This is a genomic window from Gemmobacter lanyuensis (assembly GCF_014652355.1).
GTDB classification, from domain to species: domain Bacteria; phylum Pseudomonadota; class Alphaproteobacteria; order Rhodobacterales; family Rhodobacteraceae; genus Gemmobacter; species Gemmobacter lanyuensis.
The window spans coordinates 454,670-509,814 of record NZ_BMYQ01000001.1 but is presented as its reverse complement, the minus strand read 5'-3'; the positions used below and the strand labels follow the sequence as shown (position 1 = coordinate 509,814).

The window sequence follows — 55,145 nt, the reverse complement described above, 5'->3', positions numbered from 1 at the left end:
GCGCCGATCCCGGGATGGAGGGCTGCGAAGCTGACATAATGGGGCAGGATCTGCGCCATGACCGACAGGATTGCCACGGCAACGAAGGTTTTGGCCACGAAGCGCGGCCCCATGCGGCGATAACCCAGCCAGTAGAAGGGCAGATTGATCACGAAGAACACCGGCCCGAAGCCCCAGCCGGTGGCATAGGAAATCAGCACCGCAAGGCCCGCCGTCTGGCCCGTGACAAGGCCAAGATGCGTGAGGATGATAATGCCGAAAGCGGCCATGGTGCCGCCATAGGCCAGACCCTGCAGGTCATCCAGCGCGGTGTGGCGGGCGGGGTTTTCCGAGATGATTTCCGTCATGGCGGCCTCTTGGCACAGGCCCCGGGGGCGGGCAAGACCGGGGTGACAAAGCGGCGCAGGCTGGAAATGAAAACGGGGGGCCGAAGCCCCCCGTTCCGCTCTGGTCCGATCAGCCGGCCAGCGCCTTGTTCAGATATTCGTCCACCTTTTCCAGGTAGCCCATGGTGGTCAGCCACTTCTGGTCGGGGCCGACCAGCAGGGCGAGATCCTTGGTCATCCAGCCGTCTTCCACGGTCTGCACGCAGACCTTTTCCAGCGTGGTGGCGAAACGTGCCAGCGCCTCGTTGCCGTCCAGCTTGGCGCGGTGCTTCAGGCCGCCGGTCCAGGCAAAGATCGATGCGATGGAGTTCGTCGAGGTTTCCTTGCCCTGCTGGTGCTGGCGGTAGTGACGTGTCACGGTGCCGTGGGCGGCTTCCGCCTCGACGATCTGCCCATCGGGGGTCATCAGAACCGAGGTCATCAGGCCGAGCGAGCCGAAGCCCTGCGCCACGGTATCCGACTGCACGTCGCCGTCATAGTTCTTGCAGGCCCAGACATAGCCGCCCGACCATTTCAGCGCCGAGGCCACCATGTCGTCGATCAGGCGGTGTTCGTAATGGATGCCCGCGGCCTTGAACTTGTCGGCGAACTCTTCCTCATAGACCTTGGCGAACAGATCCTTGAAGCGGCCGTCATAGGCCTTGAGGATGGTGTTCTTGGTCGAGAGATAGACCGGCCAGCCCTTCATGAGGCCGTAGTTCATCGACGAGCGCGCGAAATCGATGATCGACTGGTCGAGGTTGTACATCCCCATGGCCACACCGGCGGCGGGTGCATCGAACACGTCCTTTTCGATCACGGTGCCGTCTTCGCCGACGAATTTCATCGTAAGCTTGCCCTTGCCGGGGAAGCGGAAGTCGGTGGCGCGATACTGGTCGCCAAAGGCGTGACGGCCGACGACGATCGGCTGGGTCCAGCCCGGCACAAGGCGCGGCACGTTCTTGCAGATGATCGGCTCGCGGAAAATCACGCCGCCGAGGATGTTGCGGATGGTGCCGTTGGGCGATTTCCACATCTGCTTGAGGTTGAATTCCTCAACGCGCTGTTCATCGGGGGTGATGGTGGCGCATTTCACCGCAACGCCGACCTCTTTGGTCTTCATGGCGCTGTCGACGGTGATCTGGTCGTTGGTGCGATCACGCTCTTCGATGCCCAGATCATAGTAGAGCAGATCCACATCGAGATAGGGCAGGATCAGCTTCTTCTTGATGAAATCCCAGATGATCCGGGTCATTTCATCGCCGTCCATCTCGACGATGGGGTTCGCCACCTTGATCTTGGTCATGCGCCTAGCCTTTTCAGGTTGAGGATTCGGATGGATGCTGCATAGCGGAAAACTTGCCGCTTGGGAAGGGCGGTATGCAGATGTATACCGAAATCCGCCGCTGTGGGGAAAGGATGAAAACCATGCGCCTGTCGGGGCTTTGCGGGATGGTCATATTGGCGCTGGCCCTTGGGCTGGGCGGGATGGCACTGGGGCAGACGTTGCCGCGGCGCACGGGGATGGTGCAGGTGATCCCCGGGCTCTGGGTGGATCAGGCGGCAAGCGCCGCGCAGGTCGCGGCGGTGCAGGGGCGCATTGCCGCCGCGGCGCAGGTCATCGCGCAGCGGATCGGCCCGCCCGGGCAGCCCGAGTGGTGGGTCTGCGTGTCGCCCGACTGTGACCGGCGAAACGGGATGCAGGCCCGCGGCATGACCTATGGCGCCAGCCTGATTGCGCTGGGGTCATCAGGGGCGAAGGATGGCGGCGTCTACCTGCATGAACTGACCCATGCCACGCTGCATGGCGCCTTGCCGATGGGGGGCCTTTTCAGCAAACAACTGCCGCTCTGGTTTGATGAAGGGGTGGCGGTGATCCTGTCGAAGGAACCGCCCGCGGCCGCGCGGCCGAAGGCCTGCGCCAAAGTGGCGAAGGTGGCGCTGCCCCGGACGGCTGCAGAATTCGCCGCGCGGGTGGGCAACAGCCCGAAAAAGGCACTGCCGATCTATACGGCCTCTGCCTGTACGGTGCGGAAATGGCTGAAGCAGGGCAATCGGTTGCCGGATATTCCGGCCTTGCTGCGGGCCGGGCGGACCTTGCCCTAGCCCTTTGATCAGGCGAAGAAAGCGCGGGTCTGTTCGCGCACCCAGGGCCAGAGGTTCGGCGCGCCCCGCGCCACCTTTTGCCCCACGCGGGATTCCAGCTGCTCTGCGGTGACGTTGTAGGTGATCCAGGTGCCACCGCCCGACATCAGGTTGGCCATCACCGGCTGCACGCGATCCAGGCTTTTGGCAAAGACGGCATCGGGGCTTTCCGCGGCCTCGAATTCTTCCCAAAGCGCACGAAGTCTGGCGCCCAAGTCCTTGGGCAGCATGCCGAAAAGCCGGTCGGCGGCCTGCGCCTCGGCGGCCTGCACGGCGGTCGAGCCATGGGCCGTGCCATTGGCCGAATGGATCGGCACATCGCCCACGTCAATCTCGACCAGATCGTGCAGGATCAGCATCTGCACCACGCGGATCGGGTTAACCTCGGGCGCGGCCTGATCGGCCAGAACCAGCGCATAAAGCGCCAGATGCCAGCTGTGCTCGGCCGAGTTTTCGCGGCGCGACCCATCGACCAGCGTGGTGGCGCGCAAGACGCCCTTCAGGCGGTCGGCCTCGGCCAGAAAGGCCAGCCGCGCGCGCAGGTCGGCGGGTGCTGTGCCGGGGCGGCCGTCAAGCCGGTCGGTCGCAAAGGCATGCAGTTCGGGCCATTCACCGCGGAACCGCGCGGCGCGGCCCGTGGCCAGATTGTCGCGCACCACGTCCAGATGATCAGGGCGCGGGGTTTCGGCCATCAAGACCTGAAAGATCGGCTGGCTGTGGTCGAGCCGCTTGGCAAAGCGGGCCTCGTCGCTTTCGGCGGCTTCGAACTCTTGCCATATCTGCAGGAAACGGGGCGCCAGATCGGCGGGCAGCAGGCCAAAGAGGCGCTCTGCCGCCGCAAGCTCGGCTGCCGCGACGGCGGGCAGGTCATGGTCCAGATGGATGGGATGGTCGCCGCAGTCGATTTCAGGCAGGTCATGCAGCAGAAGCATGGTCAGCACCCGGCCCAGATCGATGCCCGGTGCAAGATCGCCCATGACCAGCGCCCAAAGCGCCAGATGCCAGCTGTGCTCGGCCACGTTCTCATCGCGGCTGCCATCCATCAGCACATTGGCGCGCAGGACGGATTTCAGCCGGTCGGCCTCATTCAGAAAGGCGAACTGGCGGGTCAGCCGGTCAGACACCGGCCGTCCCCTTGCGATGGGCGGCCATCTTGCGATCGAGGAATTCGCGCGCCCGGCGTTCCGCAAGACGCACGCGCACCGCCGTCATGAAGCCTTCCTCCATTGACGGCGAGACAGTCGCGAGCATCTTGGCAACTTCGAGGTAGAAGCGTTCCTGCCCCATCTCATCCTGCGCGGCCAGCACGTCGCGGGCCAGCGCATCTGCCAGATCCTCGGTCACGCCCATGTCAGCGCGTCCCTTCCGACAGGCGGCGTTTGACGTAGTTCGACACGGTGCCGATCATCGGCTTCATGTGGTCGTCGTCATTGGTGAAGAAGTGATCGGCGCCTTCCACCTGTTCATGGGTGATGGTGATGCCCTTCTGTTCGTGCAGCTTGTTCACGAGGTTCAGGGTATCTTTCGGCGGCGCGATCCGGTCCGACGTGCCATTGATGATCAGACCCGAGGACGGGCAGGGCGCAAGGAAGCTGAAATCATAGCGCGACGCATCGGGGGCGACCGAGACGAACCCGGTGATTTCGGGGCGGCGCATCAGAAGCTGCATGCCGATCCAGGCGCCAAAGCTGAAGCCCGCGACCCAGCAATGCTTGCTGTTCTGGTTCATCGACTGCAGGTAATCGAGCGCGGATGCGGCATCCGAAAGCTCGCCGATGCCCTGGTCATATTCGCCCTGGCTGCGCCCCACGCCGCGGAAGTTGAACCGCAGCACGGTGAAGCCCAGATTGTAGAAGGCATAGTGCAGGTTATACACCACCTTGTTGTTCATCGTCCCGCCGAATTGCGGATGGGGGTGCAGCACGATGGCGATGGGCGCGTCCCGGTCTTTTTGCGGATGATAACGGCCTTCCAGACGGCCTTCGGGGCCGGCAAAGATCACTTCGGGCATTTCGTCGCCTTTACTGTTCGCACCGCCCACGGTGATTGCGTAATCTGGGCGGTTGAATTAAGTCCCATCGGACCGAGCCATCGGGGTGGAAGCTGAGTTAAGCGCCCCACAGGCCCGCGTCAATGGTATTGGGGGGCAGGCGATGAAACTCTCGACAAAGGGGCGCTATGCGATGGTGGCGCTGGCCGATCTCGCGCTGGCGCGCGCGGATGAGCTGGTGTCGCTGGCCGAGATCTCGAAACGTCAGGATATTTCGCTGCCCTATCTGGAGCAGCTTTTCGTCAAGCTGCGCCGTGCGGGCCTGGTCGAGGCCGTGCGTGGCCCCGGCGGCGGCTACCGTTTGGCCAAGCCCCCGGCTGAAATCCGCGTCTCGGAAGTGATGGAAGCGGTTGAGGAAACCGTGAATGCCATGCATACCGGGGCAGGTGCCTCGGGCGGGGTGTCGGGCAGCCGGGCGCAATCGCTCACCAACCGGCTGTGGGAGGGGCTCTCGGCCCATGTCTATGTTTTCCTGCACCAGACCCGCCTGTCGGACGTGATCCGCAACGAAATGCGTCCTTGCCCTGCCGTGCCCGCGCTGTTCCGCGTCGTGGACGAAGACTGACCGATTTGCCGAAAGCCAGCATGATGCGCGAGCGCCTTTACCTTTTCGACACCACCCTGCGCGATGGCCAGCAGACGCAGGGGGTGCAATTCTCGCTGTCGGACAAGCAGCAGATCGCCCATGCGCTGGATGCGCTGGGGGTGGATTACATCGAGGGCGGCTGGCCGGGTGCAAACCCGACCGACAGTGATTTCTTCGCGGCCCGCCCGCAGACCCGTGCGACCTTCACCGCCTTCGGTATGACGAAACGCGCTGGCCGCAGCGCGGAAAATGATGATGTGCTGGCCGGTGTGCTGAACGCAGGGACGCCTGCGGTCTGCCTTGTGGGCAAAAGCCACGATTTCCACGTCACCACCGCCCTTGGCATCAGCCTGCCCGAGAATGTGGACAATATCCGCGCCTCGATCGCCCATGTCGTGGCCCGCGGGCGCGAGGCGATGCTGGATGCCGAACATTTCTTCGACGGGTTCAAGGCCAACCCGTCTTATGCGCTGGACTGTCTGAAGGCGGCGCTGGGGGCCGGGGCGCGGTGGATCGTACTGTGTGACACCAACGGCGGAACTCTGCCCGAAGAGGTGGGCGGCATCACCGCCGAGGTGATCGCCGCGGGCATTCCCGGCGACCGGCTGGGCATCCATTGCCATGATGACACCGGCAATGCCGTGGCGAATTCGCTGGCGGCGGTGCTGGCGGGCGCGCGGCAGGTGCAAGGCACGCTGAACGGCCTTGGCGAACGCTGCGGCAATGCGAACCTGACCACGATCATCCCGACGCTGCTGTTGAAAGAACCTTTCGCAAGCCGCTTTGAAACCGGGATCACCCCGCAGGCACTGGCAGGGTTGCTCAAGACCTCGCGCATGCTCGATGACATCCTGAACCGCGTGCCGCTGCGCAGCGCGCCCTATGTCGGCGCTTCGGCCTTTGCCCATAAGGCGGGGCTGCATGCGAGCGCGATCCTCAAGGACCCCACGACCTACGAACATATCGACCCGGCCGTGGTGGGTAATGAACGTCTGATCCCCATGAGCAATCAGGCCGGGCAATCGAACCTGCGGGCGCGGCTGTCCTCGGCCGGGATCGAGGTTGCATCTGCCGATCCGCGGCTGGCGCAGATCCTTGACCAGATCAAGCAGCGCGAGGATGAGGGCTATGCCTATGATGGCGCACAGGCGAGCTTTGAGCTGCTCGCCCGCCGCGCGCTGGACCAGTGCCCCGAATTCTTCGAGGTCAAGCGCTACCGCGTGACCGTGGAGCGCCGCAAGAACAAGCACAATGAGATGGTTACCCTGTCCGAGGCCGTCGTCGTGGTGAAGATCGGCGGCGAAAAGGTGATGTCGGTGTCCGACAGCATGGATGAGGGCGGGTCCGACCGTGGCCCGGTCAATGCGCTGGCCAAGGCGCTGGCCAAGGATCTCGGGCCCTATCAAGCCTGCATCGACGATATGAAACTGGTGGATTTCAAGGTCCGCATTACCCAGGGCGGGACCGAGGCCGTAACCCGCGTCATCATCGACAGCGAAGACGGGCAGGGCCGCCGCTGGTCCACCGTCGGCGTCAGCCCCAATATCGTGGACGCGAGCTTTGAGGCGCTGCTGGATGCGATCCAGTGGAAGTTGATCCGCGACCATGTGGTGCCCGCCGAATGACGGCCGAGGCCTGTGCAGCCCTGGTGCAACGCGCCGATCCCGACCGGTTCGCGGCCCTGATGGCTGCCCCTGCGGCAGATCGACCCGTGCTGGCGGTGCTTTATGCCTTCAACCTTGAGGTTGCGCGCGCGCCTTGGGCCAGCAAGGAACCGATGATCGCCGAGATGCGCCTGCAATGGTGGCGCGATGTGGTCGAGGCCGAGGCGCAGGCGCCGATGGCCCCGCATGAGGTGGCAAGCCCGTTGGGCGTGCTGATCCGCACCCGCGCTTTGCCGCTTGACGTGCTGGATGCCATGATCGCGGCCCGCCGCTGGGATATCTACCGCGACCCGCATGAAGATGCGGCGGCACTGTGGTCCTACCTTGAGGACACGGGCGGGGGGCTGATGGTGGCCGCTTCCTGCGCGCTTGGCGGGCAGGATGACCGGGCCGCGCGGGATCTGGGGGCAGCGCTGGCGCTAGCCAATTACTTGCGCGCCGTGCCGCAGCTGGAAGATCTGGGCCGCATCCCCTTGGTGGACGGGCGGCCCGCGGCGGTGGCCGATCTGGCGCGCCAAGGGCTGCAACGTCTGCGCGCCGGGCGCGGGGTGCCCAAGGGGGCGGCGCTGGCCGCCTGGCTTGCGCGGCCCGTGCTGGAGATGGTGGTGGCAGATCCGGGCCGGGTGGCCGCGGGCGCCCTGCAGGTGCCGGAATTCACCCGCCGCCGCCGCCTGCTGTGGCAGGCGCTGACCGGGCGTCTCTGACCGGCCAGCGTGCCGTCGGCTTATTTCGGCAGCTTGTCATGCAGGAAGGACAGCGCCACCTGCAGGCCGTCGGGTGCGATGCCGTGGCCGGTGCCTTTCATGACATGGCCGTAGACCTCAAACCCGGCCCCTGCCAGCGCATTGCCGGCCTGGCCCATGTCGGCAAAGGGCACGACCTCATCGGCATCGCCGTGGATCAGCAAGACCGGCGGTTTCACCCGGGCCTCATCGGCCAGAAGTTCGGGCTGCAAAAGCCGGCCCGAAAAAGCCACGACCCCCGCAATGGCCCGGTCACGCCGGGGGGCGACGGCCATGCTCATCATCGAGCCTTGCGAAAATCCCACAAGGGCCAGCGCCTCGGGTTCCAGCCCCTCGTCCGTCAGGCATTGGTCGATGAAGGCATTGAGATCGGCCATCGCGGCGCGGGCGCCCGCTTCGGCCGCCTCTTGCGTGGAGCCGTCCAGCCAGGGGATCGGAAACCACTGATAGCCGAAGGGGTTGTTGATGCAGCGTTCCGGCGCATTCGGGCTGTAGAACACCGTATCGGGCAGATGCGGTGCCAGCGGATCGGCCAGACCCAGCAGATCGGCCCCGTCGGCCCCATAGCCATGCACGAAGATCACCATCGAGCGCGCCTTGCCCGATTGCGGCCCCTTGCGTTGCGATTCCAATGCGCGCGTCATCTGATCCCCTCGCGTTGCTTTGCCACCCGGTAGTAGGCCCAGAGGAGCCGCGCCGCAACCGCCCGCCAGGGGGTCCATTCCGCGGCAAGCACCCGCATCGCCCGTTCATTGGGGCGGCTCTCCAACCCCAGCAGCGCCCGCGCGCCTTCCTGCAGCGCGAGATCGGCATGGGCAAAGACATCCGCCCGGCCAAGGCTGAACATCGCATAGATTTCAGCCGTCCAGGCGCCAATGCCCGGCACGGCGGTCAGGCGGGTGATGACCTCGGCATCGGGCAGGTGGCGGAGGGCGTCAAAGTCGATACCGGCTTCGGCCAAGGCACGGGCATAGCGCAGCTTCGGGCGCGACAGGCCACAGGCGCGCAGGTCGTCATCGCTGGCGGCGCGAATGGCGGTGGGGGTGATCAGCCCAGCACTTTCCACCCGGCCCCAGATCGCCCGCGCCGAGGCGACGGAAACCTGCTGACTGACAATCGCCCCCAGCAGTTCGGCAAAACCTTCGGGCTTGCGGCGCAGCGGCAGCGGGCCGGTCAGGTCATGCGCCACGCCAAAGCGGGGGTCGCGGGCGGCAAGCCAGGCCATGCCTTCGGCGATGTCCGCCTCCGTCTCGATGATGCGTCCGACCATGCCGCTGCCCCGAATTCCGATCTGTCGCAGGCTAGCCGCGGGCAAAGCCCTTGCACAAGGCCGCCCGGCAGGCTTACCTCGCGCCATGACCGACGCCGCATTTCCCCCCGCCGAACCCCAGTTCGATGACCGCATCGCCCGCCGCAACATGTGGGTGCTGATTGCCGCACAGGCCATTCTGGGCGCGCAGATGCCGGTGATCTTTACCATCGCGGGGCTGGCGGGCAGTTCGCTGGCCTCGAACCCCTGCTGGGCGACGCTGCCGATTTCGCTGGCGGTGATCGGCTCCATGCTCTGGGCGCAGCCCTTGTCGGCGATCATGCAGCGCTGGGGGCGGCGGGCCGGGTTTGTCACCGGCGCGCTGTCGGGGGCCTTGGGGGCGGTGCTGGCGGCCTGGGGTTTGCAGATCGGGTCTTTCCCGCTCTTTGCGATCAGCGGGCTCTTCACCGGGGGCTATATGTCGGCGCAGGGGTTCTATCGCTTTGCCGCGGCGGATATGGCGTCCGAGGCTTACCGCCCCAAGGTGATTTCCGGGGTCATGGCCGGGGGGCTGGCCTCTGCCGTTTTTGGCCCGCAGCTGGTGAAATACACCGCGCAGGCCTTCGTGATCCCGTTTCTGGGCAGCTATCTGACGGTGATCGCGCTGAATCTGCTGGGCATGTTCCTGTTTGCCGCCCTGCATGCGCCGCGTCCGATGGTGCGGGCGGCGGGCGCGCCGCAGGGCCGCAGCCGGATGGAGCTGCTGCGGACCCCGGCCATCGCCGTCGCGGTGATCTGCGCCACGGTCAGCTATGCGCTGATGAACCTTGTGATGACCTCATCGCCGCTGGCGGTGGTGGGCTGCGGGTTTGAAACGGCGGATGCGGCCAATATCGTCACGGCCCATGTGCTGGCCATGTATGCGCCAAGCTTTTTCACCGGCCATGTCATCGCCCGGATCGGGGTGGAAAAGGTCATCGCGCTTGGCCTGACGATCCTTGCAGCGGCAGGCGCCGTCGCCATGTCGGGCGTGGAGCTTGAGAATTTCTACATCGCGCTTGTCCTGTTGGGCCTTGGCTGGAACTTCGGCTTCATCGGCGCCACCACCATGCTGGCCGCGCATTACCGCCCCGAAGAGCGTGGCCGGATGCAGGGCCTGAACGATTTCGTCGTCTTCGCGGGCGTTTCGATGGCCTCTTTCGCCTCGGGCGGGCTCATGAACTGCGCCGGCGGATCGGTGCAGGCGGGGTGGTCGGCGGTGAATATGGCGATGCTGCCCTTCCTCGTGCTGGCAGGGGGCGCGCTGATCTGGTTCGCGCTGCGCCCGCGCGAAACGCGCTGACCGGTTGTCACACCCCCGTCATGCAGCTCTGCGACAAGCCGTCGCGAGAACATGAGGCTTGCCAGTCGTCCGACGCGATATATAGTTTAAATGACCGGGGGGCATCCGGCCCCTTGGTGCGGTGGATACGGCTGACGAAGAAAACGGGGCTTGCGCGGATGCAGGGCGATTTCGGAAAAGGCTGGGTTCAAGGCAGGGTCAGGCGGCCGCAAGGGCCGACCGGGGGCGGCAGGGCTATGCCGGGCCGCAGGGTCGGTGCGGGCGGTCAGGGGCCGCTTCTGCCGGACAGTCCGGCCGGTTTCCTCGGATATTTGAAGATTTCCGGGCAGCGCGTGGGTTCCACGCGCTTTTTTCATGTCCAGACCACGGGGGGCAGCCATGAACGCGCCCATCGGTGATCTCAGGACGCTTGTGCTCAATGCCGATATGCAGCCGCTCAGCTGGGCGCCGCTTTCGGTCTGGAGCTGGCAGGACGCCTTTGTTGCGGTGATGCAGCAGCGTGTGATCCAGGTGAAAACCTATGAGGATGTGAAGGTCTATTCCGCCAGCCAGTCTTTCGAGGTGCCGGCGGTGATCGCGCTCAAGCGCTATCGCAAGCGGAAATCGGCAGCCTTCACGCGCTATCACGTCTTTCTGCGCGATGAATTCACCTGCCAGTATTGCGGCCAGCGGTTCCCGGCGAAGGAGCTGACCTTCGACCATGTCGTGCCGCGCAGCCGTGGCGGGGTGTCGAGCTGGACCAATATCGTCGCCTGCTGCGGGGCGGACAATCTGCGGAAGGGCAACCTGACGCCGCAACAGGCGGGGATGCGGCTGTTGCGGCAACCTTTCATTCCCACCCCCTATGAGCTGGATGCCGCCGCCCGCCGCCTGCCGCGGATGAAGACCGAGCTGCACCAGACCTGGATGGACTTCCTGTACTGGGGCAGCGAGCTGGAGACCTGACCGCGGGAAAATTTCGCGCATTCCAGGGAAATTCCGTCTCGGCCCTTGACCTGAGGCGCCAGAGGACAATACTGGCCCCCGATGGTTCCCGAAGGAATGGGATTAATAGGGAACACGGTGAGGATTACCCATCAGGGGCCGAATCCGTGGCTGCCCCCGCAACTGTGAGCGGTTAGGAAACGGCTGTAGTGCCACTGATCCCCCCTGCTTCCACCAGGGGATACGGATCGGGAAGGTAGCCGGTTTTCAGCGACCCGCGAGTCAGGAGACCTGCCATCTGCCTAGTGTGCGTGAGCTTACCCGGGGCGGGGTGTTCCCGGTGTGCCGTATCGCGCCACGGTTCAAGTGGAAGGAATTTCCAGATGCATATCATGGAGGGCTATCTGCCCGCATCCCACTGCATCGCCTGGTATGCCGCCTCGACCCCCTTCGTGGTCGCGGGCGTCATCAAACTGAGAAAGACGCTGCAGGACAATCCGCAGGCGCGGATGACGCTGGCCGCTTCGGGCGCTTTTGCCTTTGTCCTATCGGCGCTGAAACTGCCCAGTGTGACGGGGTCATGTTCGCACCCGACTGGCACGGGACTGGGGGCGGTTTTGTTCGGCCCCGGCGTCATGGCGGTGATCGGGGTGATCGTTCTGCTGTTCCAGGCGCTGCTGATGGCGCATGGCGGCATCACCACGCTGGGGGCCAACGCCTTTTCGATGGCAATTGTGGGGCCCTGGGTCAGCTATGGTCTTTGGAAGCTCGGCCGGAACCTGGGTCTTGGCTTTGCGCTGACGCTGTTTCTTGCGGCGGCGATGGGGGATCTTGCGACCTATGTCAGCACGGCGGTGCAGCTTGCGCTGGCCTATCCCGATCCGGTCAGCGGCTTTGCCGGGGCGCTGGTCAAGTTCGGCGGCATTTTCGCGCTGACGCAGGTTCCGCTGGCCATTGCCGAGGGGCTGTTGACCGTGGTGGTCATGGATGCGCTGTCGGGCCGGTCGCTTCTGTCCGGCAAGGGCGGTCTTGTTGCGGGCGAGGTGCGCTGATGCGGATCCATCGTTCCGTCTGGTTGCTGTTGGGGGCGGTGGCGCTGGTCGTGGTGCCGCTGATCCTCGGGGGAGAGTTTGGCGGGGCCGATGGCCATGCCGCTGCGGTGATCGAAGCGACACCGGGGTTCGAGCCTTGGTTCGACCCGATCTGGACCCCACCCAGCAAGGAAATCGAAAGCCTGATGTTCGCGCTGCAAGCCGCGCTCGGGGCGCTGGTGATCGGCTATGTCGTCGGTCGCCTGCACGGTCAGGCGAAAGAGCGCAATGCCCGTCTGGCTGAAGACGCGCGGACCCGTCCGGCGGAATAAGATGTCGGGCTCCTTCATTGATCAGGCCGCGCACCTCAGCCCGTGGCGCAACCGGCCGCTGGCGGAAAAAAGCCTGTTCTGCCTTGGAATGCTGGGTCTGGCGGTGGCTTTGCCACCGCTGCCGGGGGCGCTGCTGGTGGGGGGCGTGGTGTTGCCCGCGACTTTTCTTTGGGCGCGGGTGCCGCTGCGGGTCTGGCTGCAGGCGGCGGCGCTGCCGATGGGATTTCTGCTGACCGGCGCCGCAGCGCTGCTGGTGGAGCTTGGGCCGGACGGGATTGCCTTTTCGGCCACGGGTGCCGCGCAGGCGGGGCTTCTGGTGCTGCGGGCGCTGGCGGCGCTGTCCTGCCTGCTGCTCCTGTCGCTCACCACGCCGGTGTCTGATCTGCTGGTCGGCCTGCGCCGGATCGGTCTGCCGCGCGAGATTGTCGAGATCGCGCTGCTGACCTACCGCTTCACCTTTCTGATTTCAGATGCCGCCATGGCAATGAACCATGCCCAGATCGCGCGGCAGCGGCGGTCGTCCTATCGGCGCTGGCTGCGGGGCCTCGGGATGCTGATCGCGAACCTTCTGCCCCGCGCGCTGGACCGCGCCCGGCGGCTTGAAGCCGGGCTTGCGGCCCGCGGGTGGGAGGGTGAGATGCGCGTCCTGCGTGATATGCCGCGCGCCTCAGCCACGGTTCTGGCGGCCATTCTGGGGCTAGAGGCTGCCATTGCCACGGCCGGGGTGCTGCTGTGACCGCCATCCTGCGGGCCGAGGGCCTGTGCTACAGCTTCCCCGGCGGCATCACCGCGCTGCGTGATCTGTCGCTGACCGTCCGGCGGGGACGCAAGCTCGCGATTCTGGGGCCGAACGGGGCCGGGAAGTCGACACTTTTCCTGCATCTGAACGGCACGCTGCGCCCCTCGGCCGGGCGGATCGAGGTGCAGGGCCAGCCCGGCAGCTATAGCCGCAAGGGTCTGGCCGACTGGCGCAAGGTGGTGGGGCTGGTGTTGCAGGATGCCGATGACCAGCTTTTCGCGGCGACGGTGTTTGAGGATGTGTCCTTCGGGCCGCTGAACCTCGGGCTGGATCGCGAGGCCGCGCGCGCGCGGGTCGAGGCGGCGCTTCAGGCGCTGAACCTGACCGACCTGCGTGACCGGGCCACGCATATGCTTTCGGGTGGGCAAAAGAAGCGCGCGGCGATTGCGGGGGCGGTGGCGATGCAGCCGCAGATATTGCTGCTGGATGAACCGACCGCGGGGCTTGACCATCGCGCGACCGAAGACCTGATCACACTGCTGGAGCGTCTGTCCGCAGATGGCATGACGCTGGTCTTTTCGACGCATGATGTGGACCTGGCCCATCGGCTTGCGGATGACGTTGCGCTTTTTCACGATGGGGCGGTCATCGCTCAGGGCGAGGCGACAGAGATCCTTTCAAATCCCGCGCTTCTGGCGCAGGTTCATCTGCGCCAACCCCTTTTGTTGCAGATCGCCCTTGCTGCACGGGCCCACGGCCTGCTGCCCCAGGGTGCGCCCTTGCCGGACACGACAGAGGGTTTGATCCAGTTGATGCAAAACTGGTCACGTTGTGTCTGACGCTGCGGCAAGCTAAACCCTTGGATATGTCTGAAAGGATATATTTGCCGCACAGCAGGTATGCAGGCCTATCCTCTGCCAAAAATTTACCATCTGGATAACTTGTGGCCGCAGGACATCTATAACATTTCTCCACGCACCTTCGATACAGAGGACGTGCGTCACAATGCCTTCGATCTGGACCGTAAAGCAGTCGCCCCGCGATCCGTCGCCCAAAGCAACTTCGATCCTGCTGATCGAGGAAAATCAACTGCTTGTCGATCTGTTGATGCTGCATTTCGCCGATCATGGCGAAATCCGCCTGTTGCAGCCCGATGGTCTGCCGCAAATTGAACGGGTCATCGCCGAGACGAAGCCGGATCTCGCCCTGATCGGTTATGAAAAGTTTACCCCGAAATGCGCTCAGGCGCTGTTGCGCTTGCCGATCTTCGCATCCTCGACCGGGGTCGCGATCCTGGCCAATGAGGTCGACAAGGCCGCGATGCTTTCGGTGATCGACGCAGGGGGGATGGGGGTCATCCTGAAATCCATGCCGCTGCGGTCTTTCGTCAGCGCCGTGCAGTTCATGGCGGCAGGCGAGGTCTTTGTGCCCCCGCGCATCTTCGCCTCTGCAGGGACCGCTCCGGTGGCGCGGCGGGCGCCAACCGAAAGTCTTGGCCAATATGAGGTCAAGATCCTGAACCTGATCCGCGCGGGGCTGATGAACCGCGAGATCGCGGCTGAAATCGATGCGCCGGAAACCACCGTCAAGATGCATATCCGGTCGATCTTTGCCAAACTGGGCGCCAAGAACCGCACCCAGGCCGTGTCGCTCTGCGAGGATCTGGGGCTGATCTGACGCAGCGTCAGGGGGTGGCGCAGTGCCTTTCCCCGACGCTTGTGTCGTAAATCTGTCGTAAAACTTTTACACGAAGGCGTCACCGAAGGGTAGGGTCGGCAGACCAACCAGAGGAGACGCCCCATGATCCCAAGCCTGACCGTTGCCGCCATCAACCTTGGTGTCGCGCTGGGATGCGGCGCCCTGATCGGGTCCGAGCGGCAGGTACGACAGCGCATGGCGGGGCTTCGGACGAATGCGCTTGTGGCGCTGGGGGCTGCCGCCTTTGTCATCTTCTCGACCCTGTTTCCGGCCGAGGTCAGCCCGACCCGGGTCGCGGCGCAGGTCGTAAGCGGCATCGGCTTTCTGGGCGCCGGCATCATCTTTCGCGACGGTTTCAACGTGCATGGCCTGAATACGGCGGCGACGTTGTGGTGTTCGGCGGCGGTGGGCCTGATGGCGGGGGCAGGCTTCTGGCCCCATGCGCTGTTGCTGACAGGGTTTGTGGTCTTCGTGAACCTTGGCCTGCGGCCCTTTGTGAAATGGCTGAAAAAGAAGACCCGCGCCGGCCTGCCGATCCTGCGCCACTATGCCGTGACCGTAACCGGGGCCGCCAGCACCGAGGGAGAACTGCGCGCCCTGATCCTGCGCACCTTGGGTATCGGCGGTCTGCATGTGACCCAGATCGAAATGAAGCTGGCAGAAAATGGCGAGACGGTCACCCTTGTGGCCCAAGTCAGCGCCGAGGGCATGGCGGATCTGCTGCTGGAACAGGCTGCTGCCCGCATTGCCGCTGAACCGGGGCTGCGTCATGTGGCCTGGCATCCGGCGGATGAAAACTGACAGCGGTTTTCCCCATCCAAAAGCGGTGCTAGACTTTGGCCGACTCTGCGGCTAAAACCGCGTCGTTAGCGCTAACATGCGCAGCGCAGGACAGCGAGGAGAGGCCATGGTTTCGCGCGTCATTCCGGTTGAGGTCTTTGATCTGGTAATTTTCGGGGCGACGGGGGATCTCGCGCGCCGCAAGATCTTGCCGGGTCTCTATCGCCGCTACCTTGCGGGGCAGATCACCGGCGAAAGCCGCATTATCGGCGCGGCCCGGACGGATCTGGATGCCGAAGGCTTCCGTCAGCTGGTGCGCGATGCGATTGCCGAATTCGTCGCTGCCGACAAGCGTGACACTGCCGTGATCGAGGATTTCCTGTCGCATCTGGACTATGTCTCGATCGACGCGGCCAAGGGGGATCAGGGATGGAAATCCCTGAAAGCCATGATACGCCAAGGGGTTGTGCAGGCTTTCTACTTCTCCGTCGCACCGTCGCTTTTCGGGGATCTGGCCGAGAAGCTGCATGATCATGGCATTGCCCATTCTGAATCGCGCATCGTGGTGGAAAAGCCCTTCGGGCGGGATCTCGCCTCGGCGCAGGCGCTGAACGCGATGTTGGCCAGCCATTTCGAAGAACGTCAGATCTATCGTATCGACCATTATCTGGGCAAGGAAACCGTCCAGAACCTGATGGCCGTGCGCTTTGCCAATATCCTGTTCGAACCGCTCTGGAATTCGCAGTTCATTGACCATGTGCAGATCACCGTGGGCGAAACTGTTGGGGTCGAAGGCCGCGGCGCCTATTACGACAAATCGGGCGCGATGCGGGACATGGTGCAAAACCACCTGATGCAGCTGCTCTGCCTGATCGCGATGGAGCCGCCCTACCACTTTGACCCGAATGCCGTTCGTGACGAAAAGCTCAAGGTTATCCGTGCCTTGCAGCCCGTTCCTGCCGAAGATATCGTCCGGGGGCAATACCTGCCCATGAACGGTGCGCCGGGGTATCTCGAAGATTGCGAAGACCCCGAGTCGAAGACCGAAAGCTATATCGCGCTGAAGGTCCATGTCGCGAACTGGCGCTGGAAGGGCACGCCCTTCTACCTGCGGACCGGCAAGAAGCTGCGGGCGCGGGCCTCGGAAATTGCGATCACCTTCAAGGAACCGCCCCATTCCATCTTCGACGATGCGGCGGGCTGGCGCGAAAACGTGCTGGTGATCCGGCTGCAACCGAATGAGGGCATGAACCTCAAGGTCATGATCAAGGAACCCGGTCCTGGCGGCATGCGCCTGACGCAGGTGCCCCTGGACATGAGCTTTGCCGATGCGCTTGGCGCAGAAGGTGCCGATATTCCAGACGCTTATGAGCGTTTGATCATGGATGTGATCCGCGGCAATCAGACGCTTTTCATGCGCGGGGATGAGGTCGAGGCCGCCTGGGCTTGGACAGATCCGATCATCAAGGGCTGGGAAGCGCGCGGCGATCGCCCGCATGGCTATGATCCCGGCTCCTCGGGGCCTGAGGACGCGCTGATGCTGATGCATCGGGATGGGCGCCGCTGGCGGGAGATCAAGGAATGAACTTCGTCGAATATCCCGACCGCGATTTCCTCATGCTGTCGCTGGCGGATCGGCTCGCCGGAGAGTTGGCCGATTTCCTGCGGCGCGAGGGGCGCGCTTCGTTTTGCGTGCCGGGTGGCACCACGCCCGGGCCGATTTTCGACACGCTGTCGGGCGTCGATCTGGATTGGGCGAATGTCTCGGTCTTTCTGAATGACGAACGCTGGGTCGATGAAACCAGCCCGCGGTCGAACACGCGGCTCTTGCGGGAAAGGTTGTTGCGGGGCAATGCCTTGCATGCCAAACTTGTGCCGCTTTATGCACAGGCCGACCAGCCCGAACCCATGCTCGAGGAACTTTCAGCTGGGCTGGAACCGCATCTGCCGATCTCGGTCCTGCTGCTCGGCATGGGCGCCGACATGCATACGGCGAGCCTTTTTCCCGGCGCCGACCGTCTGGCCGAGGCACTGGCCCCCGATGCCCCGATCCTGCTGCCCATGCGGGCCGAGGCCGCGGGCGAACCGCGCATCACGCTGACCGCACCGGTCCTCGCTGGCGCGATGAACATCCATATCCTGATCACGGGCGCAGAAAAGCGCGCGGCCCTCGAACGGGCTGCGTCCTTGCCGGTGCAGGAGGCACCGGTCGCTGCCGTTTTGAAGAACGCCACCGTCCATTGGGCGGAATGATTGAGCAAGGACCCACCCATGACCACCCGCTTTCAGGCGCTCCGCCAACACCGCGCGGCCACGGCAGCCACCACCATCCTTGACCTTTTTGCTGATCCCGGCCGCGCCAGCGCCTTTTCCTGCCGCCACGGCGAGATGCTCTTTGACTTCTCCAAGACGCAGATCGACGCGCAAGCCCTTGATCTTCTTCTTCAACTTGCAAATGGGGCAGGGGTCGCGGAAAAACGCGATGCCATGTTCGCCGGCGCAAAGATCAACGAAACCGAAGGTCGCGCGGTGCTGCATACGGCGCTCCGTAACCTCTCGGCCAGCGTGGTCGTCGATGGCCGCGATGTTATGCCCGAGGTGCGCGCGACCCATGCGCGCTGCGCAGCCTTTGCCCGTGACCTGCGTGAAGGTCGCCTGACCGGACAGGGTGGAGCGATCACCGATGTGGTCAATATCGGCATCGGCGGCTCGGATCTTGGGCCCGCCATGGCCTATCTGGCGCTGGCACCCTTCGCCGATGGCCCGCGCTGCCATTTTGTCTCAAACGTGGATGGCGCCCATATCGCCGATACGCTGCGGGGCCTGAACCCCGAAACCACGCTAATCATCGTCGCCTCGAAAACCTTCACCACCATCGAGACGATGACCAATGCCGATACCGCCCGGCGCTGGATGGCCGAAAAGGTCGCAAACCCCGCGGCGCAATTCGCCGCCGTGTCCACGGCCTCCGACAAGACCGCCGCCTATGGCATTGATCCCGCTCGCGTTTTCGGATTCGAAGACTGGGTCGGCGGGCGCTATTCCATGTGGGGCCCGATCGGCCTTGCCCTGATGATCGCGATCGGGCCGGACCGGTTTGATGACTTCCTCGCCGGCGGCGCTGATATCGACGGCCATTTCCGCACCGCGCCCTTTGCCCAGAACCTCCCGGTACTGCTCGCTTTGGTCGGCATCTGGCACAACCAGATCTGCGGCCATGCCACCCGCGCCGTGCTGCCCTATGACCAGCGCCTGAGCCGCCTTCCGGCCTATCTCCAGCAGCTGGAGATGGAATCGAACGGCAAGACCGTGGCGATGGATGGCACTGAATTGCCTTACGACTCGGGTCCGGTGGTCTGGGGTGAACCCGGCACCAACGGCCAGCACGCATTTTACCAGCTCATCCACCAGGGTAGCCGTGTCATCCCCTGCGAATTCCTCGTGGCGCGCCAGGGCCATGAACCCGATCTCGCCCACCAGCACCTGCTTCTCGTCGCCAATTGCCTCGCCCAGTCCGAGGCTCTGATGCGCGGCCGCAGCCTGGACGAAGCTCGTGCAATCATGGCCAGGAAAGGCCTCACCGGGGCCGAGCTGGAACGTCAGGCGCGCCACCGCGTCTTCCCGGGCAACCGTCCTTCGACGACACTGGCCTATCCGCAGCTCACGCCCTTCACCCTGGGCCAGATCATCGCGCTCTACGAACACCGCGTGTTTGTGGAAGGCGTGATCCTCGGCATCAACAGCTATGATCAATGGGGGGTCGAACTGGGCAAGGAACTCGCCCTCGCGCTGCAACCCATTCTGGAAGGCAAACAGCCGACCAAAGGCAAGGACGGCTCCACAGAACAGCTGGTCGCCTATCTGCGCGGCTGATCTGCATCTTCCCGTTGGACAAATATCCTCGGGGGGTCCGGGGGGCAGACAGCCCCCCGGCCTTTTTCATTTCAGCGCGGCGGTCACGATGACTTCCACCTTGTACTCCGGGGCGGCCAGCTTTGCCTCGCCGGTGGCGCGGGCAGGCGTGTGGCCTTGCGGCACCCAGGCGTCCCAGACGGCATTCATCTCGGCGAAATCGGCAATATCGGCCAGCCAGATCTGGGTCGAGAGGATGCGGGTCTTGTCGGTCCCGGCTTCGGCCAGAATGCGGTCGACCTCGGCAAGGCAGGTGCGGGTCTGATCGGCGACCGACTCGCCGGGGTTGCCCACCTGACCGGCCAGCCAGATGATGCCATTGTAGCAGACGCCTTCGCTCATGCGGGCGCCGGTGCCGATACGCTTGATGTCGCTGTTCATGCGATGCTCCTGAAATAGACTAGGTTCTGCTAGCTGCTGCGCCGCAAAAAGAAAAGCAATTTCAGGGGTATCTGGAGCGGGTGAAGGGAATCGAACCCTCGTCATCAGCTTGGGAAGCTGCGGCTCTACCATTGAGCTACACCCGCGTTGCCCTTCACCTAAGGCCTTGAAGCGGCGGCGTCAAGGGGGCTTTGCGAGGCGATGAAACGCCACCCGCCAAAAACAAAACACCCCGGCGGGGCCGGGGTGTTTCAGGTTTTATCCGCGGCGGCGGCGGCGTCCTTCGGACCCGGCCCCGGCGGTGTTGAAGCTGACCTCGGGCAGGGTTGCCACGCCCGCCAGATGCGGGAAGGGATCGACCGCATGGGGGATCGCATTCGCGTTTACAAAATGCTCCTGGAAGCGCGGCTCGATGGCAGTCTCGATCTTGAGGATGTCATGCACCGTCGCCTCGATCGCATCCCGCGCGGCCCGGTTGCAAAGCGCGATCCGCGCGCCGGTCCCTGCGGCGTTCCCGGCGCTCGTCACCTTCTCCAGCGGTGCATCGGGGATCATGCCCAGAATCATCGCATGTTTCGGGCTGATATGCGCGCCAAAGGCCCCGGCAAGGGTGACACGATCCACCGTCTCCACCCCGATCTCATCCATCAGCAGCCGCGCCCCGGCATAAAGCGCCGATTTCGCAAGCTGGATGGCGCGGATGTCGCCCTGGGTGACCATGATCACCGGGCCGCCCTCGGCGCTGCTGTCGTGCAGCAGATAGCTGTTGGTGCGGCCTTCGGGGCGGCAGCGCGGGGTGCCGACCTGTTCCGCCGAGCCGATCAGGCCCGAGGGATCGACAATCCCGGCGGTCCGCATCTCGGCCACGGCCTCGATGATACCCGACCCGCAGATACCGGTGATCCCGCTCGATTTCGTGGCCTCGGCAAAACCCGGATCATCCGACCACAGGTCGCTGCCGATCACGCGGAAGCGCGGCTCTTTCGTCACCGGATCAATCACCACGCGCTCGATCGCGCCCGGTGCCGCCCGCTGACCCGAGCTGATCTGCGCGCCCTCAAAGGCCGGACCGGTGGGGGAGGAGCAGGCCAGAACGCGGGTCTTGTTGCCCAGAAGGATCTCGGCATTGGTGCCGACATCGACGATCAGCACCATTTCGTCCGATTTGTTCGGCTCTTCCGACAGGGCCACGGCGGCCGCATCGGCGCCCACATGGCCCGCGATGCAGGGCAGCACATAGACCTGGGCCGCCGGCGCGATATTCGACAGATCCAGTTCGCGCGCGGGCAGCGACAGGCTGCCGCTGGTCGCCAGCGCGAAGGGCGCCTGACCCAGTTCGACCGGATCGATGCCCAGCAGCAGGTGATGCATGACCGGGTTGCAGACGAAGACGACCTCGAAAATCTCGGTCGGCTTCACATGCGCCTCGGCCGCGATGGACAGCGCCAGCGCATTGATCGCCTCGCGCACGGCGCGGGTCATTTCGACATCGCCGCCGGGGTTCATCATCGCATAGGACACGCGGCTCATCAGATCTTCGCCAAAGCGGATCTGCGGGTTCATCAGCCCGCTGGAGGCCAGCACCGACCCATCGCGCAGATCGCAGAGATGCGCGGCGACGGTGGTCGACCCAAGGTCGATGGCCAGACCGTAAATCCCGCCTTCATGATAGCCCGGCCAGAGGTCGAGGATACGGGCGGCATGGTCGTGGTTGCCTTTGTAGAGCGCCACGGTGATCTTCCATTCGCCCTTCCGCAGGACCGGCTGCAGACGGCGCAGGATGGCCAGATCCGCCTCGACTGCCTCGACCTGCCATTGCTCGGCCAGCGCGCGCTTCACGCGCTCGAAATCGCCGGTCGGCTCATGCATGTCGGGTTCGGTGACTTCGATGTAAAGAAGCCGGGTGGCCGGATCCATCACGATGTCACGCTGGGTCGCGGATTTGCGGATGACCTGCTTGTGGACCTGGCTTTCCGGCGGCACGTCGATGACGATATCGCCCATGACCTTGGCCTGGCAGCCCAGTCGGCGCCCGTCGATCATGCCGCGCTTCGATTTGTAACGCTCTTCCACAGCGTTCCATTCCGACAGCGCCTCATCATCGACATGGATGCCGAATTTCGGGAATTCCCCATAGCCCGGCGTGATCTGGCATTTCGAGCAGATGCCGCGCCCGCCACAGACGCTGTCAAGGTCGACGCCCAACTGGCGTGCCGCCTGCAGCACCGGGGTGCCAAGCGCAAAGCGCCCCCGCTTGCCCGAGGGGGTAAAGATCACAAGTGCGTCTTCGGTCATGCCTGCCTCCTGTTCGCAAGCTGTTGTAGGGCATTGCGCCGCCGCTGCAACGTCGGAACGCGTCGCTTTCGGGTCAGGGTTCGACACGCGGATGGGCGCGCCGGCGTCAATCATGCAAAAGCCCCGGTTTTCAACCGAAAACCGGGGCCCCAAGGGGCACGGCTGTGCCCGTCAGATCAGTCGGTCAGGCGCGGCCGCGACGACCACCGCGACGACCGCCCGCTGCTTGCGATGCGGCCGCCGAAGCTTCGGCGAAGGTCGCGCCGCCTTCGACGGCCTCGATCACCTTGGCGAAGCGGATCCATTCGCCGCCGTTCGCGTCGTGGTTCATCAGGAAGTTGGCAGCGCGGATCGCCTCCATTTCCACCTGACGGACCGGGTTCATGATGGCGCTGGTCATGCCCGCGCCAATGGCCATCGGCAGGAAGGCCGCGTTGATACCGTGACGGTGGGGCAGACCGAACGAGATGTTGGAGGCGCCGCAGGTGGTGTTCACGCCCAGCTCTTCGCGCAGGCGACGGACCAGCGCAAAGACCTGCTGCCCGGCCGAGGCCATGGCGCCCACCGGCATCACCAGCGGGTCCACGACGATGTCATGGGCGGGGATGCCGAAGTCAGCGGCACGTTCCACGATCTTTTTCGCCACGGCGAAGCGGACATCGGGATCGGGCGAAATGCCGGTGTCGTCGTTCGAGATGGCGACGACCGGCACATTGTATTTCTTCACCAGCGGCAGAACCAGCTCCAGACGCTCTTCTTCGCCGGTGACCGAGTTCAGCAGCGGGCGGCCTTCGCAGGCAGCGAGACCCGCTTCCAGCGCGGCCGGAACCGAGCTGTCGATGCAGAGCGGGACGTCCACGGTCTGCTGCACGATTTCGATCAGCGCCTTCATCAGCGGCGGCTCGACAAAGTTGTTGTCGGCATAGCGCGGGTCTTCGGCCATCTTGTTGGCGAAAACGGCGCCCGAGTTGATGTCGAGCACGGTCGCGCCGCAAGCCACCTGTTCCAGCGCATCCTTGATCACGGTGTCAAAGTTGCCGGCTTCCAGTTCCAGCGCGAGCTTCTTGCGGCCGGTCGGGTTGATACGCTCGCCGATCACGCAGAAGGGCTCGTCAAAGCCGATCACGACGGTCTTGGTCTTGGATTCGAGAACGGTCCGGGTCATGGGCCTGTTTCCTTATGCTTGATTGGCCGGGACGCCCGAGGCGCCGCCGTTGTCGGTTGCCCATTGGGCATTGGTCTTGATGCCGCCCAGCGGGAAGAAATGCACGGATTCGATGCCGAAATCGGGGTTGGCGGCCTTGTGGGCGGCCAGATCGGCGATGAATTCGTTGGGTTCATAGGGCAGCAGCAGCTTGGTCACATCCATCGCGCGCTTTTGCAGCACCTTGAGTGAGGGGCCGACGCCGCAGGCAATGGCGAATTTGATCAGCGTCTGCAGCTTGGCGGGGCCAGCCACACCGATATGCACCGGGATCTTCACGCCCTCGGCGTTGATCTTGTTCACCCAGTCGATCACGGGGCCTGCGTCAAAGCAGAACTGCGTGGCGATCGCCATCTTGGCATCGGTGCGGTTCGCGAAATCCTGCTTCCACTTCAGCGCCTGCATGACGATGCGGTCGCCGCCGTCCTTGTCGATGTCCTTGTTGCCTTCCGGGTGGCCTGCCACATGAAGGCGGTCGAACCCGTCGAAAAGCCCGGTCTCGATCAGCTGCATCGAGCTGTCGAAATCGCCGGCCGGGGTGGCGACACCGCCGCCCAGCAGCAGCGCCTGTTTCACATCCGCCTCGCCCTGATAGCGGGCGATCCAGTCAGCGAGGGTGGCCTTGTCCTTGATGATGCGCGCCGGGAAGTGCGGCATCACCGGGAAGCCCTCGGCATTGATGCGCTTGGCGGTGGCGACCATCTCCTCGATGGGCGTGCCCTCGATATGGGCGATGTAGACGCGGGTGCCCTTGGGCAGGAGCGCGCGGAAATCTTCCACCTTTTCGGCGGTGCGCGGCATCACCTCCATGGAGAAGCCCTGCAGGAAGGCCTCCATCTCGGCGCGGTTGCCAGAGGTGGCGGGGGTGGTGTCGCGGCGGAAATTGAACAGCGCCATGTGGCGGCTCCTCGTCAGGTGGGGCAGGCGGTCAGGCCCGGCCCTCGGCATCGATCAGCGCCTTCAGGCGCGCGGTGTCGAATTCGGCCTCCAGACGCGCGGCCTCGGCTTTCGCCACCTCCTCCGCCTCGCCTTCGACCTCATAGGGGGCAGCCTTGCGCCATTCCGCCAGATAGGCGTCGGCATCCTTTGCCCCCACCTTCATGGCGCAGCGGTCGATCGCCTGTTCAAAGCGTTCCGAAAGCTGCACCTTCGTGCCGCGCCGACCCTTGCCCACGATGACTTGGGCCGGGATGTCGCGCCAGTAAACGATGGTCACTTCCGGCATTGGCTGATTCCCCTCTTTTCGTGACATCCGTTCTATGCCCCGTTGCGACGCACACGGTGTCGGTTTTCGACATGCCGCAGGCGATCCGCGACAGGGCGCTTTTCGCCGCACTGATACCGCCAAGTGCCCGCCAGCGGGAGAGGGGTTGATCGGAAAAAGATGCATGAAAAGCATGAGTTTTCTTCATCCCCTTGCCGCAGGGGCTGTGACCCCGCGTCCGCCCCCCGCAGGCCCCGGCATCGGCGCTTGCACGAGAGCGGTAACATGTCTAGTTTGAAACCAACCACATATGGAGGGCGATCAATGGCGCCCGAGCGTCCCCGAGGGGAGGACGCGATCCCGCAGCGCACCGCCAAGCCGCAGCCGCGCGCGGTCGAACCGTCGTCTCCTCGAACCGCCCCGGCGGGCCCGCAGCTTTATGCGGCGCTCGATCTGGGCACGAACAGTTGCCGGATGCTGATTGCCCAACCGAAGGGCAGTCAGTTTCAGGTTGTGGACAGTTTTTCCAAGACTGTCCAGCTTGGCGTGGGGCTGGAAGCCTCGGGTCGGCTTTCGCGCGCCTCGATGGGGCGCACGATTCAGGCGCTGCGGATCTGCCAGAAGAAGATCGAAAAGCATGGCGTCAGCCGGATGCGCCTTGTCGCGACCGAAGCCTGCCGCCGCGCGCGCAATTCCCGCGATTTCATGCGCCAGATCCGCCGCGAGACGGGGCTGACGGTCGAAATCATCGCGCCGGAAGAAGAGGCGCGCCTTGCCGTCATTTCCTGCGCGCCGCTGGTGTCGCGCCGCACGGAACAGTTGCTGGTCGTGGATATCGGCGGCGGTTCGACTGAACTGGTGTGGATCGACCTTTCCGCCGTGCCGCCGGATGACCGGTCGCGCGCGATCATGCGGTTGCATGCGGGTTTCACGCCCAAGGGGGACCGGCCCTCGGCGCGGGTGGTAGACTGGATCTCGGTCCCGCTGGGGGTGGCCACGCTGAAGGACCAGTTCGCTGATGTCGAGGATGATGCCGCGCGCTTTGCTCTGATGAGCTGGTTCTTCGAGGAAAACCTGGCGAGTTTCTCGCCCTACAATGCCGAAAACCCCCGTGCGGGTTTTCAGATCATCGGCACCTCTGGTACGGTAACCACGGTGGCGGCCAGTTTCCTGGGCCTGCGCCGCTACGACCGGACGAAGGTGGATGGTCTTTCGATGACCTCGGATCAGATCGACAGTGTGATCCGGGATTACCTGCAGCTTGGCCCCGAAGGCCGTCGCACCGACCCGCGGATCGGGCGCGACCGTCATTCCCTGATCATGTCGGGGGCGGCCATTCTGCAGGCCTTGATGCGGATCTGGCCGACCGACCGTTTGTCGGTGGCCGACAGGGGCCTCCGCGAGGGCCTGCTTTATGCCCAGATGAGCGCGGATGGCGTGCTCGGAGATGGACCTTACAGATGAAGACACCCAGCAAATCCGGTGACGGCAAGAACAGCTCGGGGCGCGGTCAGCGCGACCTGCGGGTCAAGGTGAAGACTGCCAAGGGGCGGAAGCTGTCCTCGACGCTCTGGCTCGAACGGCAGTTGAATGACCCTTATGTCCAGCGCGCAAAGCGCGAGGGCTATCGCGGGCGCGCGGCCTTCAAGATCATGGAGTTGGATGATCGCTACGGCTTTCTCAAGCCCGGCGCGCGGGTCGTCGATCTGGGCTGCGCGCCCGGCGGCTGGTGCCAGGTGGCGGTGCCGCGCGTCAACGCGCTGGGGGAGAACGCGAAAAAGCCGCAGGGCCGCGTGCTGGGCGTCGACCTGCAAGAGGTGGAACCCATCGCCGGGGCAGAGATCCATCAGCTCGATTTCCTGTCGGACGGGGCGGATGATCAGGTGAAGGCCTGGCTCGGCGGTCGCGCCGACGTGGTGATGAGCGACATGGCCGCCGCCGCCTCGGGGCACAAGGGTACCGATCACCTGCGCATCATCGCGCTGATCGAGGCCGCGCTGGCCTTTGCCTTCGACGTGCTGGAAGATGAAGGCACTTTCGTCGCCAAGGTGCTGGCCGGCGGCGCCGAGAATGAGATGAACGCCATGCTCAAGCGGAATTTCCGCAAGGTGGCCAATGTGAAACCGCCGAGCAGCCGTTCCGACAGTTCCGAAAAATTCGTGGTCGCCATGGGCTATCGCGGCCGCCAGATCCAGGGTGGCGCAGCGCAGGACCCGGATGGGGACGACGAATAAGCCGAACGTGAAAAGGGCGCCCAAGGGCGCCCTTTTTCATGCAACGATGCCGGTCGGGGATCAGCCGCCCCAGTGCCGCACCGGGCCGCAGTCCATATGCACGAAGTTCGACCCGGAATACCGGCCAACCCCGCCCGAAGCGCAGGTTTCCGCCGCGCGGGCCATCTGGCTGACCGAACGCGACTTGAGCCGCAGGTCCGCCGCCTGACCCTTCATGTGGAGCGAGTTCTTCGCCACGCCGCCCGATTGCGACCGCAGCATCGCATTGGTCTTGGGGCTGCGATAGCCCGAGAGCAGCATATAGGGTTCGGACACATCCAGCAGCCGATGCGAGGCTGCCATGATATCCACCGTGCGCGGGTCCATCGTCACCTGATCATCGGTGCGCCAGTCGCGCATGAAGTGGTTCACCTCTTGCAGCACTTCCTTGATGTATTTGCCTTCGATCCAGTAGATCGTGTCGAGGCTTTCGCCCGTCCGGCCCGAATACATCCGGATGCGCCGGATATCGCCCGCGCCGCGCAGCAGCCCGAAAGCGTTGGAGTAGGTGGGGGCCGCCACAACCGCCGTTGCCGCGAAGGCGCCAAGGATCCCACGCCGCGTGAAGCCGGTTTTTGCCGTATTCGTCATCAGAGCCTGTCCCTCGGTCATTACCGCGTGTATCCGCGGTTCCTGCCACTTTGCCTCAAGTGCCCCGGATTTATGACACAGGACGATTCGTAACAGAAGTGGTGAATCTGGCGCACCCGCCCATCCAAGCGCGGATCGGCAAAGATTTGCTGAACGCCGCCGATTTCTGGGAACCGAAAGGCGATTTCCGGCCGTGTTGCCGGAATGTGACAATCTGCCCCCTGTGCAAGGGGGGATAGGGCCATCCCGCCACGGTTGTGAATGGACTTGCAGGTGGAAATCCCGGAAATTCGGAAAAATCCCGTGCTCGGCCCGAGGCAATCATGCGTTTTCGTTCCACCGTTTCGATGTTCCGCCCGCTGTCTGTCGCGCTGTGCGCACTGCTTGCCACGGGTCTTTGCTTCGAGGCGGGCGCGCAGGTCAGCCCTTACAGCCAGTCGGTCGCGATTGCGGCCGCCGATCAGGATGCAATCGCCACCTTCTACGCCGCGCGTGCCTACGCACCCGTCTGGACCGGCGCAGAAGATGCCGACCGCCGCGCCGCCCTGTTTGCGGCGCTCGCCCGCGCGGAAGATCATGGTCTGCCCGTACAGCGCTATGATGTGCAGGCCCTGGCCGCAGCCTTCCGCGCCGCCCGGACTGAGGGCGATCGCGGGCGGTTGGAGGTGCGGATGACCCGTGCCTATCTTGATTACGTCCATGACATTCATTCCGGCGTTCTGACCCCCGCGAAAATCGACCCCGGCATCGTGCGCGACGTGCCCAGAATCGACCCGGCCCTAGCCCTTTCGGTGCTGACCGGGGGGGATTTGGCCGCATATCTGGCAAGCATCGTGCCAACCGCCCCGGCCTATGCCCAATTGGTCAAGGCGCGGCTGCGGCTGATGGCGCAGATGGCGCGTGGCGGTTGGGGCCCCGAGGTACCGGGCGGGGAGATCTCGGCCCGGGCGACGGGCGCCGAGGTGGTGGCCCTGCGGGACCGGCTGGTCGCCATGGGCTATCTGCGGCAGACCGCGACGCGCGACTTTGACGATACGCTGCGCGCGGCCGTGCAGCGGTTTCAATCGGCCCACGGCCTTGAACCCGACGGGGTGGTGGATGAGGCGACGCTGGCCGAAATCAACGTGGCCCCGGAACAGCGGATGAAATCCATCCTTGTCGCGCTGGAGCGGGAACGCTGGATCAATATCGACCGTGGGCACCGCCATGTCTGGGTCAACCTCACCGATTTCACCGCCCGCATCATCGATGACGGCAAGGAAACCTTCGTGACCCGCTCGGTCATCGGGAAGAACGTTCCCGATCAGCGCAGCCCGGAATTTTCCGACGAGATGGAATATATGGTCGTGAACCCGAGCTGGTCTGTCCCGCGCTCGATCACCACCAAGGAATATCTGCCGCTGCTGAAAAAGAACCCAAATGCGGCCGGGCATCTGAAGATCGTGGACAGCAAAGGCCGCGTGATCGACCGCAGCGCCATCAATTTTGGCAAATACACCGCGGCGAATTTCCCGTTTTCGATGCGCCAGCCACCGTCGGATGGCAATGCACTGGGGTTGGTGAAGTTCATGTTCCCCAATCAGTGGAACATCTATCTGCATGATACGCCGTCGAAATCCCTGTTTGACCGTGAGGTGCGCGCCTTCAGCCATGGCTGTATCCGGCTCGCCCGTCCCATCGAATTCGGCCATGCGCTGCTGGCCGCACAAAGCGATGATCCCCAAGGCATGTTCCAGAAGGCGCTCGACAGCGGGCAGGAACAGGCGCTGAAGCTCGAGACGCATGTGCCGGTGCATCTGGTCTATTTCACTGCCTTTCCGGGCGCCAAGGGCGCCATGAATTATCGCCGTGACGTTTATGGCCGGGATGCGCTCATCTTTGACGCGTTGTTGGATGCCGGGGTAGTAACCGGCGGACATCAGGGCTAAATCGGGGGCAGGGTGTCCTGCCTGCCGGAGATTTGCCATGGCCCATACGATCCGCGACATTGCCACCGCCCTTGGGGCGCAGGCCGAAGGCGACCTTGATCTGCTGGTGTCGCGCGCGGCCGAGCCGCAGGCCGCGGGGCCGGGCGATCTGGCCCTGGCAATGGACCCGAAATATGCCGAAGGGCTGGCGCAGGGGCAGGCGCGTGTGGCGCTGCTTTGGCCGGGTGCCGATTGGCGCGCGTTGGGGCTTGAAGCCGCGATTTTCGCGCCACGATCGCGCCTTGCCATGGCGGGGCTCAGCCGGATGATGGACGCGGGCCCCGAGATCGCGCCCGGCATCCACCCCAGCGCCGTGATCGATCCCACCGCCCATATCGCCCCCGATGCAGCCATCGGCCCCTTCGTGGTGATCGGCGCGGGCGCCACGCTTGGCCCGCGTGCACGCATCGCCAGCCATGTCAGCATTGCCGAAGGCGCGACCCTCGGGTCGGATGCGATGATCCTGCAGGGCGCGCGGATCGGCGCGCGGGTGACCATCGGGGACCGCTTCATCTGTCAGCCCGGCGCTGTGATCGGGGCGGATGGATTCTCTTTCGTCACGCCTGAACGCAGCGGGGTTGAGGAAATCCGCGCAACCCTCGGACAGCGCGAGGAAATTCGTCAGCAAAGCTGGACGCGCATCCACAGCCTTGGCGCCGTGACCATCGGGGATGATGTCGAGGTGGGCGCCAATGCCTGCATCGATCGCGGCACCATTCGCGACACCGTGGTCGGATCTGGAACGAAGCTCGATAACCTCGTGCATCTGGGGCATAACGTGCAGGTCGGGCGCGATTGCCTGCTCTGCGGTCAGGTGGGCGTGGCCGGGTCGTCGCGCATTGGCGACCGGGTGGTGCTGGCGGGGCAATGCGGCGTCAGCGACAATATCTTCGTCGGCGATGACGTGATCGCAGGCGGGGCTACCAAGATTTTCACCAATGCGCCGGCAGGCCGGGTGCTACTGGGCTATCCTGCGGTGAAGATGGAGACGCAGGTCGAGATCAACAAGGCCCTGCGCCGCCTGCCGCGCCTTGCCGCGACGGTTGCGGAGCTTCAGAAAATTGTTTCAAAACTGTGAAATGACGCCAATATCTTCCCCGCAACAGGGGATCAGGAGGTGCCGATGACACAGACCGTGAAAGCCCGTGTGATTGAGATTCTGGCCGAACAGGCCGGAATGGATGTGACCGATATCCGCATGGAAGACACGCTTGAAGATCTGGGGCTCGACAGTCTCGGGCTGGTGGAAAGCATCTTTGCCATCGAAGAGGCCTTCGACATTTCCGTGCCGTTCAATGCCAATGAGCCGGGGAAATCCGAATTCGACATCTCCTCGGTCGCAGCCATCATCGCGGCGGTAGAGGGGCTGGTGTCGCGGAAAGCGGCATGAGGCGCGTCGTCATTACCGGGGCCGGCACGATCAGCGCGCTGGCCCATGATGTGAAGGGCACGCTTGCGGCCTTTCGGGAAGGGCGCTGCGGAATCGGGCCCTTGGACATCCGCGACCGCGACCGGCTGTCGATCCAGATCGGTGGGCAGGTGCAAGGGTGGAATCCCGACATTCACTTCAACCGGCAACAAATTGTTCTATATGATAAATTCACGCAGTTCACCCTGCTTGCCGCGCGCGAGGCGATCACCCAATCGGGGCTGAATTTCGATGGCCATCTGGGCTATGACAGTGGCGTCGTGCTGGGAACCGCCGCGGGCGGCGTGAATACCTGGGATGAAAACTACCGCACGGTCTATGAAGAGGGGAAGAACCGTGTTCACCCCTTCGTCGTGCCCAAGCTGATGAACAATGCTGCGGCCAGCCATGTCTCGATGGAGTTCAATCTGCGCGGCCCGGTCTTCACCGTCTCTACCGCCTGCGCGAGTTCCAACCACGCCATGGGGCAGGCCTTCCATATGGTGCGGTCGGGCATGTGCCGGGCGGTGGTGACGGGCGGGTCGGAATCGATGCTCTGCTTCGGTGGCATCAAGGCCTGGGAGGGGCTGCGCGTCATGTCGAAAGACGCCTGCCGTCCCTTCAGCCTGACCCGCAACGGCATGGTGCAGGGCGAGGGTGCGGCGATCTTCGTCTTTGAGGACTATGATCATGCCGCCCGCCGGGGCGCCGATATTCTGGCCGAGGTGGTGGGCTTTGCCATGACTTCGGACGCGGGCGATATTGTCATGCCATCGCAGCAGGGGGCGGCCCGGGCGATTGCCGGGGCGCTGCGTGATGGCGGGCTGAACCCCGAAGATGTGGGCTATATCAACGCCCATGGCACCGGCACGGCCGCAAATGACCGGACGGAATGTGCTGCGGTGGCGGATGTCTTCGGCCCCCATGCCGACCGGCTGATGATCTCTTCGACCAAGTCCATGCATGGGCATCTGATCGGCGGCACCGGCGCGGTCGAGCTTTTGGCCTGCATCATGGCGCTGCGCGATGGGGTGATCGCGCCCACCATCAGCTATGAAGAACCCGACCCGGAATGTGCGCTGGATGTGGTGCCCAACACCGCGCGCGAGGTTCGGGTGAAGGCGGTGCTGTCCAATGCCTTTGCCTTTGGCGGGCTGAATGCGGTGCTGGCCCTGCGGGCCGCGCCCTGAAACGAAAAACGCCGCATCCTGCGGGGATGCGGCGTTTACAGCGATTGTGGCAGGCGGATTACTGCGCCGGAACCGGCAGCGAGTCGTAACCCTTGGTAATCCCCTTGAGCGAGAGGTTCAGGATCACTTTCTGGTCCGGCGCGCGCGCCGGCACGAGCGAAAGCGTCGCCTTGGCGCCGGCCTTCAGCGCAGCCAGATCTTCGGCAGTGAAGCCCAGGCGGGCCACGCAGGCGATCTGATCGCACCAAGAATAGGGGTAGACGCGGGCCTTGTTGGCATCAACCTGCAGCACAAGGTTTTCGGTCAGCAGCGTTTCCAGCGGCACCGACACGGTCGCACCGGCCACGGCCTTTTGCCCGGCGGGCAGCGGGAACAGCGCCATCTCGGCCACCGAGGTGCCCTTTTCATCCTTCAGCAGCTGGTAGATCTGGCAGGGTTCTGCCTGACCTTCCTCGACACGGATGCAACGGGTTTCCCAAGCGTCATTCGTTTCCTTGACATAGACAGAGCCCGGGCCGTCCTTCGCAGGGGCCTCGGTGGCCGGAGCTTCAGCCGCAGGGGCGGCGGGTTGCGCGGTCTCCTGAGCAAAGGCAGCCCCCGCGAAACCAAGCGACAGGGTGAGAGCCAGAGCCTTGGTCGCGTTAATCATCGACATTGCGATCAGTCCTCAAATGATGATGGCGCCCTTTAGCATGGCCTTTTGGCGCTGTCAGGTCACAAAGCGCGGCGTCACGGACAGGGGGCTAAAACTTGCCAAGCCCAGATCGCAAAAGGAAAAAGGGCCGGAAAACCAGCCCTTTTTCTTGTCTTTTATTTGCTCCCTGTCGGACTGGCCGACTTCATTGAACGTGACGCTAAGACGACAGGGGCCACAGGTCAACAGATATTTCAAATCTGTTACCGCCAAAAAAACAGGCACTTTCGATGTTGCATTCGGACCGTGTGTGGGGCGGGCGGTCCGGCCCTCGCAAGCCGGGCGCGCCACAGGATCGACAGCCCGGCAAAAGGATGGTCATATTGTTTTGCGAAACTTCCGACCGGCTTCAGGGGGCAGGCGTGACCAGTAACCAGACAGGTATTTTTGTGGGCGGCGGCGGTGAAGGCTATGGGGTTCCCCAGCAGCTTTTGCTGAAATATGGCAATCGGCACGGGCTGATTGCAGGGGCCACGGGCACGGGAAAGACCGTGACGCTGCAGGTGATGGCCGAAGGCTTTTCGGCGGCGGGCGTGCCGGTTTTCCTGTCGGATGTGAAGGGCGATGTTGCGGGGATGGCGGCGGCGGGGTCGGCCAACGGCAAGCTGCACGACGCCTTTTCCAAACGCGCCGCGACCATCGGGCTTGATCTCGTCTATGACGCCTGCCCGGTCACCTTCTGGGATCTGTTCGGCGAACAAGGCCATCCGATCCGGGCAACCGTCTCGGAAATGGGGCCGCTGCTGCTGTCGCGGCTGCTGGAGCTGACCGAGGCGCAGGAAGGCGTGCTGAACGTGGCGTTCCGCCTTGCCGATGAAGAGGGGCTGCCGCTGCTGGATCTGAAAGATCTGCAAGCGATGCTTGTGTTTATCGGTGAAAATTCAGACGCGATCTCAACCCGCTACGGTCTGGTGGCGACCAGTTCCATCGGTGCGATCCAGCGTAGGCTTCTGGTGCTGGAAAATGAGGGCGGCGCGCGGCTGTTCGGGGAACCGGCGCTGCAGCTCTCGGATCTGATGCTGACGGATGATCGTGGGCGCGGGCGGGTCAATATCCTGGCGGCGGACCGTCTGATGCAATCCCCGCGGCTTTACGCAACCTTCCTGCTTTGGCTGCTGTCCGAGCTTTTCGAGGAACTGCCCGAGGTGGGCGACCCCGACAAGCCGCGGCTGGTCTTCTTCTTTGATGAGGCGCATCTTCTCTTCAATGATGCGCCCAAGGCCCTGGTGCAAAAGGTGGAACAGGTCGCGCGGCTGATCCGGTCGAAGGGCGTGGGGATCTATTTCATCACCCAAAATCCGCAAGACGTGCCCGAGACGATTCTGGGCCAGCTGGGCAACCGCGTGCAGCATGCGTTGCGCGCCTTCACTGCCAAGGATCAGCAGGCACTGAAACAGGCCGCGCAGACCTATCGGCCCAACCCGCGCTTTGCCACGGATGAGGCGATTCGGGATGTGGGGACGGGTGAGGCCGTGACGTCCTTCCTTGAGGCCAAAGGGGTGCCGGGCATCGTCGAACGCACGCTGATCCGGCCGCCGGCCTCGCAGGTGGGGCCACTGGACCCAGACGTGCGGGCGCAGATTATGGCGGGATCGCCGCTCCGGGGGAAATACGACCGGGTTGTTGACCGCGAATCGGCCTATGAGATTCTGCGCGCCCGCACCACTGCCGCCGAACACACGGACGGGCCTCAGACCCCATCCAGATCGCCGGAAATGCGGATCGAGGAAACCGAGCTGCGGGAATTCAACAAGGCGCGCCGTTACGATGGGGGCGCAGCCCGCACCACGCCGCGCGAGGGACCGAAGCCCGCCGCCCGCCGGAGTGACAGCGTGACCGATGCCTTCGCCAAAAGCTTTGCCCGACAGATCGGCAGCCGCACGGGGCAGGCGTTGGTCCGGGGCGTTCTGGGCACGCTCTTCGGCAAGAGGTAACGTCCCATCACAATTTAGGGCAGGGTCTGCCTAAAGGACGCCGCAATTCCTACGTGTATGGGGGCGGGGCTTGAGGGGCTTGCAGTCAGGCTGCACTCCCGTCTTGGGTTTTTATTGCACGAACGGCGGCACCATGACGATCACGGCACTGGAACAATATGCAATCGAACTGGTGAATCGGGCGCGGCTCGATCCGCTTGCCGAGGCACGGCGCTTCGGCTTTGATCTGAACGCGGGGCTCTCGCCCGGCACCATCGACGGCACGGCGCGTCAGGTGCTGGCACCGAATGAACTTCTGGCCGCGGCCGCCAACCGTCACGGTGAATGGATCGATTCGACCGACACCTTCAGCCATTACGAAGGCAGCGCGACCAACAGCTATTATGACCCGGGCGACCGCATGTCCATGGCGGGTTACAGCTTTGTCCGCAGCTGGTCGTGGGGGGAAAACATCGCCCTTGTTGATGTCGAAACCCGCAGCGCAGAGGACGCGATCACGGCGATGCACCGCAACTGGCTGTTCAGCGCCGCCCACCGGGCCGCGATGTTCCAGTCCGATTTCCGCGAACTTGGCTATGCCCAAGTGATGGGGCGCTACAGCGGCATGGATGTCTCGATCGGCGTGCAGAACTTTGCCCATAGCGGTACGGCGGCCTTTGTGACGGGCGTCGTCTATAACGACCGCAACGGCGATGCCTCCTATTCGGTGGGCGAGGGGCGGTCGGGCATTGGCCTGCGGATCCTCGACGGCGACAGCACCACCTCGGCCGAGGCGGGGGGCTATGCCCTCGGCGGCACGCTGGGCAGCACGGTTACGTTGCAGATCGGCTATGGCGCCGACCGGACGCTTCTGCGAACCTCGCTGGTCGATGGCAATGTGAAGGTCGATGTGGCCAATGGCAATCTGCTGCGGGTCGCGGGGGATGTGACGCTGCTCGATGGCTCGGCCATTTCGAATGTCACGGCGCTGGGGCGCAGCGAATCTGATCTCACGGGGAACGGCGCGGCGAATGTGCTGGTCGGCAGCGGCGCGCGCAATGTGCTGCGCGGCGAGGGCGGCAATGACGTGCTGCGCGGCGGTGCAGGCTGGGATCAGCTGCGCGGCGGCGCCGGGGCGGATGTGCTTGACGGCGGCGGCGGCAATGACCGGCTGAATGGTGGCGCCGGGAATGACCGTCTGATCGGTGGGGGCGGCGCGGATGGCTTCGTCCTGCAGACCGGAGGCGGCGCCGACCGGATCGTCGATTTCCGTCTGGCGCATGGCGACTGGCTTCAACTGGATGATGCGCTCTGGTCCGGCACGCTGACCGCCAGCCAAGTGGTGGGCCGCCATGCCGATATCGTATCGGGCGGGGTTCTCTTTGACTTTGGTGGTGGAGATCGGCTGTTCCTGCAGGATGTCACCACCCTGAACGGACTTGCCGCCGCCATCGACATCATCTGATCAGAGCGGGCGGATCTTCAGCTGGGTCAGCCGGTTTTCGCGGCGGGCTGCCACTTCGAACCGGAAGCCGTGGAAGCTGAAGACCTGCCCTTCATTCGGGATCATCTGGGCCTCGTGGATCACAAGGCCCGCGATGGTATTGGCCTCGTCATCGGGCAGTTGCCATTCCATCGCGCGGTTCAGGTCGCGGATCGTCATCGCGCCGTCGATGATGTAATCCCCGTTTGCGTCGGGGCGCAGGGTCGTATCCTTGCGGACAACATCGAATTCGTCGGTGATCTCGCCCACAATTTCCTCGAGGATATCTTCCAGCGTGATCAACCCCTGCAGCGCGCCATATTCATCGACGACCAGCGCGAAATGGGTGCGGCGCTTCAGAAACTCGCGCATCTGTTCATCCAGCGCGGTGGTTTCCGGCACAAAATAGGGCTTCATCGCCACTTTCATCAGGTCGAGGTCCGAAAGCTGCCCCTCGCCCCCGCGCAAGAGCCGTTCCACCTCGCGCAGCAGATCCTTGGCATGGATCACGCCGATGATGTTTTCCACATCGTCGCGATAAACCGGCAGGCGGGTGTGGGGCGATCCCAGCACCTGCGACAGGATCGCCTCGGCCGGGTGGTCTGCGTCGATCATCTCGATATGGCGGCGGTGTTTCATCACCTCTTCCACTGTGCGCTCGGCAAGGTCGAGCGCGCCGATCAGCCGGTCACGATCCTCTTTCTCCACCGCGCCTTCGCTATGGCCAAGCGCGATGGCGCCCAGAATTTCGTCCCGCATGGCCTGCATCCGCGCCTCGGGGTCGGTTTCCACCCCTGCGGCCCGCAAAAGCCGCGCGACCAGCCAGGGCAGGGTGCCCAGCACCAGAACGGGGCCGCGCATCACCGGGGCCAGACGCAGCGCAACACCCTCGGCCGCGGCGCTGGCCAGATAGCGCGGGAGCAGGTCGCCCAGAAAGGCGCAGGCGGCCATCACACCGAATGCCCATCCCATCTGTTCAGGCCAATCCGCGAGGATCATGGCCAAGGCCACCCCCAGCGCAAAGATCTGCCCCAGACGCAGGGCAGCGGCAGTGCGTTCGGGCGTGTCGGCCATTGCGAGCGCCCAGGTTGCCGCGCGGGCGCCGGGTCGTTCCGCCAGTGCCTTCAACCGAGCCCGCGCGGCTGTGCCGATTGCGGCATCGGTCGCAGCGCAGAGGGCTGCAAGCCCGATCAGTACCACCAGTGTGACAAGGGTGGTCAGGTCTGGTGCAGAGGGGGCAGGCAGCGGGGTCATGCGTCGTCGGTCTTTCGGGTGGCCAGCGGGTGATGGTCCAGCACAAGGGTTTTCAGGTGGTCATCCAGCACATGCGTATAGATTTCGGTCGTCGCCACATCGGCATGGCCCAGCAGCATCTGGATCACCCGCAGATCGGCGCCCCCTGCCAGAAGATGCGTGGCAAAGGCATGGCGCAGCGTGTGCGGTGTGACCTTGGCGGGGCTGACGCCTGCAAGCACGGCGATCTGCTTGATCAGCACATAGAAATGATGGCGCGTCAGATGCCCAGCGGCGCCGCGCGACGGAAACAGGAATTTTGACGCCGCGCGCCCGGCCTTGCGGTCCATCTCTTCCGCGCGGTCGCGGCGGGTCAGCCATTCGGCCACGGCCTCGCGCGCCGGGCCTGACAGGGGAACCATACGCTCTTTCCCACCCTTGCCGCGCACCATGATCATGCGCGGATCGCCCCGCACCGCCGCGACCGGTAGCTCGACCAGTTCCGAGACGCGCAGGCCCGTGGCATAAAGCAGCTCCACCAGCGCACGGTTGCGGCATTGATCATCAAGCGAGCGGCCCTTGTCCCGCGCGGCATCAAGCAGGCGGTCAACCTCTTCATGCGACAGCACCTTGGGCAGGCGCTGGTCCTGACCGGGGCCGCGCAGGCGCAGGGCGGGGTTGTCGTCGCGCCAGCCCTCTTCATGGGCAAAACGGTACATTTGCCGGATCGCCGACAGGCGCCGCGCGCGGGTGGCCTTTGACAGCCCCTCTCCCTCGCAGCTCACAAGATAATCCTCGACCGCCTGCCGGTCGGCGGTGGTGAAATCGACGCCGCGATGGGCGAGCCACCCCGCGAAATCCAGCAGGTCGCGGCCATAGGCCAGCCGCGTGTTGCGCGCGGCGTCCCGTTCGGCTGCCTGCGCATCCAGAAAGGCCGAAATCCAGCGTTGCATCTGCGTATCTGACATGGCGATCAGCCCCGCCGCTCCAGCAGCAGCAGTTCCAGCGCGGTCCGCCGGGCCACATCTTCAAGGCCCAGCTGCCGCAAAAGCGACAGCCCTTCGGCCACGCCGCGCGGATCGCCGGTGACGCCGCGCCCGACGGTATCAAGCGCCAGAAGCAGCGCCTCGCCCACGCGCCGTTCGGCCAGCAGCTGTTCCGCCTCTGGCGTAATCTTTGGCGCAAGGAAGGCGGGGGCAATGGCGCGCGACATGCTGTCGGGCGGCACGAGGCCATTGATCTTGCCGGTGGCAAGGCCGATCAGGAAGCTTTCGGTCACGTCAGGGGCAGGCTGGGCCAGGGCGCGGGCCTTGGCGGCCTTGTCATATTCGGGTGACAGAAGGGCGATGCGGAAGGCCAGCGTCGCAGCGTCACCCGTCAGCGCCAGGCGCTGCAAGGGGGCCGCATAGAGCGTTGCAAAGGGGATTTCGAGTTCGACCGAGGCCATCGCCGACCAGACTGGCGGCAGCGCCGCAGAGACGGCGGTGGCGTCCCCGGCGCTGAGCGCGCGGTCAAACGTCTGGAACAGGTCGACCCGGTCCCAGACCCCGCCCGAGGCGGCCGGGCTGCGTTCGGTATAAAGCCCCAGCAGCAGATTGGGGGTGATCGCCCCCACCCGCGCCAGCCGCTCTGCCGCCTCGATCTGCGCCTTCCACCCGGCTTGCGGACGCAGTTCGGCATGGGAAAAGGCAACGGGCAGGCCCAATGTCGGCAGGGGTTCGCCAATGGCTTCAAACATGCGCCAGACCAGCGGCGTCGGCACGCTGGGGGGAACCATCGGCTCGGCCCCATCTGCCAGATCGGGGTCGAGGAAGCGCGACAGAAGCTCATCCTCCTCTGGTGCGACCTGACCCAGTGCCTGCGCGCTGTGCAGCGTCAGCGCCGCCGCCTGCCAGTCGCCCGCACGGGCCAGACAGAAGATGCGCGCGGGCAGTGTGGGCGCCAGCTGGGGGGCCGCGGTCATCTCCTCGCAGGCGGCATCTTCGGTGCCGGTCAGCAGCGCGATGTCAAAGCGGCGGCGGAAGAGATCGGGCGTCGGCGGCCCGGCCAGCGCGGTCAAGGCCAGCGCCTGATCCAGCGCCCCCATCGCCAGAAGTTTGTCCACCCGTGCGAGCAGCAGCACCCCGCGACCGCCACTGTCAACGGGCGGCTCGGCCTCGGCCAGAAGCAGCGTCAACAGCAGACCCTGCAGGGCGGGCAGGGTGTCCGTGCGCTCCGCCGTCAGCATGCGCGCGATGTCTTCGGTCCGGGCAAGCCCCCAGAGCCGATGCGGCAATCCCGTCCGGGCCGCGGACAAGAGCCCCACACCATCGGGCGAAGGTTTGCCCAGCACCGATGTCGTCACCGCCCCAGGGGTGGCGCTGCGTGTCACCGGCGCCTCATTCGGCAGTTTCTGCGGCAAGGGCACCGATGAGGGCAAGACGCCCTGGTTCGGCGCGGTCGGTGCCGCCGGGGCGGGCACCTGCGTGCCTTTGGGCGTTGTCACCGATTCCGACAGCCAGTCGATGGCCGATAACGGACCTTCGGCCCGCAGCGGGCCGGGGCAGGTGGCCCCGATCACAGCCAGGGCAAACCACAGAGCCCGAGGCTCAGTTCGCATCCAGTGTCACCGGCTTGGTTACGGTGCCCTGGGGCGGGTCCATATCGCCCAGAAACGCATATCCCGTCAGCCCGGCAAACCCCAGCACCGCCAGCAACAGCAAAAGCCTGATGATCCGTCCCATGGGTGCCTGTCCTTCTGCGTCTGCCTGATTCTTGCCGCCCGCCCCGTGAATGCAGGGTCGAAGCGGAGCGGTGCGACGATTATATATGGCATTTGCCCCGACTTCACGCCATTCAGAGACAAAAGTTTGTGCCGGGCGCGGCAGGATTGCCGAAGCCCCGCCAAAGGGGGAAAGCGTGACGGAGCGGCTGAACAAGACGGTCGTGCTGGTGGGCATGATGGGGGCGGGCAAAACCGCCGTGGGAACGGCGCTGGCGCGCCTTCTGGGGGTGCCATTCCGGGATTCGGATGAAGAGATCGTGAAGGCGGCGCAACGCTCCATCGCGGAAATCTTTGAACGTGATGGCGAACCTTTCTTCCGCGCCCGCGAATCCGAGGTGCTGTCGCGGCTGGTGCGGGGGGAGCCTTGCGTGCTGTCCACCGGGGGCGGCGCCTTCCTGTCCGACAAGAACCGCGACATCATCCGCGGCACTGGCGTGTCGGTCTGGCTGCGCGCCGATCTAGATCTGCTGTGGCAGCGCGTCCGCCACAAGACGACCCGGCCGCTCTTGCGGACCGACAACCCGCGCGAAACCCTGCGGACGCTTTATGACGCGCGGGTGCCGCTTTATGCGCTGGCCGATCTGGCGGTGGATTCGGCCCCGGATCTGTCGATCGAGGATATGGCCCAACGCGTGATCGAGGCCCTGCGCGGCCGCGGCGATGTGCTGCTGAAGGATAGCTGACATGACGAAGATCGATGTGGTGCCCGTTTCGCTGGGTGAACGCTCCTACGAGGTGCGGATCGGCCGCGGGCTGATCGGCCGCGCGGGGTCCGAGATTGCCCCGCTGCTGCGGCGCAAGCGCGTGGCCATCGTCACGGATGAAACCGTTGCGCCGCTGCATCTGGCCGCGCTTGAGGCCGCGCTTGCCGCCGAGGGGATTGCGACCGTCAGCCTGGCCCTGCCTGCCGGGGAAAGCACCAAGGGTTGGCCGCAATTCGCCCGCTGCGTGGAATGGCTGCTGGAACAGAAGGTCGAACGCAAGGATGTGGTCGTGGCCTTCGGTGGCGGGGTCATCGGTGATCTGGTGGGCTTTGCTGCGGCCGTGCTGCGCCGGGGCGTGCGCTTCGTGCAGATCCCCACGACGCTTCTGGCTCAGGTGGACAGCTCCGTCGGCGGCAAGACCGGCATCAATACCGCCCAGGGCAAGAACCTTGTGGGCAGCTTCCATCAGCCTTCGCTTGTTCTGGCCGACATCGACGTTCTGGACAGCCTTCCCCCGCGCGATTTTCTGGCGGGCTATGGCGAGGTGGTGAAATACGGCCTTCTTGGCGATGCGGCCTTTTTCGACTGGCTCGAGGAGAACGGCCCCGATCTCGTCCGCGATCATGAGAAGCGGCAATATGCAGTGCGCCGCTCGGTCGAGATGAAAGCCGAGATCGTCGCACGGGATGAGACCGAAGAGGGCGACCGTGCGCTGTTGAACCTGGGCCATACCTTCTGTCATGCGCTGGAAAAGGCCACCGGCTATGGCGACCGTCTGCTGCATGGCGAGGGCGTTGCCATCGGCTGCGCGCTGGCCTTTGAGCTGAGCCAGCGGCTGGGTCTTTGTTCGCAAGAGGCGCCAAGTCGTGTGCGCGCCCATCTGCGCGCCATGGGCATGAAGGTGGATATCGCTGATATCGAAGGCGATCTGCCGGGGGCCGAGGCGCTGCTGGCGCTGATGGGGCAGGACAAGAAGGTGGTGGATGGGCGCTTGCGCTTTATCTTGGCGCGCGGAATCGGCGCCTCTTTTGTGACCGATCAGGTGCCGGGGGATGTGGTGCTGGCTCTCTTGCAAGAGGCGCTGGCCCAAAAGGCATAAGCGGGGAAAGGGTCGGGAAAGCGGCCCTTTTTTCTTGCCCTCGGCGTCTTTGACGGGGCTTAGAAATGCAAAAAGCGCCCCCATGGGGCGCTATGCGGATGTCATTGGCTGGGGCGCTAGGATTCGAACCTAGGTATGGCGGTACCAAAAACCGCTGCCTTACCACTTGGCGACGCCCCAACCGTGAGGCGGTATTTACCCAAGGCCGTTTCCCGGTGCAAGTAGAAAATTGCAAGAATTTGCATGGCCTTGCAGGGCGGCCTTAAAGCAAAAAGCCCGGGCGGGTGCCGGGCATCATCACGCGTATCGAAAGATTGGCTGGGGCGCTAGGATTCGAACCTAGGTATGGCGGTACCAAAAACCGCTGCCTTACCACTTGGCGACGCCCCAACCGTGCGGCGGTAATTAGCCAAGCCCGGCGATCAGCGCAAGAGGCAATTTCACGAAAATCGCAACTGGCCGTGCGGAGCCGGACCGGGTAGGGAAAGGCATGACACAGACAGATGTTGCGGTCCTTGGGGCAGGTGCGGCGGGCTTGATGGCCGCCATTGAGGCAGGGCGTCGCGGGCGCCGGGTGCTGGTGATCGACCACGCGAAAGCGGCGGGCGAAAAGATCCGCATTTCGGGTGGGGGGCGGTGCAATTTCACCAATCTCGACATCCGCGGCGAACGCTTCCTGTCGCAGAACCCGCGCTTCGCGCTGTCGGCCCTGAAGCGTTTTACGCAATGGGATTTTATCGCCCGCGTCGATGCGGCCGGCATCCGCTGGCATGAAAAGACGCTGGGGCAGTTGTTCTGCGACGGATCGGCCAAAGAAATCATCGCCATGCTGCTGTCCGATCTGGAAAAAGCCGGTGGAAACCTGTGGTTGCAGACCGAACTTGGTGCGGTGGAACGTCAGGGGCAGGGCTTCCGGATCGAAACCTCACGCGGTGTGGTCGAGGCGGAAAGCGTGATTATTGCGACCGGGGGCAAATCGATCCCCAAGATGGGCGCCACGGGGTACGGCTATCGTGTGGCGGAAAGCTTTGGCTTGCCGCTGGTCGAAACCCGTCCGGCGCTGGTGCCGCTGACGCTGGCCGAACAGGTGCTGGAGCCGATGAAGCCGCTGGCCGGCACCTCTGTGACCGGCCGGGCAAGTGTGGGCAAGACCGGGTTTGATGAGGCGATCCTCTTTACCCATCGCGGGCTTTCAGGCCCGGCGATCCTGCAGATTTCCAGCTATTGGCGCGAGGGCGAGACGCTGCGCCTGGATCTCGCAGGTGGGCAGGATGCCGCGCGGGTGCTGCGGGAGGCGCGGCAGGCCGCCGGGCGCGTGGCCTTGCGGACGGCGCTGGCGCAGATCCTGCCTGAAAAGCTCGCCCGGCATTTGGAGACGATCAGCGGATTGCAGGGCAATCTTGCCGATCAGTCGAATGCCGCGCTGGATCAGCTGGCCGGGCTGGTCCACGACCTGCCGATCACGCCGGTTGGCAGCGAAGGCTATCGCACCGCCGAGGTCACGCTTGGCGGCGTCAGTACCGAGGCGCTGGAGGCCCGGACCCTGCAGGCCAAGGCGGTACCCGGGCTTTTCTTCGTGGGTGAGGTCGTTGATGTGACCGGCTGGCTGGGGGGCTACAACTTTCAATGGGCCTGGTCCTCGGGTTGGGCGGCCGGTCAGGTGGCATGAATCTGATAATCATTATTATGTAATTAATGTGCCGTTCCTGATGGCCCCTCCGCAAGATTGCTTGCATTTCGCCCCGGGGTTCGGGCAAAGAACCCGCATCCCTGAACCAGAGGCCCCAGCATGACCTTCTCGCGCGCGATCAAGATTGCCCCGTCGATCCTTTCTGCGGATTTCGCCAATTTCGGCGCCGAATGTGAGGCGATCGAGGCCCAGGGCGCCGATTGGGTGCATGTCGATGTGATGGACGGGCATTTCGTGCCGAACCTGACATTCGGACCTGCGACCTGTGCCGCGATCCGCAAGCACATCAAGGGCGTGATGGATGTGCATCTGATGATTGCGCCGGTCGATCCCTATATCGATGCCTTCGCCCAGGCCGGTGCCGATGTTCTGACCGCCCATCTGGAGGCTGGACCCCATATTCACCGCACGCTGCAGGCCATTCGCGCCCATGGCATCAAGGCGGGTCTGGCGATCAACCCGGGCACGGGGATCGAGTCCGTGACCGAGCTTTTGGACATGGTCGATCTGATCTGTGTGATGACGGTGAACCCCGGCTTTGGCGGGCAGAAATTCATCACCTCGCAGGTGTCGAAGGTGCAGCGCCTGCGCCAGATGATCGGCGACCGTCCGATCCATATCGAGATTGATGGCGGCATCACGCCGGAAACCGCACCGCTGGTTGCGGCGGCCGGGGCCGATGTGCTGGTTGCGGGGTCTGGCGTGTTCAAGGGCGGTTCGGTCACGAACCCCGCCCCCTACGGCGAAAACATCCGGGCCATCCGCGCCGCCGCCGAGGCTGCACGCTGATCGGCCTCCCCTGCCCCAAACATATTCAATACTTGAAATGTGTAGGGGGCAGGGCTAAGTCTGGTTCAAGGGCCGCGGCTGTCGCGGTACGAAAGGACCAGCGATGCGCCGTCTGTTTCCGATTCTGGATTGGGGTCCGCAGTATGATCGGGCCGCTTTGGGGAATGATCTGCTGGCGGCGCTGATCGTCACGATCATGCTGATTCCGCAATCGCTCGCCTATGCCATGCTGGCGGGTCTGCCGCCCGAAGTCGGGCTTTATGCCTCGATCGCGCCCCTCGTGCTTTATGCGTTGTTTGGCACGTCACGCACGCTTGCCGTCGGGCCTGTTGCGGTGATCAGCCTGATGACCGCCGCTGCCATCGCGCCGCTGGTCGCCACGGGTATGGCCGATCAGCTAGGGGCCGCCGTGGCGCTGGCGGTGTTGTCGGGGCTGATCCTGCTCGCCATGGGCCTGTTGCGGCTGGGGTTCATCGCCAATTTCATCAGCCATCCGGTAATTTCAGGCTTCATCACGGCGTCTGGCTTGTTGATTGCGGCGGGGCAGTTTCCGGCGCTGGCGGGGCTGTCGGTGCGCGGGGAAACCCTGCCACACCTCATCGGGGCGATCTGGCAAAAGGCGCCGGAGGCGAGCCTCACCACCCTTGGCGTGGGCCTTCCTGTTCTGGCATTTCTCGTCTGGACGCGCAGCCATTTGCGCCCGCTGCTGCTGAAGGTGGGGGTGGCGCCGCGTCTTGCGGGCGTGCTGTCGCGGGCCGCGCCGGTGCTGGCGGTGGTGGCGACGACGCTGGCCAGCTGGGGCCTGCAGCTTGACCTGCCCGTGGTGGGCGACATCCCGCGCGGCCTGCCCCTGCCCACCCTGCCCCCCTTGGACCCCGCGCTTTGGCAAGCGATCCTGCTGCCGGCCGCGCTGATTTCGCTGGTGGGCTATGTCGAGACGATCTCGGTGGCCCAGACCCTTGCCGCCAAGCGCCGTCAGCGCATCGACCCGGATCAAGAACTGGTGGCCCTGGGCATTGCCAATCTCGGCGCCGGGTTTTCGGGTGGCTTTCCGGTGACGGGGGGCTTTGCGCGGTCGGTGGTGAATTTTGATGCGGGGGCGGAAACCCCGGCGGCCGGGGCCTTTACGGCGGCGGGTATGGCGCTGGCCACGCTGTTCCTGACGCCGCTGCTCTATCACCTGCCGAAGGCGACGCTGGCCGCCACCATCATCGTCGCGGTGCTGAGTCTTGTTGATCTGTCGGCCCTGCGTCGCGTGGCGCAGATCAGCCGCAGTGATTTTCTGGCCATGCTCGCCACGATCCTGCTGACGCTGATCGCGGGGGTCGAGGCCGGGATTTCCGCAGGCGTGATCCTGTCGATCCTCTTGCATCTCTGGCGCAGCTCGCGCCCGCATGTGGCGGTGGTGGGTCAGGTGCCGGGGACCGAACATTTCCGCAATGTCGCGCGGCATCATGTGATCACCGCGCCGGGCGTGCTGTCGCTGCGGATTGACGAGAGCCTTTATTTCCCCAACGCCCGGTTTCTTGAGGATCGGCTGCTTGCCGCCCTGGCCGAGGAACCCGGTCTGCGCCATGTGGTGCTGATCTGTGCGGCGGTCAATGCGATCGACACCTCGGCACTGGAAACGCTGGAGGCGCTGAATGCCCGGCTGCGTGATGGCGGTGTGACCCTGCATTTGTCCGAGGTGAAAGGCCCAGTCATGGATCGGCTGCTACGGTCGCACCTGCGGACAGAGCTTTCGGGGCAGGTCTTTCTGACCCATTACGACGCGATGATGGCACTGGCGCCCGAGGTCACGCGCGCCTGCCATGACGCCGCGCGTTGCGAAACCGCACGGGCGCGGGCCGCGCGCTGATCAGACGATGGCCCGTTCGCGGAAAGGCTTCCCTTCAAGCACGCGCTTGACCGAAAGGTCAGAAAGATCAAGGCTTTGCCAGCCGCCGGTCAGGATATGCTCGGCCAGACCGCGCCCGATGGCAGGTGCCTGCTGCAACCCGTGTCCGGAGAAGCCATTCATCAGGAACAGATTGGGCACAGCCGGGTGCGGCCCGAGAATGGCGTTCTGATCCAGCGTATTATAGGCATAATGCCCCACCCAGTGCCGCACGACCTTGACCGCATCAAAGCCCGGTGCGCGGTGGTAAAGCTGTTCCCAGATCACCTCCTCGAACAAATGAAGATCGGGCTCAAAGTCATCGGCAGCGCAAGGCCCATCGTCTTGCGGCACGGTCGCGGTGATCCATTGCCCCTGTTCCGGGCGCAGATAGAACCCGGCATCAATGAGCAGCGGGGCATCCGGGTGGCGGGCATTCGGCGCGTCGATGACAAAGACCGTGCGCTTGCGCGGCTCAACCGGCAGATCGATCCCGGCCCAGCGGCAAACTTCGGCCGCGCGGGTTCCGGCTGCATTGACCACGATATTGCAGGGCACATGGCCGCGCTGCTGCAACTGTACCCCCGTCACGCGCCCGCCTGCCATGACAAGCCCGGTGGCGGTGTCCTGCACGAAAACCGCCCCCTTTGCGCGGGCCGCGGTGCGAAAGCCGCCCAGCAACCCCATATTGTCGAACCAGCCCTCATCACGGGCGCCGAAAGACCCGGCAGCAAGGTCATCGACGTGCAGCCAGGGAAAGCGTGCCTGAAGGTCCGCCGGGGCCAGAACTTCGGTCGCGGCGCCATGGTCGCGCTGCATGGCGGCCACCTGTTCCAGCAAGGCCCGCCCCTCTGTCGTCTGTGTCAGGAACAGATAGCCATTTTCGCGCAGGCCAAGATCGGGAACGCCGCCCTGCCCGTCAAGACGCGCCGCAAAATTGCGGATGAAATCAATCCCGAAGCGCGAAATTTCAACATTCACCGCCGTGGTGAACTGTTGCCGGATGGAGGCAACCGAAAGCGCGGTCGAGGCGCGGGCGAAACTCGGATCGCGCTCGACGATCAGGACACGCAGCCGTGGCTCCATCTGCAACAGCCACCAGGCAACCGACGCCCCCATGACTGCGCCGCCCACCACGACAATATCATAACCGTCTGATTTAACCATTTTCTTCTTCCCGACACCGACTTCCGAAGGCTCGACGCCTGCATATAACAGGGCTATGACAAGTGTAGGGGGCGGTCCGTTCCACCAGCGACAGAAGTGACGGCTTTGCCGTGTCGTTGTGTAACGGACCCGAAGAAATGAGATCTTGCATGACGCTCGTCTTGCCATTGCTGAACCGCATCGCGAGTGCGCCGACCGTTGCAGCCGTCTGGGATCTTGCGGTGGGGTATTTCTCCGGTTGCGGCTTTGCCCGCGCGAACTATGGCCTCTCGCGGTTCCGGACCGAGAACTCGGTCGGAAACCCCGATGACGTGGTCTATCTGACCAGCTTTCCACCCGATTACAGCAATTTCTATTTCCGGGGCGGATTCTATGCGCGCACTGCGCTGTATCGCTGGGCATTGGAGCATCAGGGCAGTTGCACCTGGCGCTGGGTCGAGGACAAGCTGCTGGCCGGTGAGCTGAGCCCGGAAGAGGTGGATGCCGTGCGGCGCAATGCGCAATGGGGCATTCGCGCCGGGATCACCATCAGCTTCCCCGATGTGACGGCGCGGCAAAAGGGGGCGCTTGGCCTTGCTGCGGATCCGGGGCTGGACCACGATGCCGTCGATGAAATCTGGACGCGCGATGGCGCGGGGATCGAGACGGTCGCCCATATGATGCATCTGCGGATCTGTCAGCTGCCGCTGTCGATTCGTCGCCGCCAGCTGTCTGCCCGCCAGCGCGAGGCGCTGGAATGGGTGGCCGAGGGCAAGACGACCCAGGATGTTGCCACCTTGATGGGGGTATCGCCGGCCATGGTGGAAAAGCACCTGCGTCTGGCCCGCGAAGCCCTGGATGTGGAAACCACTGCCCAGGCGGTGGCAAAGGGCACGTTGCTGAACCAGATCTTTCTGGGGCCGGAACCCATCACAAGGTAAGGAATCCCTCACTTCCGTTACGTCACATTTGATGGCAGATTTAGTAGGCCTCTGCGTGGTGGCTTCGGCTGCGGGGGCAACGAAGGGTGTTCATTTCAACATCCTTGCTGCCAGTCGGCAGCATCCACCGGGACGCGCGGGTATTGTGCCGTTGCTTCCCGGTGTCACATTTTCCTCGTGGTTTCAGGCGCTTCTGCCCGAAATGCACATGAACGGTGCAGCTGTCCCCGCTGCACCGTTTTTGTTTTTGGGCAGGCTCCTGCAATGCCCCCTGCCCCCGGTCCGCCCCCGCGCAAACGAAAAGCGGCGCCCGACGGCGCCGCTATCCTGACCGAAGGTCTGGGCCCATCAGCCCTGCAGAGCTTTCGCCACTTCAGCAGCGAAATCCTCTTTTTCCTTCTCGATACCTTCGCCAACAGCCATGCGCACAAAGCCCACGACTTCGACGCCGGCGTCCTTGGCAGCCTGGGCCACAGTGACGTCGGGGTTGATGACGAATTTCTGGTTCAGCAGAGTCGATTCTTCGAAGAACTTCTTCATCCGGCCCGGGATGATGTTGTTCTGGATGACCTGCTCGGGCTTCGGCTTGGCGGAAGCAGCGTTTTCTTCCAGTGCCTTGGCGGTTTGCACGGCCAGTTCACGCTCGACAACGGTCGGGTCCATGTCGGCTTCCGACAGCGAAACCGGCGAGGTGGCGGCGATGTGCATGGCGATCTGCTTGCCGATGCCGGTGTCGGCACCTTTCAGCGCGACCAGCACACCGATACGGCCCAGACCGTCGGCAGCAGCAGTGTGGATATAGGCAGCAACCGAGTCACCCTCGACCGAAGCCATGCGGCGCAGGGTCATGTTTTCGCCGATGGTGGCGATGGCGTCGGTCAGCGAGGCCTCGACCGACTTGCCGTTCAGATCGGCAGCCTTGAGGGCGTCCACATCCGTAACGTTCAGGGCGGCGGTGGTGATCCCACGCACGAGGTTCTGGAAATCGGCGTTCTTGCCGACGAAGTCGGTTTCCGAGTTCACCTCGACGGCGACACCCTTGCCACCGGACACGGCCACACCGACCAGACCTTCGGCAGCCACGCGATCGGCCTTCTTGGCGGCTTTCGCCAGGCCCTTGGTGCGCAGCCAGTCAACAGCGGCTTCCATGTCGCCGTTCACTTCGGTCAGCGCCTTCTTGGCGTCCATCATGCCTGCGCCGGTGGCTTCGCGCAGTTCCTTCACCATCGCTGCGGTGATCGTCATGTTTCTTCTCCCAGAACGGATGATCCCGGCAGGCCTTAAGCCCACCGGGTAACGTCTTTGCAAAGGGGCGCTGCAAGCGCCCCTTGTTCAACCTCAGGCCTCGACGGCGGCTTCTTCAGCCGGCGCTTCTTCCAGCGCGCCCAGGTCGACACCGGCGGCACCCAGCTGGGCCGACATGCCGTCCAGGGCGGCGCGGGCCACGAGGTCGCAGTAGAGTGCGATCGCGCGGGCGGCGTCGTCGTTGCCCGGGATCACATAGTCAACGCCCTTGGGCGAGCAGTTGGTGTCGACAACGGCGACGACCGGGATGCCCAGCTTCTTGGCTTCGAGGATGGCGAGGTCTTCCTTGCCCACATCGATGATGAACAGCAGGTCCGGCAGGCCGCCCATTTCACGGATGCCGCCCAGCGAGGCCTGCAGTTTGGCCTGCTCGCGTTCCATGTTCAGGCGCTCTTTCTTGGTGAGGCCCTCGGCGCCGTTCGCCATCAGCTCGTCGATCTGCTTCAGACGCTGGATCGACTGCGAAACGGTTTTCCAGTTGGTGAGCGTGCCGCCCAGCCAACGGTGGTTCATGTAGTACTGCGCGCATTTTTCAGCGGCTTCGGCGACCGACTTCTGAGCCTGACGCTTGGTGCCGACGAAGAGGATGCGGCCGCCCTTGGCGACGGTGTCACGCACGACCTTCAGAGCCTGGTCCAGCATCGGGACGGTCTGGGTCAGGTCGATGATGTGGATCCCGTTGCGGTCGCCGTAGATGTATTCGCCCATCTTCGGGTTCCAGCGCTGGGTCTGGTGGCCGTAGTGAACGCCAGCTTCGAGCAGCTGACGCATCGAGAAATCAGGGAGCGCCATGTCCATGGTCCTTTCCGGTTTGCGCCTCGGCGAAGTCTTGAGGGATCTCTCCCAACCGGCGGACCTGCAGGGATTTCTCCCCTGCACGGCCCAAACTTCGCCTGTGAAGTGGCGCTGCCTTACAGGGGGGCGGACAGGATTGCAAGTCTCGGGCGCAGATTTTTGCCCGGCGGACGGTGCGAAATCTGCGGTCCGGGACGTTGCGCGGGCGCGGGTGGGCGCCTACCTCTTGTCGCATGGACAGCGATCTTCTGCCAAGGCTTCTTTATATCCTGCTGCTTCTGGCGGCTTTGGGGGGCTGGATGCTGACGGAATTCCGGGCCCGGTTGGGCCAGACCCTGCGGATGCTGATGGCCTGGGGGATGATCCTTCTGGGCTTGGTCGCGGGCTATGGTCTGTGGTCGGATGTGCGCCCGCAGCTTCTATCGGTGCAGCAGGTGCAGGGCGAGCGGATCGAGGTCACGCGCGACGGCGACGGGCATTTTCACCTGACGCTGAACATCTCCGGCACGCCTGTTCGCTTCATGGTGGATACCGGCGCGAGCAATGTGGTGCTGAGCAACCGGGACGCGGGGCGGCTGGGGGTTGATGCAAGCCGGCTCGCTTTTGTCGGCCGTGCGGCCACGGCAAATGGCATCATCCGCACCGCGCGGGTGATGCTGTCGGATGTGCAGCTGGGGGATTTCCGCGATGCCCGGCTGCCCGCCTATGTCACCGATGGTGATATGGATGTGTCTCTGCTGGGGATGGATTATCTGCGGCTTTACCGGATCGAGATTGACGGAAATCGCATGATCCTGACCCGCCGGGGTTAGGCGGGCACCTTCTCGGCCTTCTTTTCCCAGCGCCCGCCTTCGTCCGACCAGTATTGCGCGGGCAGCGATTGGGCCACCACCTCTTTCCAGAAGCTGCGCGCATCGGCCACGGCGCCGCCGTCCTGCCCGTCAAACAGCACCCAGATCCGTTCCAGCCCCGCCGCCTCGCCCGGCAGGGGGCGCGCGCCATCGACCAGCATCAAGGCCTGCGCCGCATTGGTCATGGGGCCAGTGCCCATCAGCACCGGCTGATCGGCATCATGGTCGCCCCCCGCAAGGCCGTGGGGCAGAAAATCATCTTCGGCCCCCAGCCAAAGCTTCTGGTCCAGCCAGTCGAGCCGTTCGGCATCCGTGCCGCGCAGCATGACGCGCCATCCCGCACCAAGCGCGCGGGTGGCAAGGGTGGCCACCGTCTCATCGACGGTGGACCGGGTCATGTGATAGAAGAGAACCTGAACCATCAGCGCTCGAAACGGTCCTGGATCAGGCGGTTGAGCGCCATGACGCCCCAGCCCGTCGCCCCCTTGGGCGCAAGGGTCGAGTCGGACTTGAGCAGCGCCGTCCCCGCGATGTCGAGGTGAATCCACGGCGTTTCCGGCTTCACGAAGCGTTGCAGGAACTGCGCCGCGGTGATCGCCCCGCCGTCGCGCCCGCCCACGTTCATCATGTCGGCAATGCGGGATTTCAGCTTGGCATCATAGGCATCGCCCATCGGCATCCGCCAGGCGCCCTCGCCCTCGGCCTTGGCGGCGCGCAGGAACTGTTCGCAGAAGGCATCATTGTTGGAAAACACGCCGGTGTTTTCATGCCCCAGCGCGATGATGATGGCCCCGGTCAGCGTGGCCAGATCGATCATGCCGCAGGGGTTGAAGCGGTCCTGCGCATACCACATCACATCGGCCAGCACCAAACGCCCCTCGGCATCGGTGTTGATGACCTCGATCGTGTCGCCCTTCATGGATTTCACCACATCGCCGGGGCGCTGTGCGCGGCCGTCGGGCATGTTTTCCACCAGACCCACCAGCCCCACGACATTGGCCTTGGCCTTGCGCAGCGCCAGCGTCCGCATCACGCCCGACACGACACCCGCCCCGCCCATGTCCATGGTCATGTCTTCCATGCCTGCGGCCGGCTTGATCGAGATGCCGCCAGTGTCAAAGACAACGCCCTTGCCGATCAGCGCAAGCGGGGCCTCGCCCTCTGCGCCGCCCTTCCATTGCATGACCACGACCTTCGAGGGGCTTTCCGACCCCTGCCCCACGCCCAGCAGCGCGCCCATGCCCAGCTTGGTCAGCTCTTCCTCTTCGAGGATTTCAACCTCAAGCCCCAGCTCCTGCATCGCGGCCAGACGGGCGGCGAAATCATAGGTGGTCAGCACATTGGCCGGTTCATTCACCAGATCGCGGGTGAAGAACACGCCCTCGGCCAACGCGGCCAACGGACCGGCCTGCGCGGCCACGGCTTCGGGTTCGGCCACCATCAGGGTGACAGTGCCGGGCTCTTTCTTCTCGCCGGTCTTGTGGGCGGTGAAGTCATAGGCCCGCAGCGCAAGACCGAAGGAAAGCTCTGCCGCGTGTTTGACGTTTTCCGCCAGAACCAGCGTGCCCGCCTTGGACAGCGCCTTGCCGATGGCCGCACCTGCCTTGCGGGCCTGCGCCACATCGGCCTTGCGCTCGAGTTTCACGACCTGCACCGCCTCGGCCGCCAGACCCGCGGGCCAGGCCAGATCGGCGCTTTCGCCCGACTTGAGCTTACCAAATGCGTCCGAGGCCAGGAACCGCTGCAGCGCGCCGCGCATCAGCTTGTCAAGCTTGCGACCGGCTGCCCCCAGCTTGCCGCCCTCATCCACGATCAGGGCAAGGCGCCCCGGCGCTTGCGCGAGGGCTTCGGCATCGAGGGGCTGGAACTGGATCGGAACGGGATGGGACATGCTGTTCTCCGGCAAGGTCTTGGCGCCGCGTCAGGCGGGCTTCCGCCGGAAGGCTAGCGCCCCGCCGGGCGCTTGACCAGATAGCAGTTTTCCCCGCCGGGGATTTCGGTTAGCGTCCCGCGCGACCCAAGGATGAGCAAGAGGTGAACGTGTCGAGATTCGACAGATACATGCTGTCGCATTTGCTGGCGCTGTTCGGCTTCTTCTCGTTGGTGCTGGTCGCGATCTATTGGGTCAACCGCGCCGTCGGGCTGTTTGACGAATTGATCAGCGACGGGCAGACCGCATTGGTCTTTCTTGAATTTTCGTTGCTGACGCTGCCCAATGTGATCCGCCTCGTGTTGCCGATCTCGGCCTTTGTGGGCACGGTCTATGGCGTGAACCGGCTGATTGGCGACAGCGAGCTGGTGGTAATGCAGGCCATGGGCTTTTCCGCCTTCCGGCTGGCGCGTCCCGTGCTGTACTTCGGGCTCTGCGTCACGCTGATGCTGGCGGTCCTGATGCATGTCCTGGTCCCGGCAAGCCATGCGATGCTCGCCGCCCGTTCGGCCGAGATTTCCGAGAATGTGACCTCGCGCTTTCTGACGCCGGGCGAATTCCAGCATCCGACCGACAAGGTCGCGCTCTATATCGGGCAGATTTCCGATCAGGGCGAATTGCGGAATGTCTTTCTGGCCGATGACCGCGACCCGGCCGAGCGGCGTCTTTACACCGCGCGCCGCGCGCTGCTGGTGCGGGCCGACACCGGGCCCAAGCTCATCATGTTTGACGGGATGGTGCAGCTGGTGGGCGAAAGCCGCCGCCTGTCGGTGACGCGCTTTGCCGATTTCACCTATGACCTTGGCCGGTTCTTCAGCGTGGTGGATACGGCCAAGCGCAAGATCGACGAGCTGTCCACCGCCGATCTCTTGCGCGCTGATCCCGCGCTTGTGGCCGAGACGGGAAAGACACGGGCGGACTTTCTGGCCGAGGCGCATCTGCGTTTTGCCATGCCCTTCCTGTCGGTCGCGGCGGCACTTCTGGGGTTTGCTGCACTTTTGCAGGGCAATTTTTCCCGCTTCGGGCTGTGGCGACAGACCGCGCTGGGGGTTGGGCTGCTGATTTTCGTGCAACTGATCCATACTTGGGCCTCGGGTGCGGCGATGCGGTCCGATCAGGGCTGGCCCCTGGTCTATCTGGCGCCGGTCGGGGGCTGTCTTATAGCCGTCGTCCTGTTGTGGATCACGCAGCGCCCCCGCCGCCTGCGCCACCCGCGGGAGGCGTCATGACCCTGAGCCTTTACGTCGCGCGCCGTTTTCTGGGCATGTTCCTGCGGGTGTTCGCGGTGTTCTTCGCGATCCTCATGCTGATCGACATGCTGGACCAGCTGCGCCGCCTCTCCTCGCGCGGGGTCGGGTTGGTCGAGGCGGCGCATCTGTCGGCGCTGAATGTTCCCGAAAGCCTTTACAACATCCTGCCGCTGATCATGATCCTGTCGGCCATCGCGCTGTTCATCGGACTGGCCCGCAGCTCTGAACTGGTGGTGGTGCGGGCGGCCGGACGGTCGGGTCTGCGCTTTCTGGTGGCGCCCGTGGTTGTTGCGCTGCTGATCGGCGCCTTTGCGGTGACGGTGCTGAACCCCTTGGTTGCGGCCACGTCGAAGGCCTATGAAACGCTCTATTCCGGCTATGCGCGGGGGGCGGAACGCGTGCTTTCCGTCTCCGATCAAGGGCTGTGGCTGCGTCAGGGGGATGAAACCTCGCAGACGGTGATTCATGCGGCGCGCGCCAATTCCGACGGGACGCAGCTTTATGCCGCGACCTTCCTGACCTTTGATGCCGAGGGCCTTCCGATGGAGCGCATCGAGGCCGAGGTCGCCCGTCTGACCCCCGGCGCATGGGAGCTGCAGGACGCCAAAC

Annotated in this window: 55 protein-coding genes, 3 tRNA genes and 1 riboswitch (2 of these 59 running past the window's edge); of the genes, 32 read left to right on the top strand and 26 right to left on the bottom strand. The window is 64.4% G+C overall.

Annotated elements, in window-relative coordinates; translation table 11 throughout:
- Together IE101_RS02495 and IE101_RS02490 are read right to left on the bottom strand one after the other, a co-directional pair.
- Positions 1-347: the 5' portion of a YitT family protein gene (locus IE101_RS02495; RefSeq protein ID WP_189632203.1), read on the bottom strand. The gene continues 271 nt to the left of window position 1, outside the view; 347 of the gene's 618 nt are visible here — the first part of the coding sequence; the start codon lies at positions 345-347; the stop codon falls past the left edge of the window.
- A gap of 109 nt (positions 348-456) precedes the next feature.
- Positions 457-1,671, bottom strand: a complete 1,215-nt coding sequence (locus IE101_RS02490) for an NADP-dependent isocitrate dehydrogenase (RefSeq protein WP_189632202.1) — start codon at positions 1,669-1,671, stop codon at positions 457-459.
- A 113-nt stretch (positions 1,672-1,784) separates the two neighbouring features.
- Between IE101_RS02490 and IE101_RS02485 the strand changes: the two genes are divergently transcribed.
- Entirely contained in the window at positions 1,785-2,471 is a 687-nt protein-coding gene (locus IE101_RS02485; RefSeq protein ID WP_189632201.1) for a hypothetical protein, read from the top strand.
- A gap of 8 nt (positions 2,472-2,479) precedes the next feature.
- Here the strand turns inward: IE101_RS02485 and IE101_RS02480 are convergent, their stop codons facing one another.
- From IE101_RS02480 to IE101_RS02470, 3 genes are read right to left on the bottom strand one after another with little or no spacing between them, the layout of a single operon-like run.
- Complete coding sequence (locus tag IE101_RS02480; RefSeq protein WP_189632200.1) at positions 2,480-3,634, bottom strand: HD domain-containing protein; 1,155 nt, start codon at positions 3,632-3,634, stop codon at positions 2,480-2,482.
- Positions 3,627-3,860, bottom strand: coding sequence for a hypothetical protein (locus IE101_RS02475; protein ID WP_189632199.1), 234 nt, complete (start codon positions 3,858-3,860; stop codon positions 3,627-3,629). Before IE101_RS02475 ends, IE101_RS02480 begins: the two co-directional genes overlap by 8 nt.
- Position 3,861: 1 nt before the next feature.
- Positions 3,862-4,521: an alpha/beta hydrolase gene (locus tag IE101_RS02470; protein ID WP_189632198.1), complete on the bottom strand. Its 660-nt coding sequence runs from the start codon at positions 4,519-4,521 to the stop codon at positions 3,862-3,864.
- A gap of 142 nt (positions 4,522-4,663) precedes the next feature.
- Here IE101_RS02470 and iscR point away from each other — a divergent pair, with 142 nt between their 5' ends.
- Genes iscR through IE101_RS02455 form a run of 3 tightly spaced genes read left to right on the top strand, consistent with a single transcriptional unit; the run spans position 4,664 to position 7,514 of the window.
- Positions 4,664-5,125, top strand: a complete 462-nt coding sequence (iscR, locus tag IE101_RS02465) for a Fe-S cluster assembly transcriptional regulator IscR (protein WP_189632197.1) — start codon at positions 4,664-4,666, stop codon at positions 5,123-5,125.
- 20 nt (positions 5,126-5,145) lie between these two features.
- On the top strand, positions 5,146-6,771 hold the full coding sequence (cimA, locus tag IE101_RS02460; protein WP_189632196.1) for a citramalate synthase: 1,626 nt from the start codon (positions 5,146-5,148) through the stop codon (positions 6,769-6,771).
- Complete coding sequence (locus IE101_RS02455; protein ID WP_189632195.1) at positions 6,768-7,514, top strand: phytoene/squalene synthase family protein; 747 nt, start codon at positions 6,768-6,770, stop codon at positions 7,512-7,514. The genes cimA and IE101_RS02455 overlap by 4 nt, the downstream gene beginning before the upstream one ends.
- 20 nt (positions 7,515-7,534) lie before the next feature.
- Here IE101_RS02455 and IE101_RS02450 read toward each other — a convergent pair whose 3' ends face one another.
- The gene (locus IE101_RS02450; protein ID WP_189632194.1) at positions 7,535-8,197 is read right to left on the bottom strand and encodes an alpha/beta hydrolase; all 663 of its coding nucleotides are present in this window, start codon (positions 8,195-8,197) and stop codon (positions 7,535-7,537) included.
- A complete protein-coding gene (locus tag IE101_RS02445; RefSeq protein ID WP_189632193.1) occupies positions 8,194-8,823 on the bottom strand; it encodes a DNA-3-methyladenine glycosylase family protein in 630 nt (209 codons plus the stop codon). Before IE101_RS02445 ends, IE101_RS02450 begins: the two co-directional genes overlap by 4 nt.
- A gap of 85 nt (positions 8,824-8,908) precedes the next feature.
- On the opposite strand from IE101_RS02445, the gene IE101_RS02440 reads away from it, so the two are divergent.
- The 11 genes from IE101_RS02440 (at position 8,909) to pgi (ending at position 19,521) form a co-directional block, all read left to right on the top strand.
- Positions 8,909-10,144 carry an MFS transporter gene (locus IE101_RS02440; RefSeq protein ID WP_189632192.1) on the top strand — a complete coding sequence of 412 codons (1,236 nt, stop codon included), beginning with the start codon at positions 8,909-8,911 and terminating at the stop codon, positions 10,142-10,144.
- A 378-nt stretch (positions 10,145-10,522) separates the two neighbouring features.
- On the top strand, positions 10,523-11,089 hold the full coding sequence (locus IE101_RS02435) for an HNH endonuclease (protein WP_189632191.1): 567 nt from the start codon (positions 10,523-10,525) through the stop codon (positions 11,087-11,089).
- Between the two features lie 65 nt (positions 11,090-11,154).
- A riboswitch (cobalamin riboswitch) is annotated at positions 11,155-11,381 on the top strand.
- Positions 11,382-11,451: 70 nt separating this feature from the next.
- On the top strand, positions 11,452-12,120 hold the full coding sequence (locus tag IE101_RS02430) for an energy-coupling factor ABC transporter permease (protein WP_189632190.1): 669 nt from the start codon (positions 11,452-11,454) through the stop codon (positions 12,118-12,120).
- On the top strand, positions 12,120-12,431 hold the full coding sequence (locus IE101_RS02425; protein ID WP_189632189.1) for an energy-coupling factor ABC transporter substrate-binding protein: 312 nt from the start codon (positions 12,120-12,122) through the stop codon (positions 12,429-12,431). Before IE101_RS02430 ends, IE101_RS02425 begins: the two co-directional genes overlap by 1 nt.
- Before the next feature lies 1 nt (position 12,432).
- Entirely contained in the window at positions 12,433-13,167 is a 735-nt protein-coding gene (gene cbiQ / locus IE101_RS02420; RefSeq protein ID WP_189632188.1) for a cobalt ECF transporter T component CbiQ, read from the top strand.
- Positions 13,164-14,009, top strand: coding sequence for an energy-coupling factor ABC transporter ATP-binding protein (locus tag IE101_RS02415; protein WP_189632187.1), 846 nt, complete (start codon positions 13,164-13,166; stop codon positions 14,007-14,009). The genes cbiQ and IE101_RS02415 overlap by 4 nt, the downstream gene beginning before the upstream one ends.
- Before the next feature lie 166 nt (positions 14,010-14,175).
- On the top strand, positions 14,176-14,847 hold the full coding sequence (locus IE101_RS02410) for a response regulator transcription factor (protein WP_189632186.1): 672 nt from the start codon (positions 14,176-14,178) through the stop codon (positions 14,845-14,847).
- A gap of 123 nt (positions 14,848-14,970) precedes the next feature.
- Positions 14,971-15,669 (top strand): MgtC/SapB family protein, encoded by a 699-nt coding sequence (locus tag IE101_RS02405; protein ID WP_189632185.1) that lies wholly within the window; start codon positions 14,971-14,973, stop codon positions 15,667-15,669.
- Positions 15,670-15,775: 106 nt separating this feature from the next.
- Positions 15,776-17,233 carry a glucose-6-phosphate dehydrogenase gene (gene zwf / locus IE101_RS02400; RefSeq protein WP_189632184.1) on the top strand — a complete coding sequence of 486 codons (1,458 nt, stop codon included), beginning with the start codon at positions 15,776-15,778 and terminating at the stop codon, positions 17,231-17,233.
- Entirely contained in the window at positions 17,230-17,901 is a 672-nt protein-coding gene (gene pgl / locus IE101_RS02395; RefSeq protein ID WP_189632183.1) for a 6-phosphogluconolactonase, read from the top strand. Before zwf ends, pgl begins: the two co-directional genes overlap by 4 nt.
- Before the next feature lie 18 nt (positions 17,902-17,919).
- On the top strand, positions 17,920-19,521 hold the full coding sequence (pgi, locus tag IE101_RS02390) for a glucose-6-phosphate isomerase (protein WP_189632182.1): 1,602 nt from the start codon (positions 17,920-17,922) through the stop codon (positions 19,519-19,521).
- A 66-nt stretch (positions 19,522-19,587) separates the two neighbouring features.
- On the opposite strand, the gene IE101_RS02385 is transcribed toward pgi, so the two are convergent.
- The 6 genes from IE101_RS02385 to IE101_RS02360 all read right to left on the bottom strand — a co-directional run bounded on the left by IE101_RS02385 (position 19,588) and on the right by IE101_RS02360 (position 24,665).
- Positions 19,588-19,941: a RidA family protein gene (locus IE101_RS02385; RefSeq protein ID WP_189632181.1), complete on the bottom strand. Its 354-nt coding sequence runs from the start codon at positions 19,939-19,941 to the stop codon at positions 19,588-19,590.
- A gap of 72 nt (positions 19,942-20,013) precedes the next feature.
- Positions 20,014-20,087, bottom strand: a tRNA-Gly gene (locus IE101_RS02380).
- A gap of 112 nt (positions 20,088-20,199) precedes the next feature.
- Complete coding sequence (locus tag IE101_RS02375; RefSeq protein WP_189632180.1) at positions 20,200-22,236, bottom strand: ASKHA domain-containing protein; 2,037 nt, start codon at positions 22,234-22,236, stop codon at positions 20,200-20,202.
- A gap of 184 nt (positions 22,237-22,420) precedes the next feature.
- Entirely contained in the window at positions 22,421-23,401 is a 981-nt protein-coding gene (locus IE101_RS02370) for a methyltetrahydrofolate cobalamin methyltransferase (RefSeq protein WP_189632179.1), read from the bottom strand.
- A gap of 12 nt (positions 23,402-23,413) precedes the next feature.
- Complete coding sequence (locus IE101_RS02365; protein WP_189632178.1) at positions 23,414-24,337, bottom strand: methylenetetrahydrofolate reductase; 924 nt, start codon at positions 24,335-24,337, stop codon at positions 23,414-23,416.
- A 31-nt stretch (positions 24,338-24,368) separates the two neighbouring features.
- Positions 24,369-24,665, bottom strand: a complete 297-nt coding sequence (locus tag IE101_RS02360) for a virulence factor (RefSeq protein ID WP_189632177.1) — start codon at positions 24,663-24,665, stop codon at positions 24,369-24,371.
- A gap of 303 nt (positions 24,666-24,968) precedes the next feature.
- Here IE101_RS02360 and IE101_RS02355 point away from each other — a divergent pair, with 303 nt between their 5' ends.
- Entirely contained in the window at positions 24,969-26,108 is a 1,140-nt protein-coding gene (locus IE101_RS02355; RefSeq protein WP_189632176.1) for a Ppx/GppA phosphatase family protein, read from the top strand.
- The gene (locus tag IE101_RS02350; protein ID WP_189632175.1) at positions 26,105-26,878 is read left to right on the top strand and encodes an RlmE family RNA methyltransferase; all 774 of its coding nucleotides are present in this window, start codon (positions 26,105-26,107) and stop codon (positions 26,876-26,878) included. Before IE101_RS02355 ends, IE101_RS02350 begins: the two co-directional genes overlap by 4 nt.
- 60 nt (positions 26,879-26,938) lie before the next feature.
- Here the strand turns inward: IE101_RS02350 and mepK are convergent, their stop codons facing one another.
- Entirely contained in the window at positions 26,939-27,508 is a 570-nt protein-coding gene (gene mepK / locus IE101_RS02345) for a peptidoglycan L,D-endopeptidase MepK (protein WP_189632174.1), read from the bottom strand.
- A gap of 323 nt (positions 27,509-27,831) precedes the next feature.
- Here mepK and IE101_RS02340 point away from each other — a divergent pair, with 323 nt between their 5' ends.
- Genes IE101_RS02340 through IE101_RS02325 form a run of 4 tightly spaced genes read left to right on the top strand, consistent with a single transcriptional unit; the run spans position 27,832 to position 32,073 of the window.
- Positions 27,832-29,436, top strand: coding sequence for a L,D-transpeptidase family protein (locus tag IE101_RS02340; protein ID WP_229803995.1), 1,605 nt, complete (start codon positions 27,832-27,834; stop codon positions 29,434-29,436).
- 37 nt (positions 29,437-29,473) lie between these two features.
- Positions 29,474-30,553, top strand: a complete 1,080-nt coding sequence (gene lpxD / locus IE101_RS02335) for a UDP-3-O-(3-hydroxymyristoyl)glucosamine N-acyltransferase (RefSeq protein WP_189632173.1) — start codon at positions 29,474-29,476, stop codon at positions 30,551-30,553.
- 45 nt (positions 30,554-30,598) lie between these two features.
- The gene (locus tag IE101_RS02330) at positions 30,599-30,865 is read left to right on the top strand and encodes an acyl carrier protein (protein WP_189632172.1); all 267 of its coding nucleotides are present in this window, start codon (positions 30,599-30,601) and stop codon (positions 30,863-30,865) included.
- A complete protein-coding gene (locus IE101_RS02325) occupies positions 30,862-32,073 on the top strand; it encodes a beta-ketoacyl-[acyl-carrier-protein] synthase family protein (protein ID WP_189632171.1) in 1,212 nt (403 codons plus the stop codon). The genes IE101_RS02330 and IE101_RS02325 overlap by 4 nt, the downstream gene beginning before the upstream one ends.
- A gap of 58 nt (positions 32,074-32,131) precedes the next feature.
- On the opposite strand, the gene IE101_RS02320 is transcribed toward IE101_RS02325, so the two are convergent.
- On the bottom strand, positions 32,132-32,728 hold the full coding sequence (locus IE101_RS02320; protein WP_189632170.1) for an invasion associated locus B family protein: 597 nt from the start codon (positions 32,726-32,728) through the stop codon (positions 32,132-32,134).
- Between the two features lie 353 nt (positions 32,729-33,081).
- Between IE101_RS02320 and IE101_RS02315 the strand changes: the two genes are divergently transcribed.
- The gene (locus tag IE101_RS02315) at positions 33,082-34,701 is read left to right on the top strand and encodes a helicase HerA-like domain-containing protein (protein ID WP_189632169.1); all 1,620 of its coding nucleotides are present in this window, start codon (positions 33,082-33,084) and stop codon (positions 34,699-34,701) included.
- 133 nt (positions 34,702-34,834) lie between these two features.
- Positions 34,835-36,145, top strand: a complete 1,311-nt coding sequence (locus IE101_RS19990; RefSeq protein WP_189632168.1) for a hypothetical protein — start codon at positions 34,835-34,837, stop codon at positions 36,143-36,145.
- On the opposite strand, the gene IE101_RS02305 is transcribed toward IE101_RS19990, so the two are convergent.
- The 4 genes from IE101_RS02305 to IE101_RS19985 are packed head-to-tail and all read right to left on the bottom strand — an operon-like array spanning position 36,146 to position 40,119.
- On the bottom strand, positions 36,146-37,417 hold the full coding sequence (locus IE101_RS02305) for an HlyC/CorC family transporter (protein WP_189632167.1): 1,272 nt from the start codon (positions 37,415-37,417) through the stop codon (positions 36,146-36,148). It lies immediately after the preceding gene.
- On the bottom strand, positions 37,414-38,364 hold the full coding sequence (locus IE101_RS02300) for a site-specific tyrosine recombinase XerD (protein WP_189632166.1): 951 nt from the start codon (positions 38,362-38,364) through the stop codon (positions 37,414-37,416). Before IE101_RS02300 ends, IE101_RS02305 begins: the two co-directional genes overlap by 4 nt.
- Before the next feature lie 5 nt (positions 38,365-38,369).
- Positions 38,370-39,995 (bottom strand): hypothetical protein, encoded by a 1,626-nt coding sequence (locus IE101_RS02295; RefSeq protein ID WP_229803994.1) that lies wholly within the window; start codon positions 39,993-39,995, stop codon positions 38,370-38,372.
- On the bottom strand, positions 39,985-40,119 hold the full coding sequence (locus IE101_RS19985; protein ID WP_268247268.1) for a hypothetical protein: 135 nt from the start codon (positions 40,117-40,119) through the stop codon (positions 39,985-39,987). The genes IE101_RS02295 and IE101_RS19985 overlap by 11 nt, the downstream gene beginning before the upstream one ends.
- 175 nt (positions 40,120-40,294) lie before the next feature.
- Between IE101_RS19985 and IE101_RS02290 the strand changes: the two genes are divergently transcribed.
- Positions 40,295-40,843, top strand: a complete 549-nt coding sequence (locus IE101_RS02290; protein WP_189632165.1) for a shikimate kinase — start codon at positions 40,295-40,297, stop codon at positions 40,841-40,843.
- Position 40,844: 1 nt separating this feature from the next.
- Positions 40,845-41,963 (top strand): 3-dehydroquinate synthase, encoded by a 1,119-nt coding sequence (gene aroB / locus IE101_RS02285; RefSeq protein ID WP_189632164.1) that lies wholly within the window; start codon positions 40,845-40,847, stop codon positions 41,961-41,963.
- A 105-nt stretch (positions 41,964-42,068) separates the two neighbouring features.
- On the opposite strand, the gene IE101_RS02280 is transcribed toward aroB, so the two are convergent.
- A tRNA-Gln gene (locus tag IE101_RS02280) sits at positions 42,069-42,143 on the bottom strand.
- A gap of 135 nt (positions 42,144-42,278) precedes the next feature.
- Positions 42,279-42,353 (bottom strand) — tRNA-Gln (locus IE101_RS02275).
- 100 nt (positions 42,354-42,453) lie between these two features.
- Between IE101_RS02275 and IE101_RS02270 the strand changes: the two genes are divergently transcribed.
- From IE101_RS02270 to IE101_RS02260, 3 genes are all read left to right on the top strand, one after another.
- Entirely contained in the window at positions 42,454-43,632 is a 1,179-nt protein-coding gene (locus IE101_RS02270) for a BaiN/RdsA family NAD(P)/FAD-dependent oxidoreductase (protein ID WP_189632163.1), read from the top strand.
- A 120-nt stretch (positions 43,633-43,752) separates the two neighbouring features.
- Positions 43,753-44,442 carry a ribulose-phosphate 3-epimerase gene (gene rpe, locus IE101_RS02265; protein ID WP_189632162.1) on the top strand — a complete coding sequence of 230 codons (690 nt, stop codon included), beginning with the start codon at positions 43,753-43,755 and terminating at the stop codon, positions 44,440-44,442.
- Between the two features lie 103 nt (positions 44,443-44,545).
- Positions 44,546-46,300: a SulP family inorganic anion transporter gene (locus IE101_RS02260; RefSeq protein ID WP_189632161.1), complete on the top strand. Its 1,755-nt coding sequence runs from the start codon at positions 44,546-44,548 to the stop codon at positions 46,298-46,300.
- Here the strand turns inward: IE101_RS02260 and IE101_RS02255 are convergent, their stop codons facing one another.
- The gene (locus IE101_RS02255) at positions 46,301-47,485 is read right to left on the bottom strand and encodes an NAD(P)/FAD-dependent oxidoreductase (protein ID WP_189632160.1); all 1,185 of its coding nucleotides are present in this window, start codon (positions 47,483-47,485) and stop codon (positions 46,301-46,303) included.
- Positions 47,486-47,634: 149 nt separating this feature from the next.
- On the opposite strand from IE101_RS02255, the gene IE101_RS02250 reads away from it, so the two are divergent.
- Positions 47,635-48,405: a helix-turn-helix transcriptional regulator gene (locus tag IE101_RS02250; protein WP_189632159.1), complete on the top strand. Its 771-nt coding sequence runs from the start codon at positions 47,635-47,637 to the stop codon at positions 48,403-48,405.
- A 348-nt stretch (positions 48,406-48,753) separates the two neighbouring features.
- Here IE101_RS02250 and tsf read toward each other — a convergent pair whose 3' ends face one another.
- Both tsf and rpsB read right to left on the bottom strand, forming a co-directional pair.
- Positions 48,754-49,650 carry a translation elongation factor Ts gene (gene tsf, locus IE101_RS02245; protein ID WP_189632158.1) on the bottom strand — a complete coding sequence of 299 codons (897 nt, stop codon included), beginning with the start codon at positions 49,648-49,650 and terminating at the stop codon, positions 48,754-48,756.
- Positions 49,651-49,743: 93 nt separating this feature from the next.
- A complete protein-coding gene (rpsB, locus tag IE101_RS02240) occupies positions 49,744-50,508 on the bottom strand; it encodes a 30S ribosomal protein S2 (protein ID WP_189632157.1) in 765 nt (254 codons plus the stop codon).
- Positions 50,509-50,738: 230 nt separating this feature from the next.
- Here rpsB and IE101_RS02235 point away from each other — a divergent pair, with 230 nt between their 5' ends.
- A complete protein-coding gene (locus tag IE101_RS02235) occupies positions 50,739-51,317 on the top strand; it encodes a retropepsin-like aspartic protease family protein (protein WP_189632156.1) in 579 nt (192 codons plus the stop codon).
- Here the strand turns inward: IE101_RS02235 and IE101_RS02230 are convergent.
- Positions 51,314-51,778, bottom strand: coding sequence for a DNA polymerase III subunit chi (locus tag IE101_RS02230; RefSeq protein ID WP_189632155.1), 465 nt, complete (start codon positions 51,776-51,778; stop codon positions 51,314-51,316). The two genes, IE101_RS02235 and IE101_RS02230, sit on opposite strands and share 4 nt — an antisense overlap.
- Complete coding sequence (locus tag IE101_RS02225; RefSeq protein ID WP_189632154.1) at positions 51,778-53,247, bottom strand: leucyl aminopeptidase; 1,470 nt, start codon at positions 53,245-53,247, stop codon at positions 51,778-51,780. Before IE101_RS02225 ends, IE101_RS02230 begins: the two co-directional genes overlap by 1 nt.
- Before the next feature lie 149 nt (positions 53,248-53,396).
- Here IE101_RS02225 and lptF point away from each other — a divergent pair, with 149 nt between their 5' ends.
- Both lptF and lptG read left to right on the top strand, forming a co-directional pair.
- Positions 53,397-54,515 (top strand): LPS export ABC transporter permease LptF, encoded by a 1,119-nt coding sequence (gene lptF / locus IE101_RS02220; RefSeq protein ID WP_189632153.1) that lies wholly within the window; start codon positions 53,397-53,399, stop codon positions 54,513-54,515.
- Positions 54,512-55,145: the 5' portion of an LPS export ABC transporter permease LptG gene (lptG, locus tag IE101_RS02215; protein ID WP_189632152.1), read on the top strand. 461 nt of this gene lie beyond the right edge of the window; only the first 634 of its 1,095 coding nucleotides appear in the window; the start codon lies at positions 54,512-54,514; its stop codon lies beyond the right edge, outside the window. Before lptF ends, lptG begins: the two co-directional genes overlap by 4 nt.

Bases quoted from the DNA above. Each gene is read 5' to 3' on its own strand.
- IE101_RS02315 (WP_189632169.1), top strand. From the start codon at position 33,082: ATGGTCATATTGTTTTGCGAAACTTCCGACCGGCTTCAGGGGGCAGGC.
- aroB (WP_189632164.1), top strand. From the start codon at position 40,845: ATGACGAAGATCGATGTGGTGCCCGTTTCGCTGGGTGAACGCTCCTAC.
- pgl (WP_189632183.1), top strand. From the start codon at position 17,230: ATGAACTTCGTCGAATATCCCGACCGCGATTTCCTCATGCTGTCGCTG.
- IE101_RS02385 (WP_189632181.1), bottom strand. From the start codon at position 19,941: ATGAACAGCGACATCAAGCGTATCGGCACCGGCGCCCGCATGAGCGAA.
- IE101_RS02340 (WP_229803995.1), top strand. From the start codon at position 27,832: ATGCGTTTTCGTTCCACCGTTTCGATGTTCCGCCCGCTGTCTGTCGCG.
- IE101_RS02425 (WP_189632189.1), top strand. From the start codon at position 12,120: ATGCGGATCCATCGTTCCGTCTGGTTGCTGTTGGGGGCGGTGGCGCTG.
- IE101_RS02255 (WP_189632160.1), bottom strand. From the start codon at position 47,485: ATGGTTAAATCAGACGGTTATGATATTGTCGTGGTGGGCGGCGCAGTC.
- IE101_RS02325 (WP_189632171.1), top strand. From the start codon at position 30,862: ATGAGGCGCGTCGTCATTACCGGGGCCGGCACGATCAGCGCGCTGGCC.
- cbiQ (WP_189632188.1), top strand. From the start codon at position 12,433: ATGTCGGGCTCCTTCATTGATCAGGCCGCGCACCTCAGCCCGTGGCGC.
- cimA (WP_189632196.1), top strand. From the start codon at position 5,146: ATGATGCGCGAGCGCCTTTACCTTTTCGACACCACCCTGCGCGATGGC.
- IE101_RS02250 (WP_189632159.1), top strand. From the start codon at position 47,635: ATGACGCTCGTCTTGCCATTGCTGAACCGCATCGCGAGTGCGCCGACC.
- IE101_RS02365 (WP_189632178.1), bottom strand. From the start codon at position 24,337: ATGGCGCTGTTCAATTTCCGCCGCGACACCACCCCCGCCACCTCTGGC.
- lpxD (WP_189632173.1), top strand. From the start codon at position 29,474: ATGGCCCATACGATCCGCGACATTGCCACCGCCCTTGGGGCGCAGGCC.
- rpe (WP_189632162.1), top strand. From the start codon at position 43,753: ATGACCTTCTCGCGCGCGATCAAGATTGCCCCGTCGATCCTTTCTGCG.
- IE101_RS02430 (WP_189632190.1), top strand. From the start codon at position 11,452: ATGCATATCATGGAGGGCTATCTGCCCGCATCCCACTGCATCGCCTGG.
- IE101_RS02360 (WP_189632177.1), bottom strand. From the start codon at position 24,665: ATGCCGGAAGTGACCATCGTTTACTGGCGCGACATCCCGGCCCAAGTC.
- IE101_RS02270 (WP_189632163.1), top strand. From the start codon at position 42,454: ATGACACAGACAGATGTTGCGGTCCTTGGGGCAGGTGCGGCGGGCTTG.
- IE101_RS02235 (WP_189632156.1), top strand. From the start codon at position 50,739: ATGGACAGCGATCTTCTGCCAAGGCTTCTTTATATCCTGCTGCTTCTG.
- IE101_RS02370 (WP_189632179.1), bottom strand. From the start codon at position 23,401: ATGACCCGGACCGTTCTCGAATCCAAGACCAAGACCGTCGTGATCGGC.
- IE101_RS02260 (WP_189632161.1), top strand. From the start codon at position 44,546: ATGCGCCGTCTGTTTCCGATTCTGGATTGGGGTCCGCAGTATGATCGG.
- IE101_RS02295 (WP_229803994.1), bottom strand. From the start codon at position 39,995: ATGCGAACTGAGCCTCGGGCTCTGTGGTTTGCCCTGGCTGTGATCGGG.
- IE101_RS02475 (WP_189632199.1), bottom strand. From the start codon at position 3,860: ATGGGCGTGACCGAGGATCTGGCAGATGCGCTGGCCCGCGACGTGCTG.
- IE101_RS02445 (WP_189632193.1), bottom strand. From the start codon at position 8,823: ATGGTCGGACGCATCATCGAGACGGAGGCGGACATCGCCGAAGGCATG.
- IE101_RS02490 (WP_189632202.1), bottom strand. From the start codon at position 1,671: ATGACCAAGATCAAGGTGGCGAACCCCATCGTCGAGATGGACGGCGAT.
- IE101_RS02330 (WP_189632172.1), top strand. From the start codon at position 30,599: ATGACACAGACCGTGAAAGCCCGTGTGATTGAGATTCTGGCCGAACAG.
- IE101_RS02320 (WP_189632170.1), bottom strand. From the start codon at position 32,728: ATGTCGATGATTAACGCGACCAAGGCTCTGGCTCTCACCCTGTCGCTT.
- IE101_RS02230 (WP_189632155.1), bottom strand. From the start codon at position 51,778: ATGGTTCAGGTTCTCTTCTATCACATGACCCGGTCCACCGTCGATGAG.
- tsf (WP_189632158.1), bottom strand. From the start codon at position 49,650: ATGACGATCACCGCAGCGATGGTGAAGGAACTGCGCGAAGCCACCGGC.
- rpsB (WP_189632157.1), bottom strand. From the start codon at position 50,508: ATGGACATGGCGCTCCCTGATTTCTCGATGCGTCAGCTGCTCGAAGCT.
- IE101_RS02375 (WP_189632180.1), bottom strand. From the start codon at position 22,236: ATGACCGAAGACGCACTTGTGATCTTTACCCCCTCGGGCAAGCGGGGG.
- IE101_RS02225 (WP_189632154.1), bottom strand. From the start codon at position 53,247: ATGTCCCATCCCGTTCCGATCCAGTTCCAGCCCCTCGATGCCGAAGCC.
- iscR (WP_189632197.1), top strand. From the start codon at position 4,664: ATGAAACTCTCGACAAAGGGGCGCTATGCGATGGTGGCGCTGGCCGAT.
- IE101_RS02435 (WP_189632191.1), top strand. From the start codon at position 10,523: ATGAACGCGCCCATCGGTGATCTCAGGACGCTTGTGCTCAATGCCGAT.
- IE101_RS02455 (WP_189632195.1), top strand. From the start codon at position 6,768: ATGACGGCCGAGGCCTGTGCAGCCCTGGTGCAACGCGCCGATCCCGAC.
- IE101_RS02355 (WP_189632176.1), top strand. From the start codon at position 24,969: ATGGCGCCCGAGCGTCCCCGAGGGGAGGACGCGATCCCGCAGCGCACC.
- IE101_RS02470 (WP_189632198.1), bottom strand. From the start codon at position 4,521: ATGCCCGAAGTGATCTTTGCCGGCCCCGAAGGCCGTCTGGAAGGCCGT.
- IE101_RS02485 (WP_189632201.1), top strand. From the start codon at position 1,785: ATGAAAACCATGCGCCTGTCGGGGCTTTGCGGGATGGTCATATTGGCG.
- IE101_RS02410 (WP_189632186.1), top strand. From the start codon at position 14,176: ATGCCTTCGATCTGGACCGTAAAGCAGTCGCCCCGCGATCCGTCGCCC.
- IE101_RS02305 (WP_189632167.1), bottom strand. From the start codon at position 37,417: ATGACCCCGCTGCCTGCCCCCTCTGCACCAGACCTGACCACCCTTGTC.
- zwf (WP_189632184.1), top strand. From the start codon at position 15,776: ATGGTTTCGCGCGTCATTCCGGTTGAGGTCTTTGATCTGGTAATTTTC.
- mepK (WP_189632174.1), bottom strand. From the start codon at position 27,508: ATGACGAATACGGCAAAAACCGGCTTCACGCGGCGTGGGATCCTTGGC.
- IE101_RS02405 (WP_189632185.1), top strand. From the start codon at position 14,971: ATGATCCCAAGCCTGACCGTTGCCGCCATCAACCTTGGTGTCGCGCTG.
- IE101_RS19985 (WP_268247268.1), bottom strand. From the start codon at position 40,119: ATGGGACGGATCATCAGGCTTTTGCTGTTGCTGGCGGTGCTGGGGTTT.
- pgi (WP_189632182.1), top strand. From the start codon at position 17,920: ATGACCACCCGCTTTCAGGCGCTCCGCCAACACCGCGCGGCCACGGCA.
- IE101_RS02450 (WP_189632194.1), bottom strand. From the start codon at position 8,197: ATGACGCGCGCATTGGAATCGCAACGCAAGGGGCCGCAATCGGGCAAG.
- IE101_RS02350 (WP_189632175.1), top strand. From the start codon at position 26,105: ATGAAGACACCCAGCAAATCCGGTGACGGCAAGAACAGCTCGGGGCGC.
- IE101_RS02440 (WP_189632192.1), top strand. From the start codon at position 8,909: ATGACCGACGCCGCATTTCCCCCCGCCGAACCCCAGTTCGATGACCGC.
- IE101_RS19990 (WP_189632168.1), top strand. From the start codon at position 34,835: ATGACGATCACGGCACTGGAACAATATGCAATCGAACTGGTGAATCGG.
- IE101_RS02300 (WP_189632166.1), bottom strand. From the start codon at position 38,364: ATGTCAGATACGCAGATGCAACGCTGGATTTCGGCCTTTCTGGATGCG.